This is a genomic window from Streptomyces alboniger (genome assembly GCF_008704395.1).
In the GTDB taxonomy this organism is placed as follows: Bacteria; Actinomycetota; Actinomycetes; order Streptomycetales; family Streptomycetaceae; genus Streptomyces; species Streptomyces alboniger.
The window spans coordinates 1988169-2045360 of record NZ_CP023695.1; the positions used below are offsets into that span (position 1 = coordinate 1988169).

Annotated in this window: 54 protein-coding genes and 1 pseudogene (1 of these 55 cut by a window edge); 21 read left to right on the forward strand and 34 right to left on the reverse strand. The window is 71.6% G+C overall.

Features of this window, described 5'->3' with window-relative positions:
• Positions 1-267 precede the first annotated feature (267 nt).
• Positions 268-1209, forward strand: a complete 942-nt coding sequence (locus tag CP975_RS08740) for a tyrosine-protein phosphatase (RefSeq protein WP_055536305.1) — start codon at positions 268-270, stop codon at positions 1207-1209.
• Here CP975_RS08740 and CP975_RS08745 read toward each other — a convergent pair.
• Both CP975_RS08745 and CP975_RS08750 read right to left on the reverse strand, forming a co-directional pair.
• The gene (locus tag CP975_RS08745) at positions 1206-2303 is read right to left on the reverse strand and encodes a hypothetical protein (protein ID WP_055536306.1); all 1098 of its coding nucleotides are present in this window, start codon (positions 2301-2303) and stop codon (positions 1206-1208) included. The two genes, CP975_RS08740 and CP975_RS08745, sit on opposite strands and share 4 nt — an antisense overlap.
• Before the next feature lie 23 nt (positions 2304-2326).
• Positions 2327-2563, reverse strand: a complete 237-nt coding sequence (locus CP975_RS08750) for a hypothetical protein (RefSeq protein WP_055536307.1) — start codon at positions 2561-2563, stop codon at positions 2327-2329.
• Positions 2564-2653: 90 nt separating this feature from the next.
• Between CP975_RS08750 and CP975_RS08755 the strand changes: the two genes are divergently transcribed.
• Positions 2654-3466 (forward strand): chitosanase, encoded by an 813-nt coding sequence (locus CP975_RS08755; protein ID WP_055536308.1) that lies wholly within the window; start codon positions 2654-2656, stop codon positions 3464-3466.
• Positions 3467-3478: 12 nt separating this feature from the next.
• Here CP975_RS08755 and CP975_RS08760 read toward each other — a convergent pair whose 3' ends face one another.
• The 6 genes from CP975_RS08760 to CP975_RS08785 all read right to left on the reverse strand — a co-directional run bounded on the left by CP975_RS08760 (position 3479) and on the right by CP975_RS08785 (position 14010).
• Positions 3479-4315, reverse strand: coding sequence for a carbohydrate ABC transporter permease (locus CP975_RS08760; protein ID WP_055536309.1), 837 nt, complete (start codon positions 4313-4315; stop codon positions 3479-3481).
• Positions 4312-5304: a carbohydrate ABC transporter permease gene (locus CP975_RS08765; RefSeq protein ID WP_055536314.1), complete on the reverse strand. Its 993-nt coding sequence runs from the start codon at positions 5302-5304 to the stop codon at positions 4312-4314. The genes CP975_RS08760 and CP975_RS08765 overlap by 4 nt, the downstream gene beginning before the upstream one ends.
• Positions 5305-5388: 84 nt before the next feature.
• Positions 5389-6690: a sugar ABC transporter substrate-binding protein gene (locus CP975_RS08770; protein WP_055536310.1), complete on the reverse strand. Its 1302-nt coding sequence runs from the start codon at positions 6688-6690 to the stop codon at positions 5389-5391.
• Positions 6691-6936: 246 nt separating this feature from the next.
• Entirely contained in the window at positions 6937-8397 is a 1461-nt protein-coding gene (locus tag CP975_RS08775) for a glutamate synthase subunit beta (RefSeq protein ID WP_055536311.1), read from the reverse strand.
• A complete protein-coding gene (gltB, locus tag CP975_RS08780) occupies positions 8390-12919 on the reverse strand; it encodes a glutamate synthase large subunit (protein ID WP_055536312.1) in 4530 nt (1509 codons plus the stop codon). Before gltB ends, CP975_RS08775 begins: the two co-directional genes overlap by 8 nt.
• A gap of 359 nt (positions 12920-13278) precedes the next feature.
• On the reverse strand, positions 13279-14010 hold the full coding sequence (locus tag CP975_RS08785) for a VIT1/CCC1 transporter family protein (RefSeq protein WP_055536313.1): 732 nt from the start codon (positions 14008-14010) through the stop codon (positions 13279-13281).
• A 257-nt stretch (positions 14011-14267) separates the two neighbouring features.
• On the opposite strand from CP975_RS08785, the gene CP975_RS08790 reads away from it, so the two are divergent.
• From CP975_RS08790 to CP975_RS08820, 7 genes and pseudogenes are all read left to right on the forward strand, one after another.
• Complete coding sequence (locus CP975_RS08790; RefSeq protein ID WP_150476730.1) at positions 14268-15275, forward strand: ADP-ribosylglycohydrolase family protein; 1008 nt, start codon at positions 14268-14270, stop codon at positions 15273-15275.
• Between the two features lie 251 nt (positions 15276-15526).
• Positions 15527-16654 (forward strand): ADP-ribosylglycohydrolase family protein, encoded by a 1128-nt coding sequence (locus CP975_RS08795; protein ID WP_246201755.1) that lies wholly within the window; start codon positions 15527-15529, stop codon positions 16652-16654.
• A pseudogene (locus CP975_RS08800) lies at positions 16638-17792 on the forward strand (ADP-ribosylglycohydrolase family protein); the annotation flags it as partial. The gene CP975_RS08795 and the pseudogene CP975_RS08800, both read left to right, overlap by 17 nt.
• Before the next feature lie 266 nt (positions 17793-18058).
• On the forward strand, positions 18059-19381 hold the full coding sequence (locus CP975_RS08805) for an ADP-ribosylglycohydrolase family protein (protein ID WP_150476731.1): 1323 nt from the start codon (positions 18059-18061) through the stop codon (positions 19379-19381).
• Positions 19378-20310, forward strand: coding sequence for a ribokinase (gene rbsK, locus CP975_RS08810; RefSeq protein ID WP_055536043.1), 933 nt, complete (start codon positions 19378-19380; stop codon positions 20308-20310). Before CP975_RS08805 ends, rbsK begins: the two co-directional genes overlap by 4 nt.
• Complete coding sequence (locus tag CP975_RS08815) at positions 20307-21512, forward strand: CaiB/BaiF CoA transferase family protein (protein WP_055536044.1); 1206 nt, start codon at positions 20307-20309, stop codon at positions 21510-21512. Before rbsK ends, CP975_RS08815 begins: the two co-directional genes overlap by 4 nt.
• Positions 21509-22351, forward strand: a complete 843-nt coding sequence (locus CP975_RS08820) for an HpcH/HpaI aldolase/citrate lyase family protein (RefSeq protein WP_055536045.1) — start codon at positions 21509-21511, stop codon at positions 22349-22351. Before CP975_RS08815 ends, CP975_RS08820 begins: the two co-directional genes overlap by 4 nt.
• A 64-nt stretch (positions 22352-22415) precedes the next feature.
• Here CP975_RS08820 and lgt read toward each other — a convergent pair whose 3' ends face one another.
• The 11 genes from lgt to hisI form a co-directional block, all read right to left on the reverse strand.
• Positions 22416-23375, reverse strand: a complete 960-nt coding sequence (gene lgt / locus CP975_RS08825) for a prolipoprotein diacylglyceryl transferase (RefSeq protein WP_055536046.1) — start codon at positions 23373-23375, stop codon at positions 22416-22418.
• Between the two features lie 100 nt (positions 23376-23475).
• Positions 23476-24255, reverse strand: coding sequence for a DsbA family protein (locus CP975_RS08830; RefSeq protein WP_150476732.1), 780 nt, complete (start codon positions 24253-24255; stop codon positions 23476-23478).
• A gap of 62 nt (positions 24256-24317) precedes the next feature.
• A complete protein-coding gene (trpA, locus tag CP975_RS08835; protein ID WP_055527456.1) occupies positions 24318-25133 on the reverse strand; it encodes a tryptophan synthase subunit alpha in 816 nt (271 codons plus the stop codon).
• Positions 25130-26416 carry a tryptophan synthase subunit beta gene (gene trpB, locus CP975_RS08840; RefSeq protein ID WP_055527455.1) on the reverse strand — a complete coding sequence of 429 codons (1287 nt, stop codon included), beginning with the start codon at positions 26414-26416 and terminating at the stop codon, positions 25130-25132. The genes trpA and trpB overlap by 4 nt, the downstream gene beginning before the upstream one ends.
• Before the next feature lie 157 nt (positions 26417-26573).
• Positions 26574-26732, reverse strand: coding sequence for a tryptophan biosynthesis modulator TrpM (gene trpM / locus CP975_RS36575; protein ID WP_385936230.1), 159 nt, complete (start codon positions 26730-26732; stop codon positions 26574-26576).
• 9 nt (positions 26733-26741) lie between these two features.
• Positions 26742-27551, reverse strand: a complete 810-nt coding sequence (gene trpC, locus CP975_RS08845) for an indole-3-glycerol phosphate synthase TrpC (protein ID WP_030783987.1) — start codon at positions 27549-27551, stop codon at positions 26742-26744.
• A 141-nt stretch (positions 27552-27692) separates the two neighbouring features.
• Positions 27693-28145, reverse strand: coding sequence for a DUF2752 domain-containing protein (locus CP975_RS08850; protein ID WP_055527453.1), 453 nt, complete (start codon positions 28143-28145; stop codon positions 27693-27695).
• A 131-nt stretch (positions 28146-28276) separates the two neighbouring features.
• Positions 28277-28501 carry an HGxxPAAW family protein gene (locus CP975_RS08855; protein ID WP_055527452.1) on the reverse strand — a complete coding sequence of 75 codons (225 nt, stop codon included), beginning with the start codon at positions 28499-28501 and terminating at the stop codon, positions 28277-28279.
• A gap of 106 nt (positions 28502-28607) precedes the next feature.
• Positions 28608-29210 (reverse strand): TIGR02234 family membrane protein, encoded by a 603-nt coding sequence (locus CP975_RS08860; RefSeq protein WP_055527459.1) that lies wholly within the window; start codon positions 29208-29210, stop codon positions 28608-28610.
• A 100-nt stretch (positions 29211-29310) separates the two neighbouring features.
• Entirely contained in the window at positions 29311-30813 is a 1503-nt protein-coding gene (locus CP975_RS08865; protein ID WP_055527451.1) for an anthranilate synthase component I, read from the reverse strand.
• An 11-nt stretch (positions 30814-30824) separates the two neighbouring features.
• Positions 30825-31223 carry a phosphoribosyl-AMP cyclohydrolase gene (gene hisI / locus CP975_RS08870; RefSeq protein ID WP_055527450.1) on the reverse strand — a complete coding sequence of 133 codons (399 nt, stop codon included), beginning with the start codon at positions 31221-31223 and terminating at the stop codon, positions 30825-30827.
• An 82-nt stretch (positions 31224-31305) separates the two neighbouring features.
• On the opposite strand from hisI, the gene CP975_RS08875 reads away from it, so the two are divergent.
• Entirely contained in the window at positions 31306-31941 is a 636-nt protein-coding gene (locus CP975_RS08875; RefSeq protein ID WP_055527447.1) for a TIGR03085 family metal-binding protein, read from the forward strand.
• A 91-nt stretch (positions 31942-32032) separates the two neighbouring features.
• On the opposite strand, the gene hisF is transcribed toward CP975_RS08875, so the two are convergent.
• The 8 genes from hisF to hisD are packed head-to-tail and all read right to left on the reverse strand — an operon-like array spanning position 32033 to position 37768.
• Positions 32033-32788: an imidazole glycerol phosphate synthase subunit HisF gene (gene hisF / locus CP975_RS08880; RefSeq protein WP_030783967.1), complete on the reverse strand. Its 756-nt coding sequence runs from the start codon at positions 32786-32788 to the stop codon at positions 32033-32035.
• A complete protein-coding gene (locus CP975_RS08885) occupies positions 32785-33180 on the reverse strand; it encodes a Rid family hydrolase (RefSeq protein WP_055527445.1) in 396 nt (131 codons plus the stop codon). The genes hisF and CP975_RS08885 overlap by 4 nt, the downstream gene beginning before the upstream one ends.
• Positions 33177-33914 carry a bifunctional 1-(5-phosphoribosyl)-5-((5-phosphoribosylamino)methylideneamino)imidazole-4-carboxamide isomerase/phosphoribosylanthranilate isomerase PriA gene (gene priA, locus CP975_RS08890; protein WP_055527444.1) on the reverse strand — a complete coding sequence of 246 codons (738 nt, stop codon included), beginning with the start codon at positions 33912-33914 and terminating at the stop codon, positions 33177-33179. The genes CP975_RS08885 and priA overlap by 4 nt, the downstream gene beginning before the upstream one ends.
• A complete protein-coding gene (gene hisH, locus CP975_RS08895) occupies positions 33911-34552 on the reverse strand; it encodes an imidazole glycerol phosphate synthase subunit HisH (protein WP_055527443.1) in 642 nt (213 codons plus the stop codon). Before hisH ends, priA begins: the two co-directional genes overlap by 4 nt.
• A 17-nt stretch (positions 34553-34569) precedes the next feature.
• Positions 34570-34734, reverse strand: a complete 165-nt coding sequence (locus CP975_RS34980) for a hypothetical protein (RefSeq protein WP_055527442.1) — start codon at positions 34732-34734, stop codon at positions 34570-34572.
• A gap of 3 nt (positions 34735-34737) precedes the next feature.
• Positions 34738-35331 carry an imidazoleglycerol-phosphate dehydratase HisB gene (gene hisB / locus CP975_RS08900; RefSeq protein ID WP_055527440.1) on the reverse strand — a complete coding sequence of 198 codons (594 nt, stop codon included), beginning with the start codon at positions 35329-35331 and terminating at the stop codon, positions 34738-34740.
• A complete protein-coding gene (locus CP975_RS08905) occupies positions 35328-36449 on the reverse strand; it encodes a histidinol-phosphate transaminase (protein ID WP_055527438.1) in 1122 nt (373 codons plus the stop codon). Before CP975_RS08905 ends, hisB begins: the two co-directional genes overlap by 4 nt.
• Complete coding sequence (gene hisD, locus CP975_RS08910) at positions 36446-37768, reverse strand: histidinol dehydrogenase (protein ID WP_055527436.1); 1323 nt, start codon at positions 37766-37768, stop codon at positions 36446-36448. Before hisD ends, CP975_RS08905 begins: the two co-directional genes overlap by 4 nt.
• A 223-nt stretch (positions 37769-37991) precedes the next feature.
• Here hisD and CP975_RS08915 point away from each other — a divergent pair, with 223 nt between their 5' ends.
• The 5 genes from CP975_RS08915 to CP975_RS36755 all read left to right on the forward strand — a co-directional run bounded on the left by CP975_RS08915 (position 37992) and on the right by CP975_RS36755 (position 42257).
• On the forward strand, positions 37992-39506 hold the full coding sequence (locus tag CP975_RS08915) for an oxidoreductase (protein WP_246201757.1): 1515 nt from the start codon (positions 37992-37994) through the stop codon (positions 39504-39506).
• Between the two features lie 326 nt (positions 39507-39832).
• Positions 39833-40810 carry a hypothetical protein gene (locus CP975_RS08920; protein WP_150477824.1) on the forward strand — a complete coding sequence of 326 codons (978 nt, stop codon included), beginning with the start codon at positions 39833-39835 and terminating at the stop codon, positions 40808-40810.
• A gap of 2 nt (positions 40811-40812) precedes the next feature.
• Positions 40813-41559 carry an LON peptidase substrate-binding domain-containing protein gene (locus CP975_RS08925; protein WP_150476733.1) on the forward strand — a complete coding sequence of 249 codons (747 nt, stop codon included), beginning with the start codon at positions 40813-40815 and terminating at the stop codon, positions 41557-41559.
• Between the two features lie 30 nt (positions 41560-41589).
• Positions 41590-42087, forward strand: coding sequence for a Cys-tRNA(Pro) deacylase (gene ybaK / locus CP975_RS08930; protein ID WP_150476734.1), 498 nt, complete (start codon positions 41590-41592; stop codon positions 42085-42087).
• Positions 42088-42182: 95 nt separating this feature from the next.
• Positions 42183-42257 carry a hypothetical protein gene (locus CP975_RS36755; RefSeq protein ID WP_466215574.1) on the forward strand — a complete coding sequence of 25 codons (75 nt, stop codon included), beginning with the start codon at positions 42183-42185 and terminating at the stop codon, positions 42255-42257.
• A gap of 37 nt (positions 42258-42294) precedes the next feature.
• Here the strand turns inward: CP975_RS36755 and CP975_RS08935 are convergent, their stop codons facing one another.
• The 4 genes from CP975_RS08935 to CP975_RS08950 form a co-directional block, all read right to left on the reverse strand.
• Positions 42295-42939 carry a DUF2567 domain-containing protein gene (locus CP975_RS08935; protein WP_150476735.1) on the reverse strand — a complete coding sequence of 215 codons (645 nt, stop codon included), beginning with the start codon at positions 42937-42939 and terminating at the stop codon, positions 42295-42297.
• Positions 42940-43026: 87 nt separating this feature from the next.
• The gene (locus CP975_RS08940; RefSeq protein ID WP_150476736.1) at positions 43027-43851 is read right to left on the reverse strand and encodes an ABC transporter permease; all 825 of its coding nucleotides are present in this window, start codon (positions 43849-43851) and stop codon (positions 43027-43029) included.
• A gap of 115 nt (positions 43852-43966) precedes the next feature.
• On the reverse strand, positions 43967-45001 hold the full coding sequence (locus CP975_RS08945) for an ABC transporter ATP-binding protein (RefSeq protein WP_208835550.1): 1035 nt from the start codon (positions 44999-45001) through the stop codon (positions 43967-43969).
• A 63-nt stretch (positions 45002-45064) separates the two neighbouring features.
• Complete coding sequence (locus CP975_RS08950; RefSeq protein WP_150476737.1) at positions 45065-46306, reverse strand: NYN domain-containing protein; 1242 nt, start codon at positions 46304-46306, stop codon at positions 45065-45067.
• Between the two features lie 334 nt (positions 46307-46640).
• On the opposite strand from CP975_RS08950, the gene CP975_RS08955 reads away from it, so the two are divergent.
• Positions 46641-46820 carry a hypothetical protein gene (locus tag CP975_RS08955; protein ID WP_125512277.1) on the forward strand — a complete coding sequence of 60 codons (180 nt, stop codon included), beginning with the start codon at positions 46641-46643 and terminating at the stop codon, positions 46818-46820.
• Between the two features lie 81 nt (positions 46821-46901).
• On the opposite strand, the gene dnaE is transcribed toward CP975_RS08955, so the two are convergent.
• Positions 46902-50444 carry a DNA polymerase III subunit alpha gene (gene dnaE, locus CP975_RS08960; protein ID WP_055528670.1) on the reverse strand — a complete coding sequence of 1181 codons (3543 nt, stop codon included), beginning with the start codon at positions 50442-50444 and terminating at the stop codon, positions 46902-46904.
• A 180-nt stretch (positions 50445-50624) separates the two neighbouring features.
• Here dnaE and CP975_RS08965 point away from each other — a divergent pair, with 180 nt between their 5' ends.
• The 4 genes from CP975_RS08965 (at position 50625) to CP975_RS08980 (ending at position 55346) form a co-directional block, all read left to right on the forward strand.
• Positions 50625-51953, forward strand: a complete 1329-nt coding sequence (locus tag CP975_RS08965) for a DUF2252 domain-containing protein (protein ID WP_055528668.1) — start codon at positions 50625-50627, stop codon at positions 51951-51953.
• A 77-nt stretch (positions 51954-52030) separates the two neighbouring features.
• Positions 52031-52717 carry a hypothetical protein gene (locus CP975_RS08970; protein ID WP_055528667.1) on the forward strand — a complete coding sequence of 229 codons (687 nt, stop codon included), beginning with the start codon at positions 52031-52033 and terminating at the stop codon, positions 52715-52717.
• A 43-nt stretch (positions 52718-52760) separates the two neighbouring features.
• On the forward strand, positions 52761-53579 hold the full coding sequence (locus CP975_RS08975) for a thioredoxin domain-containing protein (RefSeq protein WP_055528665.1): 819 nt from the start codon (positions 52761-52763) through the stop codon (positions 53577-53579).
• A gap of 99 nt (positions 53580-53678) precedes the next feature.
• On the forward strand, positions 53679-55346 hold the full coding sequence (locus CP975_RS08980) for an alkaline phosphatase D family protein (protein ID WP_055528663.1): 1668 nt from the start codon (positions 53679-53681) through the stop codon (positions 55344-55346).
• Between the two features lie 43 nt (positions 55347-55389).
• Here CP975_RS08980 and CP975_RS08985 read toward each other — a convergent pair whose 3' ends face one another.
• A complete protein-coding gene (locus CP975_RS08985; protein WP_055528661.1) occupies positions 55390-55959 on the reverse strand; it encodes a dienelactone hydrolase family protein in 570 nt (189 codons plus the stop codon).
• 44 nt (positions 55960-56003) lie between these two features.
• On the opposite strand from CP975_RS08985, the gene CP975_RS08990 reads away from it, so the two are divergent.
• Positions 56004-57095, forward strand: a complete 1092-nt coding sequence (locus tag CP975_RS08990; protein ID WP_055528659.1) for a mechanosensitive ion channel family protein — start codon at positions 56004-56006, stop codon at positions 57093-57095.
• Between the two features lie 23 nt (positions 57096-57118).
• On the opposite strand, the gene CP975_RS08995 is transcribed toward CP975_RS08990, so the two are convergent.
• Positions 57119-57192: the end of a Na+/H+ antiporter gene (locus tag CP975_RS08995; protein WP_055528657.1), read on the reverse strand. It continues 1513 nt past the right edge of the window; only the last 74 of its 1587 coding nucleotides appear in the window; the start codon falls outside the window, past its right edge; it ends in the stop codon at positions 57119-57121.

The following is a 57192-nucleotide window of genomic DNA, read 5'->3' on the forward strand; positions in this document are numbered from 1 at the left end:
TTCCAGCGCCGCAATGACCCCATCCGGAGAGAACCGGAAAAACAATAATGCGCCCTCGGAGCATTCCCGTCAGGCGCACATAAAGTTCATGGGTACCAAAACTGCAACACATAACTTTAACACGGTCGGCGGGGCGGTTGTTCCCGGGCCCACGAGACGTACGCCACGGCACCGGCGCCGCCCCTTCCCCCGGCCCCCTTGGCGCATGCCCCTTCCCCCTTGCGGGAGACCTCGCTACGTTCCCCACCCCGATCGGAAGGCGGCCCGATGCGCATCTCACGCACCCGAACGGCAGCCGGACTCGCGATCTCCTCCCTGGTCCTCGGCGCCCTGCCCGCCTGGACGGCCCACGCCGGGCCCGTGGCGTCCGGCGCTCCCCGGCACGCCTCGCACCAGCCGTACCGCCCGGCGGCCACCGGCACCGCCCGCCACATCCCGCTCCAGGGCGCCGTGAACGTACGCGACGTGGGCGGCTACCGCACCTATCACGGGGAGCGGGTCCGTCACGGCCAGGTCTTCCGGGGCGACTCCCTCAGCAAGCTCACCGACGCCGACCTCGCCGTGCTCTCCCGGCTCGGCCTGACGCAGGCCGTCGATTTCCGGGTGCCGGCCGAGGTCCAGTACGACGGACCGGACCGGCTGCCCGCGGGGGTCGTCCCCCTCTCGCGCCCGATCACCGACAACGGCCTGTTCACCCGGCTGCTCACGGCGATCGGCTCCCGGGACCCGGTCAAGCAGGAGGAGATGCTGGGCGGCGGCAGGGCGGCGGCGTTCATGCGCGACGTCTACCGCACCTTCGTCGCCGACAGCGCCAATCGCGGGCAGTTCGCGGCGACCCTGCGCCAGATCGCGTCCGGCCGCTCCCCGCTGCTCTACCACTGCACGGCGGGCAAGGACCGCACCGGCTGGGCGACGTATCTGCTGCTGCGGCTGGTCGGCGTGCCGGACAGGACGGCCGTGGGCGACTATCTGGCCTCCAACACCTACCGCTCCGCCCACGACGCGCGGCTCCGCGAGGCGCTGAGGCAGAGCGGGACGATGCGGAACCCGGATCTGATCATCCCGTTGCAGGAGGTGCGCACCGACTACCTCGGCGCGGCCCTCGACGAGGCGACCGACCGGTACGGCGGCCTGTACGGCTACCTGACCGAGGGCCTCGGCCTGGACGCGGCCACCATCCTGAAGCTGCGCCACCGCATGGTCGGCTAGCGCGGCTGCTGGAACGCGGGCAGTTCGAAGATCCGCGTCCTTGCCTCGTCGTCCATCAGCTCGACCAGGGGCATGACCAGTTCCCACAGGTCCCGCTTGTCGACCTCCAGGGCGAGTGCGTCCAGGTCGGCGGCGGGCAGGGCCCCCGCGGCGTCGGCGACGACCTTGCGGGAGTCCTCCGGCAGCGCGCCGACCAGGGGCAGGAACTCCGCCCACAGACCGGTGGCCACCACCGCCCGCACGACCCCGCCGAGGACGTCCGCGCCCCGCAGGGAGGGCAGCGCCGCGACCGTCCTGCGCTCCTCGTCGGCCAGCAGCGCGACCAGCGGCAGCAGGGACTCCCACAGGTCCTGCCCGGCCACCGTGGTGACCAGGGAGTCGAGCCGGTCCTCGGGCTGCGCGGCGGCGAGCGAGGCGATGCGGGCCCGCTGCTCCCCCGTTACCATGCCGGCGACGGCCAGCGCCTCGGGCCACAGGCCCGCGGCGGACGCGGAGCCGATCACGGAGGCGAGGCGGTCCCGGCCCATCAGCTCGACGATCCGGCCGAGCCGTTCGGGTTCCTCGATCGCGAAGCCCGTCCGCAGGACGGTGGCGTCGTCGACCTGCGGCAGGATGCGGCGCAGCGCGGAGTCGGGCAGGTGGCCGACGAAGCGGCCCATGGTGAGGTGGTCGCCGCGTTCGGCGAGGGCGACGGCGACGCGTACGAGGAGGTTCTCGTCGAGCCGGTCGACGATGCCCCGGATCCGCCGGGGGTCGAGGTGTGCGCAGGACTCGGCGGTGAAGGACACCGGCAGTTTCCCGATGATGTCGGCGGCGCGGGCCGGTTCGAGCCGTCCGGCGACGGCGGCGGCCAGGCGTGGGCCGAGCGCCTTCTGCGAGATGGCGGCGGCGACGCCGGCCGGGACGAGCTTGGTGGCGGCCGCGATCCGGTCGAGCATGTCGGGCGCCCGGTCGAAGAGCGCCGCGACGCAACTGGCGCGGAAGCGGCGTACGTCCTCGGCGGGCAGTGTCCGCAGGAAGGCGAGTGCCTCGGGCTCGACGTCCAGGAGGCGGGCGGTCTTGAGGGTCTCGGCCCGGCCGCGCAGCTTGTCCATGCTGAACTCCTCGCTCGCCTCGGCTATCGGAAGAGGATCCGGCGTACGGGGCCGCGGGCCAGGGCGGGCACCAGCTTCAGCGCCTCCTCCGCGGCTTCGTTCAGTCCCGCTGCCCGGCCCTCGCGCTCGCGCTCCAGGGCGTCCGCCAGCGTCGCGAGCTGAGCGGGCGTCAACTGGTCGAAGGACGAGGGTGGTTCGTCCCGCAGCTCTTGGCTCAGGCGCTCCCGTTGCTCCCGCTGTTCCGGCGTCTCGGTGCTCACTCCGCCTCCCGGGCTGGGTCCGGGTCCCGAGAGTGGCCCCGAATTGACTTTTAGTCAATAGTGTCGGACCCCGGCGGTAATCTTGGCCGAATGAAACGCGCCGGTCTGCTGCTCCTCCTCGTCGTCGCCGTCGCCACGGTGGCCGCGTACCTCCTGGGCGACGACGCGGACGACGGCTCCGGGGCCGCCCCGCCGCCGGGCCTCGCCGCCCCCGCCAAGAAGGAGCTGGCGCACCGGCTCGTGTCGAGCGCGGAGAACTCGACGCTCGACTGGCGCGGCCAGTACGGCTACATCGAGGACATCGGCGACGGGCGGGGCTACACCGCCGGGCTCATCGGCTTCTGCACCGGCACGAGCGACCTGCTCGGCCTCGTCGAGCGCTACACGAAGGACCACCCGGGCAATCGGCTCGCCCGCTACCTCCCCGCCCTGCGGAAGGTCGACGGCAGCGACTCCCACGAGGGCCTGGACCCCGGCTTCACCGAGGCCTGGAAGGCGGAGGCCGCCGAGCCCGCGTTCCGCGAGGCCCAGGACCGGGCGCGCGACCGCGGCTACTTCGACCCCGCCGTGCGCCTCGCCAAGCGCGACGGGCTCGGCACGCTCGGCCAGTTCATCTACTACGACGCGATGGTCATGCACGGCCCCGGCTCCGGTCCGCGCACCTTCCACGGCCTGCGCGAGGCGGCTCTGAAGCAGACAGCCACGCCGTCCGGGGGCGGCGAGGAGAAGGCGTATCTCGACGCCTTCCTGGATGTGCGCCGTGCGGTGATGAAGCGGGAGAAGGGCCACCACGACACCACGCGCCTGGACACCGCGCAGCGCCGGTTCCTCAGGGACGGCAATCTGGACCTCAGGACGCCGCTGACGTGGAAGGTGTACGGGGAGACCTACAAGGTGCCCTAGAACTGGCCTCCGTCAGCCCTTGACCGCGCCCGCCGCCAGGCCCGAGCCCAGCTTCCGGTGCACGATCACGAAGAAGATCATCACCGGCACCGTGACCAGCGTGGAGCTGGCCATGACCGGGCCCCAGGACGTCGAGTTCTCCCCGAAGAACTGGTAGATGCCCACGGCCGCCGTGTACTTGTCGCTGCTCTTCATGAAGGTGTAGGCGAAGACGAACTCGTTCCACGCCGTGATGAAGGCGAAGATCGAGGTGGCGACGAGGCCCGGCGCGACCAGCGGCAGCAGCACGGACCAGAACATCCGCGGCCAGGACGCCCCGTCGATGTACGCGGCCTCCTCGACCTCCTTGGGCACGGTCGCGACGAAGCCGCGCAGCGTCCAGATCGCGAAGGGCAGCGAGAGGGCGATGTAGACGATGCTCAGCCCGAGCAGGGAGTTGAGCATGTCGTAGTCCCGCATCTGGATGAAGAGCGGGATGACCAGGGCCTCCAGCGGCACCATCTGCACGATCAGGATCATGATCAGTACGGAGGTGCGGAAGCGGAACTTGAAGCGGGCCACGGCGATGGCCGCGAAGAGCGAGAGCACCCCGGCCGCGACGATGGTGGCGAGCCCGACGAGCGCCGAGTTCAGCAGGTACGTACCGAAGTCGCCCTTGTCGAAGACGAACTCGAAGTGTTCGAGGCTGAGGCCGCTGGGCAGCACGTCCGAGCCGCGGGTGAGCGCCTTCGGGTCGAGCGCGGTGGAGACCATCCAGTAGACGGGGAAGAGCGTGAAGACGAGGAGCGCGACGACCGCGACCGGAAGGCCGACGCGACGCGCGAGGGTGGTGCGGTGGCGGGCCGTCACAGGTCCTCCTCCCCCTGCCTGAACAGCGTCCGGATGTAGACGATGGTGATGACGAGGAGCAGCACGGTCAGCAGGACCGCGGCGGCCGCGCCCGCGCCGTAGTCGTTCTTGGCGAACGCCTCGATGTAGGAGTAGACGCCGAGGTTGTAGACCTCCGGGTTGGAGCCGTCGCCGCCCGGCATCAGATAGATCTGGGTGAAGACCTTGAAGTCCCAGATGGTGGAGAGGATGGTCACCACGAGGAAGACGGGCTTGATCGTCGGCACGGTGATGTTCCAGAACCGCTGCCAGGCGTTCGCGCCGTCCAGCTCCCCCGCCTCGTACAGCTCCTTGGGGATCGTCATGAGTCCCGCGAGCACGGTGATGGCGACGAAGGGGAAGCCGTGGTGGATGACGTTGAGGGTGGCGATGGCGTAGAAGGGGCCGCGCTCGGTGAACCAGTTGGTGGTCTCCGGGTCGATCAGGCCGAGCGAGCCCGCGATCTGGCTCGCCATGCCGTCCTGCGGCTGGAAGAGCCAGATCCATACGTACGTTCCTGTCACCGCGGGCATGGCCCAGGCGGCGAGGATCGCGATCGAGCAGATCAGCCGCCAGGTGGGGCCGAGGCGGTTGAGGAGCAGCGCCACGAGGGTGCCGAGGGCGACGGTCAGGCCGACGCAGGCGGCGGCGAAGAAGACGGTGTTGGGCAGGACGGTCTGCCACAGCAGGTCACCGGTGAGCAGGTCCCTGTAGTGGTCGAAGCCGGTGAACGTGCCGACTCCGCCGCCGAATTTGACCTCGTAGTCCTGGAGGGAGAGCTTGCCGACCTGGATCAGCGGCCAGAGCAGGAGGCCGGCGAGGACCACGAGGGAGGGGGCGAGGAGGAGCCAGGGGCGGGTGAGGGTGATCAGTTTCTTGCGGCGGCGGGCGGCCTCGGCGGCGCCGTCGGGCCGCGGGGGGTCGCGGCGGACCGGGGCCCCCGATCCGCCGCCGACGAGCGTGTCCTTCACGACAGTCGCGTCCTTCACAGTCGCGTCTCGTCCTTCACAGTCGCGTCCTTCACAGTCGCGTTCACGGTGCGGGGACTCGCCTCGTCACTTGTCCTTGGCGAAGATCGCGTCCATGTCCTTGGCGGCCTTGTCCGCGGCGTCCTGGACGGACGCCTTGCCGGTGAGGATCGACTGGACCATGCCGGGGATGACCTTCGAGGCCTGGATCTCGCCGTACGCGGTGGTCTTGGGGACCGTGGCGCCGGCCTCCAGCATCTGCTTGGCGAAGGGCTCGACCAGCGGGTCCTTCTTCGCGGCGATCTTCTGAAGCTCGGAGTTCTGGCCGGGGAAGTAGTTGGTCTGCTCGGCCCACTTGGCGGCGAACTCGCCGGTGGTCAGCATCTTCACGAACTCCCAGGCGAGTTCCTTCTTGTCCGTGTCGAACGTGGACAGGTAGGAGCCGCCGAGGAAGGACTTGCTCATGCCGCCGTTCTCGCCCGGGATCGGCACGGCGCCGAGCTTGCCCTTGAGGGACGGGTTCTTGTCGACGATCGCCTTCGGGGTCCAGTTGCCGCCGATGGACATCCCGATCTCGCTCTTGTTCCAGGCCTCGCCGACCTCCTTCTCCGTCCAGGTGCTGACCTTGGCCGGGGAGACCTTGTCCTTGGTGGCGAGGTCCGTGTAGAACTCGATGCCCTTGACGGCCTCGGGCGAGTTGATGCCGGACTTCCACTTCCCGCCGGACTCGGTGGCCAGTTCGCCGCCCGCGCCCCACACGAAGGGGGCCGCGAACATCTCCGCGCCGCCCGCCACGGGGAAGGCGACCAGGTTCGGCTCCTTCTCCTTGAGCGTCCTCGCGGCCGTCCGCAGCTCCTTCCACGTGGTCGGGGGCTTGATGTCGTGCTTGGCGAAGAGGTCCTTGCGGTAGACGATGGAGCGGACGCCCGCGTACCAGGGCATGCCGTACTGCTTGCCGTCGAGCGTGCCCGCGTCCTTCAGGCCCTCGACCAGGTCGTCGCCGAGACCCGACTTCTTCACCTCGTCGGTGACGTCGACGAGCGCTTCGGTCTTGGCGAACTGCGGCACCCAGGTGGTGCCGACCTCCGCCACGTCGGGCACCTGCTCAGCGCCGCCCTCGATGGCGGTCGTGAACTTCTTCTGGGCGGTGGCCCACTGCTGGTACTCGACCTTGATCTTGGCGCCGGTCTTCTTCTCGAAGGCGTCCCCGGCCTCCTTGAAGAAGGGCCGCGCGTCGGGGTTGGTGCCCTCCATGATCCATACGGTGAGGGTCTTGCCCTTGCCGTCGGTGGCCTTGCCGCCGTCGTCCCCGTCATCGCCGCCGCACGCCGTGGCGGTCAGTCCGAGACTCATGGCGACAGCAACAGCCGCGATGACCCGTCGCTTCATGCCGGCCCCCTCCAGGTTCCGATTGGTGGGAGCGATTGTGGTCACACAGGACAGAGGCGGTCTAGACCCATTGGGATAAGCGGCCGAACCGTAATGACGGTTGCGAGTGCCGCAACATACGCTCGTACCGTTGCACACCATGCAACTCAGGCGTAACGCGACGGCGCCCGCCCTGGTCCGGTCGGGGACAAGGCGGGCGCCGCGTCAGTTCCGTACGCCGTTGTACGGGACGTAAGGGGGACGGAGCTAGGCCATCAAGGCGCGGTCCGTCGGGCGGATCGGGGCCGGAAGATCACTCGCACCGGTGAGGAAGCGGTCAACACCGCGGGCCGCCGAACGGCCCTCCGCGATCGCCCAGACGATGAGCGACTGGCCGCGTCCCGCGTCACCGGCGACGAAGACGCCGGGGACGTTGGTCTGGAAGTCGGCGTCGCGCGCCACGTTGCCGCGCTCGTCCAGTTCCAGGGCGAACTGGTCCACCAGGCCGTTCTCCCGGTCGGTGCCGGTGAAGCCCATCGCGAGGGTGACCAGCTGGGCGGGGAGCTTGCGCTCGGTGCCCGGCTTCTGGGTCAGCTTGCCGTCGATGAACTCGACCTCGACGAGGTGCAGGAACTGGACGTTGCCGTCCTCGTCGCCCTCGAAGTGCGTGGTCGAGACGGAGTAGACCCGCTCGCCGCCCTCCTCGTGCGCGGAGGTGACCTTGTACAGCATGGGGAAGGTCGGCCACGGCTGGTGCGGCGCCCGGTCCTCGCCCGGCTTCGGCATGATCTCCAGCTGGGTGACCGAGGCCGCGCCCTGGCGGTGGGCGGTGCCGACGCAGTCCGCGCCGGTGTCGCCGCCGCCGATGACGACGACGTGCTTGCCCTCGGCGGTGATGGGGGGCGCCACGAAGTCGCCCTCCTGCACCTTGTTGGCGAGCGGCAGGTACTCCATGGCGAAGTGGATGCCGTTCAGGTCGCGGCCCGGGACGGGCAGGTCGCGGGAGATGGTGGCACCGGCGGCGATGACCACGGCGTCGTACCGCTTGCGCAGCTTCATCGCGTCGATGTCCCGGCCGATCTCCACGCCGGTACGGAACTTGGTGCCCTCCGCGCGCATCTGCTCGATACGGCGGTTGATGTGCCGCTTCTCCATCTTGAACTCGGGGATGCCGTAGCGCAGCAGTCCGCCGATGCGGTCGGCGCGCTCGTAGACGGCGACCGTGTGACCGGCGCGGGTCAGCTGCTGGGCGGCGGCGAGGCCCGCCGGGCCCGAGCCGATGACCGCGACCGTCTTGCCGGAGAGGCGCTCCGGGGCCTGGGGCGCGACATCGCCGCGGTCCCACGCCTGGTCGATGATCGAGACCTCGACGTTCTTGATGGTGACGGCGGGCTGGTTGATGCCGAGCACGCACGCCGACTCGCACGGGGCCGGGCACAGGCGGCCCGTGAACTCCGGGAAGTTGTTGGTGGCGTGCAGCCGCTCCTGGGCGGCGGACCAGTCCTCGCGGTACGCGTAGTCGTTCCACTCCGGGATGAGGTTCCCGAGCGGACAGCCGTTGTGGCAGAACGGAATGCCGCAGTCCATGCAGCGCGAGGCCTGCTTGGAGATGATCGGGAGGAGCGAACCGGGGACGTAGACCTCGTTCCAGTCGCGGACGCGCTCGCCGACCGGGCGGGTCTTGGCGACCTCGCGGCCGTGGTTCAGAAAGCCCTTGGGATCAGCCATTGGTCGCCGCCTCCATCATCTTCTCGGTGATCTCGGTCTCGGAGAGACCGGCTCGCTCGGCGGCGTCCTTGGCGGCGAGCACTGCCTTGTACGTGCTGGGGATGATCTTGCTGAAGCGGCCCGCGGCCACGTCCCACTCGGCGAGGAGCTTCTCGGCGACGGTCGAGCCCGTCTCCTCCTGGTGGCGGCGCACCACGTCGTGCAGCCACTGCTTGTCGGAGTCGGACAGCTCCTCGACGGCGCCGAGGTTGCCCGCGTTCACGTTGTCGCGGTCCAGGTCGATGACGTACGCGATGCCGCCGGACATGCCGGCCGCGAAGTTGCGCCCGGTCTCGCCGAGGATCACGGCGTGGCCGCCGGTCATGTACTCGCAACCGTGGTCGCCCACACCCTCGGAGACCACGGTCGCCCCCGAGTTGCGCACGCAGAAGCGCTCGCCGGTGCGGCCGCGCAGGAACAGCTCGCCGCCGGTCGCGCCGTACGCGATGGTGTTGCCCGCGATCGTCGAGTACTCGGCGAGGTGGTCGGCGCCCCGGTCCGGACGGACGACGATGCGGCCGCCGGACAGACCCTTGCCGACGTAGTCGTTGGCGTCGCCCTCCAGGCGCAGGGTGACACCGCGCGGCACGAACGCGCCGAACGACTGGCCCGCCGAGCCGGTGAAGGTGATGTCGATGGTGTCGTCGGGCAGACCCGCGCCGCCGAACTTCTTCGTCACCTCGTGGCCGAGCATGGTGCCGACCGTGCGGTTGATGTTGCGGATGGCGACCTGGGCGCGCACGGGCTGTGCGTCGGTGGCGCTGGAGGCGGCGAGCGCGTCGGCGGAGAGCTTGATCAGTTCGTTGTCGAGCGCCTTCTCCAGGCCGTGGTCCTGCACGGTGACCTGGTGGCGCACGGCGCCGGACGCCAGCGCGGGCACGTGGAAGAGCGGCTCCAGGTCCAGGCCCTGCGCCTTCCAGTGCTTGACGGCCTTCTCGGTGTCGAGGAGTTCGGCGTGGCCGACGGCCTCCTCGATGGAGCGGAAGCCCAGCTCGGCGAGGAGTTCGCGGACCTCCTCGGCGATGAACTCGAAGAAGTTCACGACGTACTCGGCCTTGCCCGAGAAGCGATCGCGCAGCGCCGGGTTCTGCGTGGCGATGCCGACCGGGCAGGTGTCCAGGTGGCAGACGCGCATCATGACGCAGCCGGAGACGACGAGCGGCGCGGTCGCGAAACCGAACTCCTCGGCGCCGAGCAGCGCGGCGATGATCACGTCGCGGCCGGTCTTCAGCTGGCCGTCGGTCTGGACGACGATGCGGTCGCGCAGGCCGTTGAGCAGCAGGGTCTGCTGGGTCTCGGCGAGGCCCAGCTCCCAGGGGCCGCCCGCGTGCTTCAACGACGTCAGGGGGGAGGCGCCGGTGCCGCCGTCGTGCCCGGAGATGAGGACGACGTCCGCGTGTGCCTTGGAGACGCCCGCGGCGACCGTGCCGACGCCGACCTCGGAGACCAGCTTGACGTGGATGCGGGCGGCCGGGTTGGCGTTCTTGAGGTCGTGGATCAGCTGGGCGAGGTCTTCGATGGAGTAGATGTCGTGGTGCGGCGGCGGCGAGATGAGGCCGACGCCGGGCGTCGAGTGACGCGTCTTGGCGACCCACGGGTAGACCTTGTGGCCGGGCAGCTGGCCGCCCTCGCCGGGCTTGGCGCCCTGGGCCATCTTGATCTGGATGTCGTCGGCGTTGACGAGGTATTCGCTGGTCACGCCGAAGCGGCCGGAGGCGACCTGCTTGATGGAGGAGCGGCGCGCGGGGTCGTAGAGGCGGTCGGGGTCCTCGCCGCCCTCGCCGGTGTTGGACTTGCCGCCCAGCTGGTTCATGGCGATGGCGAGGGTCTCGTGCGCCTCGCGGGAGATCGAGCCGTACGACATGGCGCCGGTGGAGAACCGCTTGACGATCTCGGAGGCGGGCTCGACCTCGTCGATGGGGATCGACGGGCGGTTCGACTTGAAGCCGAAGAGGCCGCGCAGCGTCATCAGCCGCTCGGACTGCTCGTTCACGCGGCCCGTGTACTGCTTGAAGATGTCGTAGCGGCGGCTGCGCGTGGAGTGCTGGAGGCGGAAGACCGTCTCGGGGTCGAACAGGTGCGGCTCGCCCTCGCGGCGCCACTGGTACTCGCCCCCTATGTCGAGGGCGCGGTGCGCCGAGGGGACGCCGGAGGCCGGGTAGGCCTTGGCGTGCCGGGCGGCGACCTCCTGGGCGATGACGTCGAGTCCGGCGCCGCCGATCTTCGTCGTCGTACCGCTGAAGTACCGCTCGACGAAGGCCTGGTCGAGTCCGATGGCCTCGAAGACCTGGGCGCCGCGGTAGGAGGCGACGGTCGAGATGCCCATCTTGGACATGACCTTCAGGACGCCCTTGCCGAGGGCGTAGATGAGGTTGCGGATGGCCTGCTCGGCCCCGCCGTCCTCATCGGCGTGCAGGAACGTCCCTGCACGGACGAGGTCCTCGACGGACTCCATCGCCAGGTACGGGTTGACGGCCGCGGCGCCGTAGCCGATGAGGAGGGCCACGTGGTGGACCTCGCGGACGTCGCCCGCCTCGACCAGCAGGCCCACCTGGGTGCGCTGCTTGGTGCGGATGAGGTGGTGGTGGACGGCCGAGGTGAGCAGCAGGGAGGGGATCGGCGCGTGCTCGGCGTCGGAGTGCCGGTCGGAGAGCACGATCAGGCGGGCGCCGGCCTCGATGGCGGCGTCGGCCTCGGCGCAGATCTCGTCGATGCGGGCGGCGAGCGCGTCGCCGCCGCCGCTGACGCGGTAGAGGCCGGAAAGGGTCGCGGCCTTCATGCCGGGCATGTCGCCGTCGGCGTTGATGTGGATGAGCTTGGCCAGCTCGTCGTTGTCGATCACCGGGAAGGGCAGGGTGACGCTTCGACAGGACGCGGCGGTCGGCTCCAGGAGGTTGCCCTGCGGGCCGAGGGAGGAGTGCAGCGAGGTGACCAGTTCTTCGCGGATGGCGTCCAGCGGCGGGTTGGTGACCTGCGCGAACAGCTGCGTGAAGTAGTCGAAGATCAGGCGCGGGCGCTCGGAGAGGGCCGCGATGGGGGTGTCGGTGCCCATGGAGCCGAGGGGCTCACCGCCGGTCTTCGCCATCGGCGCGAGGATGATGCGCAGCTCTTCCTCGGTGTAGCCGAAGGTCTGCTGGCGGCGCGTGACGGAGGCGTGGGTGTGCACGATGTGCTCGCGCTCGGGCAGGTCGGACAGCTCGATCTCGCCGGTTTCCAGCCACTCCTGGTACGGGTTCTCGGCGGCGAGCGCGGCCTTGATCTCGTCGTCCTCGACGATGCGGTGCTCGGCGGTGTCGACGAGGAACATCCGGCCGGGCTGGAGGCGGCCCTTGCGGACGACCTTCGCGGGGTCGATGTCGAGGACGCCGACCTCGGAGCCGAGGACGACGAGGCCGTCGTCGGTCACCCAGTAGCGTCCCGGGCGCAGGCCGTTGCGGTCGAGGACCGCGCCGACCTGGGTGCCGTCGGTGAAGGTGACGCAGGCCGGGCCGTCCCAGGGCTCCATCATCGTGGAGTGGTACTGGTAGAAGGCGCGCCGGGCCGGGTCCATGGAGGCGTGGTTCTCCCAGGCCTCCGGGATCATCATCAGCACGGAGTGGGGCAGCGAGCGTCCGCCGAGGTGCAGGAGTTCGAGGACCTCGTCGAAGGAGGCGGAGTCGGAGGCGTCGGGCGTGCAGATCGGGAAGATCCGGTCGAGCTTCTCCTGGCCCCCGAAGAGGTCCGAGGCGAGCTGCGACTCGCGGGCGCGCATCCAGTTGCGGTTGCCCTTGACGGTGTTGATCTCGCCGTTGTGCGCGACGAAGCGGTAGGGGTGTGCGAGCGGCCAGCTCGGGAACGTGTTCGTCGAGAAGCGGGAGTGGACGAGCGCGACGGCCGTGGCGAAGCGGCGGTCGGACAGGTCGGGGAAGAACGGCTCCAGCTGGCCGGTGGTCAGCATGCCCTTGTAGACGATCGTGCGGGCGGAGAGCGAGGGGAAGTACGTCCCTGCCTCGCGCTCGGCGCGCTTGCGCAGCATGAACGCCTTGCGGTCCAACTCCAGGCCGGTGCTCTCGCCGTCGGCCACGAAGATCTGCCGGAAGACCGGCATCGTCGAGCGGGCGGTGGCGCCGAGCAGCTCGGGGGCGACGGGCACGTCGCGCCAGCCGAGGACGGTCAGGCCCTCTTCGGAGGCGATCGTCTCGATCTGTGAGACGGCGGCATCGGTGGTGCCGGCGGTGTCGACGGGCAGGAAGGCGATGCCGACGGCGTAGGCGCCGGCCGCGGGCAGCTCGAATCCGGCCACCTCGCGCAGGAACGCGTCGGGCACCTGGAGCAGGATGCCGGCGCCGTCACCCGAGTCGGGCTCGGAGCCGGTGGCGCCGCGGTGTTCGAGGTTGCGCAGTACCGTAAGCGCCTGTTCGACCAGGTCATGGCTGGCAACACCGGTCAGGGTGGCCACGAACCCGACACCGCAGGCGTCGTGTTCGTTACGGGGGTCGTACATCCCCTGGGGGGCGGGGCGACCGTCCATGGGCGACCAGGCGTGGGTACGCATCGGCACTCCCGTCGTCGTCGTGGCATATGCAAGAGGCGAGGGACGACGTTGGCCCTGGCGAAATTTCGTGCAGGTTACATGATGGAACGCTTCTCGAAAAGCGGATAGCTCATTCCATTATGTGGACACCGCTCGAAAAGGTGGGAGCGGTTCGGAGGGGACCTTTACGGACAGATCTCTTGGCCGAAGGCCCGGGGCGCCAGAGGCTTCGTTGCCCGCGGCGCTTGTGGCTCATGCCCAGTGGTCACCGACTCGAAACCGCCGAGTAACGGCTACTTATGCAAGATCCCGTATAGACCTGCACTGCCTCATCCTACGGCCGTACCGAACAGGCTGCCCAGGGCGTACGTCACACCGGCCGCCGCCCCACCGAGCGCGAGCTGCCGCAGACCGCTGAACCACCACGAGCGCGCGGTCACCTTCGCGACCACCGCGCCGCAGGCGAAGAGCCCGATGAGCGAGAGCAGCAGGGCGGGCCACAGCACGGTGGCACCGAACAGGTACGGCAGTACGGGGAGCAGGGCGCCCAGCGCGAACGCGCCGAAGGACGACACCGCGGCGACGGCGGGCGACGGCAGGTCGCCCGGGTCGATGCCCAGCTCCTCGCGGGCGTGGATCTCCAGGGCCTGCTCGGGGTCCTTGGACAGCTGCCGGGCGACCTCGCGGGCCAGCTCCGGCTCGACGCCCCGCGACACGTACAGCTCGGCCAGCTCCCGCTCCTCGTCCATGGGGTGCTTGCGCAACTCCCGCCGCTCGATGTCCAGTTCGGCCTGGACCAGCTCGCGCTGCGAGGCGACGGAGGTGTACTCGCCCGCCGCCATGGAGAAGGCGCCCGCGGCGAGTCCCGCGAGACCGGTGATGACGATGGCCTGCTGCGAGACCGAGCCGCCCGCGACACCCGTCATCAGCGCCAGGTTGGACACGAGGCCGTCCATCGCGCCGAAGACGGCGGGACGCAGCCAGCCGCCGTTGACATCACGGTGGGTGTGGTTGTCGCGATGCGCCTCGTGCAGCGCCGCTTCGGTCTCGATGATCGCCATGGTGTGGACCCCCTCAATGCTTGGACGACGTCGAAAGTACGCCCGAAAAAAATCTCCCGCCAGCAAGGAAGGCCGTACTTACCTGCGAAAACGCGCCGCCGCGCAGCCCTCGCGAAGGGCCCCGTGGCGGCTCACCGCTCAGCTCACCCGGCGGGCGAAGGGGTGATCTGAGCCTCGACATGCTCGTGTGAGCACCCCGCGTGGCAGAGATGGACCAAGCACCGCATCCAGCGGTCCGCGCAACAGGGAGGCACGGCATGGCGTCCACCGCATGCGTTCCCTCGGTCCCGGCGCCCGGCGACGCCGCCGACCTCCGCGAACGGGCGCGCGGCGCGCTGCTCGGCCTCGCGGTCGGCGACGCGCTCGGCGCACCCGCGGAGAACATGAAACCGTCCGAGATCCGGGCCCGTTGGGGCCGCATCACCGGATACGTCACCGAACACCCGGCGGGCACGGACGACACCGAGTACGCGATCTTCTCGGGGCTGCTGCTCGCCCGGCACGGCTCGGCGCTGACCGTCGCGCACGTCGAGGCCGCCTGGCACCAGTGGATCGCCGACCTGGACGAGGGCCCGTTCCGCGGCGCGGGCTTCAGCGAGCGCGGCACGCTGGAGAACCTGCGCCGCGGCCTCGCCGCCCCCATCTCGGCCCAGCACCGGCACGCCTGGAGCGACGGCCTCGCGATGCGGGCCGCTCCCTTCGGGGTCTTCGCCGCGGGGCGCCCCGCGGAGGCGGCAAGGCTGATCGCCGTCGACGGCTCGGTCAGCCATGACGGGGAGGGCATCTACGGCGGCCAGGCGGTCGCGGCGGGGGTCGCGGCGGCGATGGCGGGAGCGCGGGTGGACACCGTGGTGACGGCGGCTCTCTCCGTCATCCCGGACGACTCCTGGACGTCACGGTCGCTGCGGCGGGCGGTCGCGGTCGCCCACCGGGGCGAACGCGCGGTCCGCTCGGCGGTGGTCATCGGCGGCTACCCCTGGACCGACCTCGCCCCGGAGGCGGTGGGGCTCGCCTTCGGGGCGTACGCGGCGGCCCGCGGCGACTTCCGCTGCGCGGTGCTCGGCGCGGTGAATATGGGGCGGGACGCCGATACGACGGCGGCGGTGGCGGGGGCGCTCTCGGGTGCCACGTGTGGCGCCCGCGCGATTCCGGGCCCCTGGGCCTCGGCGATCGGGCCCGCGCGGGGCAGCTGCCTCCCCTCCATGCGGGGGCATCACGTCCTGGACGTGGCGGAGCTTCTCCTTCCTGTGGGGGAGCCCTCGTGACCCCCGACAAGCCCGCCGCTTCGCGCCGGATCTCTCCCACCCACCCACCCGTTCACCCCGCACCGGCCAGCGAACCAAAAGACCAGCCGACGCCCGCCCGCACCGCTGTTCCCACCGCACCCGCCGCACCCGCTGTGGGCCGCGCCGCTCCCGCTGTGGGCCGTGCCGCTTCCGCTGTGGGCAAGCGTTCCGCAGGGCGGAACGGGTGGGCACAGCCCCCGGCGCCGGGTGCCGACCAAGCGGGCCCCCGCATCGAAGGCCTGCTCCTAGGGCTGTCCGCAGGCGACGCCGCCGGCTGGCCCGCGGCTCGGCACCGGGCCGCCCGCATGCCCGAGTGGACCCGCCGCCTCACCCGGGAGCTGGACACCTTCGCCGAGCAGAACGCCACCACCACCCTCCCCGTGCCCATCGCCCTGAACCAGCCCCCGGAGCCGCTGCGGCTCGGCCCCTCGGACGACGCCGAATGGGCGGCGTTCACCGCGGAGTCGCTGCTCCGCGCCGCCGACGGGACCCTCGGTCAGGAGCTGTCCCCCGACCGCCGGGTACGGGCGGCGCTCGACCTGGCCTGGTCGACCCTCGCCGCCGAAGTGGCACAGGCGGCGGCCCGCGCCCCCGAGGTGGAGTCCGCCGTACTCCCCCTGCGCGCCCGGATCTCCGTACGCGCGGGCCTCGGCAACCTCGCCGCGGGCCTGCGTCCGCCCGCCACCGGCCACGACAACCCGCACTTCTTCGACGACGCCGCCTGCGTACGCGCCTGCGTCCTCGCCCTAGTCCACCCCGGCGACCCCGAACAGGCCGCCGTCCTCGCGGAGTTCGACGCCCGCTACACCCAGGACGGCGACGGTACGCACGGCGCCCGCGCGATGGCGGCGGCGATCGCGGCGGCCCTCGGCGGCGCGGACGTCGGCACCGCGGTGGACGCCGCGCTCGCCCAGCTCCCCGAGCACACGGAGATCGGCCGCAACGCCCGGCACGCCGTGAAGCTCGCCCACGACGCCGAGTGCGCCTTCGACCTCGTACCGCTCCTTGAACACCAGATCGTCGACCATGTGTACAGCTACGGCATCGCCGCCGCGGAGACCGTTCCGGTGGCCCTCGCCCTGGCGACCGCCGCGCGCGGCCGTATCCGCGAGGCCGTGCCCGCCGCCGCCTGCCTGTCCCGCGTCGCCGACTCGGCGCCCGCCCTCGCCGGTGCGCTGACCGGCGCGTTCGGCACCTCGGCGGCGATCCCCGACGCCTGGCGCGCGGCCTGCCGGACCCTCTCCGGCTGCACGCTCCCCCGCCTGGCGGGCACCGACCTGGTGGAACTCGCCGGGCACCTGGCACACACAGAACTGACCGCTCCAGGTGGACAATTCCGGCATGAAGCCCACAATTAGCGCGGTCGGCCTGGCGGACCGCATCACCGGCAGCCTCGTCGGCGCGGCGGTCGGCGACGCCCTCGGCGGCCCCGTCGAGGGATACGCGCCCGAGCAGATCGCCGAGCGGCACGGCGGCCGCGTCCAGGGCATCGTCGGCCCCTGGAACGGCGACGAGTGGCGCACCGCCCGCCCCATCGCGCCCTACCACAAGGGTGACGGGCACGTCACCGACGACACCTTGCTCACGCACGCGCTCGTACGGGTCTACGGCGCCGTCCGCGACCACCTGGACGCGTACGCCGTCGCCGACCACCTCGTGCCGGACCTCATGACGGCGCCGCGCTGGATCCCGGAGCTGGAGGCCGAGGCGATCCCCCTGCACCGGCTCTTCCTGGCCGAGAAGTGGCTCGTCGCCCGCCTCCACTACGGCCACGTCGACCCGCGCGAGGCGGGCGCCGGCAACATCGTCAACTGCGGCGCCGCGATGTACATGGCGCCGGTCGGCCTGGTCAACGCCGCCAACCCGCAGGCCGCGTACGCCGAGGCCCTCGACATCGCGGGCGCCCACCAGTCCTCGTACGGCCGCGAGGCGGCGGGGGTCTTCGCGGCCGCGGTGGCGGCGGCCTGCACGCCCGGCGCGACGGCGGACTCGGTGGTCGAGACGTGCCTCACCCTGGCGAAGGACGGTACGCGCGCCGCGATCGAGGCGGTGACCGAAGTGGCCGCGCGGCACCGGGACTTCGAGACGGCCCTGGCCCCTCTACGGGAGGCCGTCGCCCCCTTCGACACGGTCGGCCCCGACTACCGCTCCCCGTCCCTGGGCGCCCGCCGCCCCTCACGCCTGCACGCCATCGAGGAGCTGCCCGTGGCCCTCGGCATGCTCCTGGTCGGCGAGGCGGACTACCGCCGCACGGTCCTCGGCTCGGTCAACTACGGCCGGGACTGCGACTCCATCGCGACGATGAGCGGCGCGATCGTGGGCGCGCTGCACGGCGAGGCGGCGGTGCCCGCCGACTGGGCCGAGCGGGTCGCCGAGGCCAGCCGCCTCGACCTGCACGCCCCCGCGAGGACGCTCACGGAGGTCACCGAGGAGATCTTCGCCCGGGATGTACGCCGCCGCAGGGCTCACGAGTCGGCGTTCGCGGAGCTGACGGGCAGCACGCGTGCCGCCACATCCGGTGGGCAGGCGCCGACGGCCAGTCAGGCCTCGACGACTGCGCGGGCGCCGGCGGCTGGGGTCGGGGCCGCGGAGGCGGCTGCGGCTGCGGCTGCGGCTGCGGGGGCCGCATCGGTCGCGGCCGGAGGCCCACGGGCTGGCAGCGCCACCCCGACCACCGCCGCCCCACCGGCCATCGGCACCCCACTGCCCACCACTACCCCACCAGCCCCACCCATCACCACGCCCACCCTCACGGCCACCCCATGATCCGCCTCACCTGGGTCCAGCCGGAGGATCTGATCGGCCACGAACTCCGCCAGGCGGAGCACGAAGGGCGCGACGTCTCCTCGGTGCGGGCCCGCTGGCTCGCGGCCGGCGGGCACCTCGCGCCCCCACGCGCGGGCGCCTCCCCAGCCCCTGCCCCGCCGCACCTCCGCGCCCTGGCCGAACAGCTCCTGGACGAGCTGGCGCCCGCACCCGCGGGGCCCCTCCCCGCGCCGGGGCCGACACTCCCTGCCGCCGCCCCCGGTGACCTGCGCGAGCGCCTCCACGCCGCCTGGCTCGGCAGAGCCGCGGGGTGTCTGCTCGGCAAGCCGGTCGAGAAGCTGCCCCTCGACGGCATCCGCGGCCTCGCCCGGGCGACCGGGAACTGGCCGCTCACCACCTGGTTCACGGAGCGCGGCCTGCCGCCCGCCCTCAAGGCCGCGCACCCCTGGAACAAGCGCTCGGCGACGACCTCCCTGGCCGAGAACATCGACGGCATGCCCGAGGACGACGACCTCAACTACCCCCTTTTGAACCTCCTCCTGCTCCAGCGCCACGGAAAGTCCTTCACCACCGCGGACGTGGCGAGGCTCTGGCTGGACGAGCTGCCCGCGGGCCGCACCTTCACCGCCGAGCGCGTCGCGTACCGCAACCTCCTCCAGGGCATCGAACCCCCGCACACAGCGACCCACCGCAACCCCTTCCGCGAGTGGATCGGCGCCCTGATCCGCGCCGACATCCATGGCTGGACCAACCCCGGCGCCCCCGGAGCGGCGGCCGAGCAGGCCTGCCGGGACGCGGCGCTGACCCATACGGCGGACGGCGTCCACGGCGCGATGTTCGCGGCGGCCGCGATCGCCGAGGCGGCGGCCGCGGACGCGGACATCCACCGCTGCCTGCGCGCCGGCCTAGCCACCGTCCCACCGGACTCCCCACTGGCCCGCGCCCTCCGCGACGGCATCCGACTCGCCGCACGGACACGGGACTTCGACGAGGTCGTGGACCGTCTGCACGCCACCTACACCACCCACCACTGGGTCCACGTCGTCCCCAACGCCGCCCTCCTCGCCGCTGCCCTCACCCACGCCGACGGCGACTTCACCGGCTCCATCACCCGCGCCGTCTCGGGGGGCTGGGACACCGACTCGAACGGCGCGACCGCCGGTTCGATCGCGGGCCTGCTGGCGGGCCGCCCGGACGCGCTCCCCGCCCGCTGGACGGCCCCGCTCAAGAACCGGCTCGCCACGTCCGTGGGCGACTTCGACGGCATCGGCTTCGACACCCTCGCAGAACTCACCGCCCGGGAGGCACACCGCTCATGACCCCGACGCCCCACATCGCCGTACTCGGCAGCGCCAACATGGACCTCGTCGCGTACGTCACCAGGGCCCCGCGGCGCGGTGAGACCGTGACGGGCCGCGAGTTCCGTACGATCCCCGGCGGCAAGGGCGCCAACCAGGCCGTCGCGGCCGCCCGCGCGGGCGCCACGGTCTCGATGATCGGCGCGGTCGGCACCGACGTGTTCGGCGCGCGGCTGCGCTCCACCCTCGAACACTCCGGCGTCGACACGGACCTGCTGCGCACCGTCGAGACCCCGACCGGCACCGCGCACATCGTCGTCGACGACGAGGGCGGCAACTCGATCGTCGTCGTCCCCGGCGCCAACGGCACCGTCAAGGGCCTCACCCCCGGCGACGAGGCCCTGATCGCCTCCGCCAACGCCCTGCTGCTCCAGCTGGAGATCCCGGCCAAGGGGGCACTCGCCGCCGCCCGGGCCGCCCGCCGCCACGGCGTCCGCACGGTCCTCACCCCCGCCCCCGCACAGCACCTGCCCGACGAACTCCTCGCCGCCACCGATTTGTTGCTGCCCAACGAACACGAGGCGGCCACCCTCACCGGCATCACGGACGACCCGCACGCCGCCGCCCGCTCGCTCCTCTCCCAGGTCCCCGAGGTCGTCATCACCCTCGGCTCGCGGGGCAGCCTGTACGCGGCACGCGGCGCCGAACCGGTCATGGTCCCCGCCCCCCGGGTCACCGCGGTCGACACGACCGGGGCGGGCGACACGTTCGCCGGGACCCTCGCGGTGGCGCTCGCCGAGGGCAGGCCCGTGCCGGACGCCCTCACCTGGGCGTCCTCGGCGGCCGCGCTCTCCGTCCAGCGCCCGGGGGCGTCGGCCTCCATGCCGTACCGCAAAGAGATCGACGCCCGTGCGGCCGACCCGGCGACGACGAACGGCGCCCCCGCATGACCCAGCCGCCCGTGACCCAGCCGCCCCTCACCGGCCTGCGCGTCCTCGACCTGGCCACCCTCTTCGCCGGCCCCCTCGCCGCCACGATGCTCGGCGACTTCGGCGCGGAGGTCATCAAGGTCGAGCACCCCGGCCGCCCGGACCCCTCCCGCGGCCACGGCCCGTCGAAGGACGGCGTCGGTCTGTGGTGGAAGCTGCTCGGCCGCAACAAGCGCACGATGACACTGGACCTGTCCACGCCCGGCGGCCGTGACACGCTGCTGCGCCTGGCCGCCACCGCCGATGTCATCGTGGAGAACTTCCGCCCCGGCACCCTGGAGAAGTGGGAGCTGGGCTGGGCGGAGCTGAGCGCGGCCAACCCCCGCCTGGTCCTGACCCGGGTCACGGGCTTCGGCCAGTTCGGCCCCTACGCCCGCCGCCCCGGCTTCGGCACGCTCGCCGAGGCGATGAGCGGCTTCGCCGCGATCACCGGCGACCCCGAAGGGCCCCCGACGCTTCCCCCCTTCGGCCTCGCCGACTCGATCGCGGGTCTGGCGACGGCGTACGCGGTGATGACGGCCCTGACGGCACGTGAGCGCACGGGACGCGGGCAGGTGGTCGACATGGCGATCATCGAGCCGATCCTCACCGTCCTCGGCCCCCAGCCCCTCTGGTACGACCAGCTGGGCCACGTCCAGCCCCGCACCGGCAACCGCTCCACGAACAACGCGCCCCGCAACACCTACCGCACCGCCGACGGCCGCTGGGTCGCCGTCTCCACCTCGGCCCAGTCCATCGCGGAACGTCTGATGCGCCTGGTCGGCCGCCCGGAGCTGATCGCCGAGCCGTGGTTCGCCTCGGGCGCCGACCGGGCCCGGCACGCCGATGTCCTCGACGAGGCGGTCGGCGGCTGGATCGCCCGCCACACCCGCGCGGAGGTGATCGAGGCCTTCGAGAAGGCGCAGGCGGCGGTCGCTCCCGTCCAGGACGTACGGGACGTCATGACGGATCCTCAGTACGCGGCCCTGTCCACGCTCACCACGGTCGACGACCCGGAACTCGGCCCGCTGCGCATACAGAACGTGCTCTTCCGGCTCTCCGAGACCCCCGGCGCGGTTCGCTGGGCCGGGCGACCGCACGGCGCTGACACGGACGCGGTCCTGACCGAACTCGGCCTGACGGAAAGGGAGATCACCACCCTCCGCAAGGAAGGCGCCCTGTGACCACGCCCCTCCCCCTGACCTGGCTCTACGTCCCCGGTGACCGGCCCGATGTGGTGATCAAGGCCCTGCACGCGGGGGCCGACGCGGTGATCGTCGACCTGGAGGACGCGGTCGCCCCCGACCGCAAGGAGTACGCGAGATCGGCGACGGCGGACCTCCTCCGCGACCCCGCGCCGCTCCCCGTCCCCGTACACGTCCGCGTGAACGCCCTGGACGGCCCCCTCGGTGACGCCGACCTCCGCGCGATCGCCCCGCTCCCCGGCGTGGCGGGGCTGCGCCTGCCCAAGGTCGCCTCCCGCGCCGACGTCATCCACGTCGCGGAGCGCGCGGCCCCCGCCGACGGCGGCTCCCCCACCCTGCACGCCCTCGTCGAATCGGCCCTCGGCCTGGAACACGCCTTCGCCATCGCCACCGCGCACCCGGCGCTGCGCGGCCTCTCCCTCGGCGAGGCGGACCTCCGCGCGGATCTCGGCGTGCGCGAGGACGCGGGCCTGGACTGGGCGCGCTCCCGCGTGGTGGTGGCCGCGCGGGCGGCGGGCCTCGCCCCGCCCAGCCAGTCGGTCCACCCGGACATCCGCGACCTCGAAGGCCTGGCGGCGTCCTGCGCCCGGGGCCGCGCCCTCGGCTTCCTCGGCCGCGCGGCGATCCACCCCCGCCAACTCCCGGTGATCGAACGGGCGTATCTCCCCACTCCCGAGGAGATCGAACAGGCGGAGGAGGTCACCAAGGCGGCGGCCACGGACGCGGGTGCCCTCGCCCTCCCGGACGGCCGCTTCGTGGACAGGGCGGTGGTGGAGGGCGCACAGCGGGTCCTGGCGTTGGCGCAACGCCCGCGCTAGCCCAAAGCGATGGGGCGCCGGATCCGTTCGATCCGGCGCCCCATCGACGTACGAGCGAGGAGCCTCAGCTCTTCTTGGCCGACCCGGCTCCCTCTTCGGAGGCCCCGGCCTCGTCCTGCGGGGCCTCGGGGTCCTTCTCCCCCTTGGTGAGCTTCACGGTGCCGTCGGCACCGTCACCCTCGCCGGAGGCGTCCTCGCCCGGGACGAGGGCCGCGGGCTCCACGACCTGTTCGCGCCCGGGGCGGGTCCTCGCCGAGATCACCAGGTAGACCACCGCCAGCACGAAGACCACGATCGCGGTCCACACGTTCAGCCGCAGGCCGAGGACGTGGTGCGCGTCGTCGACCCGCATGTACTCGATCCAGCCGCGCCCGGCGCAGTACGCGGCGACGTACAGGGCGAACGCCCGCCCGTGCCCGAGCTTGAAGCGGCGGTCGGCCCAGATGACGAGGAGCGCGACGCCGACGCACCACAGGGACTCGTACAGGAAGGTCGGGTGGTACGTGCCGGGGATCCGGCCGTCCTCCGCCGAGGTGATCTTCAGGGCCCAGGGGAGATCCGTGGGCTTGCCGTACAGCTCCTGGTTGAACCAGTTGCCCCAGCGGCCGATGGCCTGGGCGAGGGCGATGCCGGGGGCCAGCGCGTCGGCCCAGGCCGGCAGCGGGATGCCCCGACGGCGGCAGCCGATCCACGCGCCGACCGCGCCGAGCGCGATGGCGCCCCAGATGCCGAGGCCGCCCTCCCAGATCTTGAAGGCGTCGACCCAGTCACGGCCCTCGCTGAAGTACAGCTGGTAGTCCGTGATCACGTGGTAGAGACGCCCGCCGACGAGGCCGAACGGAACGGCCCACACGGCGATGTCCGCCACGGTGCCGGACTGGCCCCCGCGAGCGACCCACCGCTTGTTGCCGAGCCAGACGGCCACGAAGACGCCGATGATGATGCAGAACGCGTAGCCGCGCAGCGGAATGGGTCCGAGTTCGACCACACCGCGCGAGGGACTGGGAATGAAGGCAAGGTCCATGGCAGGTCCGACGCTACCGTGCCGGGCGGTGGCGTCGGCAACCAGCCCGGCTACGGGTCCGTAACGGGCGTCGGCGCCCCGGGTATCGGCGCCCCGGGCGTCAGCCCTTGTTGGCGTCCCGCACCATCTGGCGCAGCTTGGCCGGGGTGAGCGGGTTCTTCTGGTCGCCGAAGACGCTCTTGCCGTTCAGCAGGACGGTGGGGGTGCCCTGAAGCTTCGCGTCCTCGAACGCCTTGTGCGACTTGGCGACCCACTTGTCGTGCGTGCCGTCCTCGACGCACTTCTTGAAGGAGTCCGTGACGAGGCCGTCGACCTGGCCGGCCAGGTCGATCAGCTTGTCGTTCTTGCTGAAGGCATCGTCCGTCTCGACGGGCTGGTTCTTGAACAGCACGTCGTGGTACGCGGGGAACTTGCCGGTGTCCTGGGCGCATGCCGCGGCGTTGGCCGCGCGCAGGGAGCCGCTGCCGCCCATGTTCCCGTCGATGAGGGTGGCCAGGTGGTACTCGACCTTGAGCTGGCCCTTGTCGGCGAGGTCGTGGATCGTCGAGCGGAACGCGTCCTCGAAGCCCTTGCAGGCCGGGCAGCGGAAGTCCTCCCAGATGGTGAGGGTCGACCTGGCGTCCGCCTTGCCGAGCGGGAGCGTCAGCTCGTCCTTGCCGGTCGCCCCCTTCGGGACGGCCAGCGGCCCCGATGTGTCCTTGGCGTCGTCGCCGGAATTGGCGGCGAGCAGTCCCACGACCGCGGCGAGGCCGAGGACGCCGACCACCGCGGCGGCGACGATCAGCGCACGGCGCTTCTTGTCGCGGGCCTTCTGCCGCTCTCGCTCTTCCGCCAGCCGCTCACGGGCCGATCGCTTTGCCTCTCGGTTCTTCTCACTCACACCCCGCCAACGAACCGGGGAGGCGCGAGCGCGCCTCCCCGGTCCAGGTCCACCCGTACGAGTTACGCCTTGCCGCGCACCCCGTCCGCGAGTTCGGCCGCGAGCGCGCGCACGGCGGCGAGCCCGGCGGCCGCGTCCGGGGCGTCCAGCATCCGCTGCACGAAGGCGGAGCCGACGATCACGCCGTCGGCGAAGCCCGCGACCTCGGCGGCCTGGCGCGCGTTGGAGACGCCGAGGCCGACGCAGACCGGCAGGCTGGTAGTGGCCTTGGTGCGCCGCACCAGGTCCTGCGCCTGCTCCCCTACGGACTCGCGGGTGCCGGTGACGCCCATCAGCGACGCCGCGTAGACGAAGCCGGAGCCCGCCGCCGTGATCGTGGCGAGCCGCTCGTCCTTGCTGCTCGGCGCGACGACGAAGACCGTGGCAAGGCCGTGCTTCTCGGCGTGCTCCCTCCACAGCGCGGACTCCTGCACGGGCAGGTCGGGCAGGATGCAGCCGGCGCCGCCCGCCTCGGCCAGCTCGGCGGTGAAGCGCTCCACGCCGTAGCGGTCGATCGGGTTCCAGTACGTCATGACGAGGACCGGCCTGCCGGTCGCCTCGTGGGCCTCGCGGACCGTGCGCATCACGTCGCGGATCTTGAGGCCGCCGCGCAGGGCGATGTCGTCGGCGGTCTGGATGACCGGCCCGTCGAGCACCGGGTCGCTGTGCGGCAGACCGACCTCGACCACGTCGGCGCCGCCGTCGAAGGCGGCCTTGACGGCTTCGATGCCGCCGTCGACGGTGGGGAAACCGGCGGGCAGGTAGGCGATGAGCGCGGAGCGGCCCTCGGCCCTGGCGGCCGCGAGCGTGTCGTCCAGCAGCTGGATGTTGCCGCTCACTTGGCGTCCCCCTTGATCTCCGCGCCGGTGGCGGACGCGTCCGCTTCGACCGTGGCGTCCGTGTCGTACAGGCCGAAGTAGCGTGCGGCCGTGTCCATGTCCTTGTCGCCGCGCCCGGAGAGGTTGACGACGAGCAGCCCGTCCTCGCCCAGCTCCTTGCCGATGTCGAGCGCCCCGGCGAGCGCGTGGGCGCTCTCGATGGCCGGGATGATGCCCTCGGTGCGGGAGAGGAGCCGCAGGGCCTGCATGGCGGCGTCGTCGGTGACCGCGCGGTACTCGCCGCGGCCGCTGTCCTTGAGGTAGGCGTGCTCGGGGCCGATGCCGGGGTAGTCGAGTCCGGCGGAGATCGAGTAGGGCTCGGTGATCTGGCCCTCCTCGTCCTGGAGGACGTAACTGCGCGAGCCGTGCAGGATGCCCGGCTCGCCCTCGGTCAGCGTGGCCGCGTGCTCGCCCGTCTCGACGCCGTGTCCCGCGGGTTCGCAGCCGATGAGGCGTACGTCCCTGTCCGGGATGAAGGCGTGGAAGAGGCCGATGGCGTTGGAGCCGCCGCCCACGCAGGCGACGGCGGCGTCGGGGAGGCGTCCGGCACGCTCCAGGATCTGCCGCCTGGCCTCGACGCCGATGACGCGGTGGAAGTCGCGGACCATCGCGGGGAAGGGGTGCGGCCCGGCCACGGTCCCGAAGAGGTAGTGGGTGCGGTCCACGTTGGCGACCCAGTCGCGGAACGCCTCGTTGATGGCGTCCTTCAGGGTGCGGCTGCCGGACTTCACGGCGATTACCTCGGCGCCGAGCATGCGCATGCGGGCCACGTTCAGTGCCTGGCGCTCGGTGTCGATCTCACCCATGTAGATGGTGCATTCGAGCCCGAAGAGCGCGCAGGCGGTGGCCGTGGCGACGCCGTGCTGGCCGGCGCCGGTCTCCGCGATGACGCGGGTCTTGCCCATGCGCTTGGTGAGCAGGGCCTGGCCGAGCACGTTGTTGATCTTGTGCGAGCCGGTGTGGTTCAGGTCCTCGCGCTTGAGGAAGACGCGGGCGCCGCCCGCGTGCTCCGCGAAGCGGGGCACCTCGGTGAGGCTGCTGGGCCTGCCCGTGTAGTGGACGAGCAGGTCGTCCAGTTCGGCGGCGAAGGCGGGGTCGCTCTTGGCCTTGTCGTACTCGACGGCGACCTCGTCGACGGCGGCCACGAGGGCCTCCGGGATGAACTTGCCGCCGAACGCGCCGAAGTAGCCTTCGGCGCTGGGGACTTGACCCTCGGGGTCCGGGATGAAGAACTGGCTGGGCATGGCGGGATCCTCGCTGAAGCGTTGGTTGACGTCTTTCGCAAGTACGCCTTGGCGCCGTAGCTGGTTGGGTTCCCGCGCGACCGCGGCCCGTCGTGGGCTGGTCGCGCAGTTCCTCGCGCCCCTTACGGGGCGCTCCCCTGACGGGGCGCTTTTCAGCTCAGGCGGCGCACAAGGCGCCGCGTCGCCATCGCATGCCGGGGATCTGGCCCGGCTCCGAGCCGATGTGGTAGCGCACCCGCCTGCCCCGCACGCGCCGCGCGGGTGCCCGGCAGCCACGGGGGCGGCAGCCGGGTGCGAGGCGGGCGGAGATGGACATCGGGAGGGGTCAGCTCCGTCCGTGGCGCAGGGCCGGGTGCGCGCCCGCGGCGACCAGGTCGGAGACCGCGGCCTTCGGGTCGCGGCCGGTGACCAGGGACTCGCCCACGAGCACCGCGTCGGCGCCCGCGTTGGCGTAGGCGATCAGGTCGTGCGGGCCGCGCACACCGGACTCGGCGATCTTGACGACGCTGTCCGGCAGCTCGGGGGCGATCCGCTCGAAGACGGTGCGGTCGACCTTGAGGGTCTTGAGGTCACGGGCGTTGACGCCGACCACGCGGGCGCCCGCGTCCACGGCGCGCTCCGCCTCCTCCTCGTCGTGCACCTCGACGATCGGCGTGAGGCCGATCGACTGGGCGCGCTCGATGAGGGACTCCAGGGCGGGCTGGTCCAGGGCGGCCACGATCAGCAGCGCGAGGTCGGCGCCGTACGCCCGGGCCTCCCACAGCTGGTACGAGGTGACGATGAAGTCCTTGCGGAGCACCGGGATGTCGACCTTGGCACGGACGGCCTCCAGGTCGGCGAGCGAGCCGCCGAAGCGGCGCTCCTCGGTGAGCACGGAGATGACGGCGGCGCCGCCCGCCTCGTAGTCGGCGGCGAGTCCGGCGGGATCGGCGATCGCGGCGAGGGCGCCCTTGGAGGGGCTGGAGCGCTTGACCTCGCAGATGACCTTGACGCCGTCGCCGCGCAGGGCGGCCGCGCCGTCCTTGGCCGCGGGAGCCTTGGCCGCGCGTTCCTTGAGCTCGTCGAGGCTGACGCGCGCCTGCCGCTCCGCGAGGTCGGCACGGACTCCGTCGATGATCTCGTCGAGCACACTCACGCGAGCGGTCCCCTTCCCTGACGGTTGAAGCTGACGTTCAAGCTGGTCACTGCGATGGTATCCGCAGGAGGGCGAAGGCCCCGCATCCGGTTGACGCCCGTCCCACGACCTGGACATTCACCACCCGTGCGGCCCGCGCGCTCACGGATGCAGCCATGACCCGAACGGCAGATTGCGTACGAGCGTGAAGACGGCGACCAGGACGCCGACACCCCACAGCTGCGCGCTGCCCAACGCGATGCGCAGCGGCCGCCCGCGCACCGCCCTGACCACCCAGACGGCCCACACCACCGCGAAGAGGCCGTAACCGAGGACGGCGAGCGCGTTGGCGCCGAGGGCCGCGGCGAGGTCGCCGTGGACGAAGGCGTGGGCGCTGCGCAGCCCGCCGCAGCCGGGGCAGTAGACGCCGGTGAGGCGCAGGAGCGGGCAGACGGAGTAGTGGCCCGGTTCGTTGGGGTCGACCGCGCCGACGTAGGCGAAGGCGCCCGCGACGGCGGCGAGCAGGCCGGCCGGCACGAGGAGGCGGCCCAGGACGGCGGGCGCGCCCTTCCGGGCGGTTTCGGCGCTCCCGGTGTCGGCGGTTTCGGCGGTCACCCGTGCATTCTGCCCCGTGAGGGGGTCCGCCGCCCGGTGGGCGCACGCGAGAAGAGGCGGCCCCGGCTGCTGCCGGACCGCCCCTTCCTGTACTTCCTGTGCTTCCTGTACCGCGCGTCGTACGGCGAGGGTCAGCTCTCGGAGCGGATCTCTCGCTGCGGGCGCTTCTCCGCGCCGAGGCCCATGGCGCGCATGGCGCCGCCCACGAGGCCGCCGACCACGACGAGGCCCATGCCGGCCCAGAACCCGGGCACGTTGGCCATCACCATGAAGGCACCCGCGACGCAGAAACCGATGAAGGCGATGATGACACCGGTCCAGGCGGCCGGGGTGTGTCCGTGGCTGCTGCCCGCCATGACTTGCTCCTCGTTGCTGTATGCGTGGTGGTCGGTGGGAGGCCCACCGCGAGTCGTGCGCTCGCTGTCATTGTCCCGTACCGGCGAGTCTGCTCCGAGCGCGGGGTCACGCTTCGCGCGTCGGGTCCTCGCCGCGGTCGAGAGCCTTCCACAGTTCCTCGGGCCGTTCCGGGTCCGGGGCGCGGCGGGCCCTGCGGGGGGTGGGCGAGCCGTCGCGTTCGTAACGCCCCGACATGGCGGGCCACGAGCGGCCGTAGGTAAGGGCGAGGAGTCCCGCGAGCAGGAGCAGTAGGCCCGCGGCCGCCGCGGCGTACGGCCAGCCGGTGTGACTGAGGTCGCCGATGGTGGCGGCGGCGTCGCCGGACGCGGTGGCCGCCTTCTCGTCGAGGGCGGCGCTGTCGCCCGCGCCGAGCAGGGCCGCGGCGACGGTGCCCGCGCCGCTGGCCATGAGCAGCAGGGAGACCAGGACGCGTCCGGTGCGGCGGACGGCGAAGACCGCGACGAGGGCGGCGAGGCCCACTATCGCGAGGGCGGCGGGGACGCCCGTGACGTCGCTGCCCTTGGCGGTCAGGGGCAGCTCGCCGCCGGCCACCGACGCGGTCCCGTGGGCCCAGGCCTGGCGGGACGCGAGCAGTGCGAGGGCCGCGCCGACGGCACCGAGCAGCAGCGCGGCGGCGATGCTGCGCCTGCTGCCGCGCTGTTCGTTGATCTCGGAGGGTCCGGGAGCCTCGGACGTGGTCTCGGAAGGCCCGGGGCTCTCGGCCGGCGTGTCGGTACGGGGCGGTGGTACTGCGGAAGTCACCTGTCCACTATCCCTCACGGCTCGTGGGGGCGTGCAGGCGGTTGGCGGTGTGGATGGCGCGCAGCACGGCGGCGGCCTTGTTGCGGCACTCGGTGTCCTCGGCGACGGGGTCGGAGTCGGCGACGACACCGGCCCCGGCCTGGACGTACGCCGTGCCGTCGCGCAGCAGGGCGGTGCGGATGGCGATGGCGGTGTCGGAGTCCCCCGCGAAGTCGAGGTAGCCGACGCAGCCGCCGTACAGCCCGCGCCGGGACGGCTCAAGCTCGTCGATGATCTGCATCGCGCGCGGCTTGGGTGCGCCGGAGAGGGTGCCCGCGGGGAAGCAGGCGGTGAGCACGTCGAAGGCGGTGCGGCCGCGGGCGACCTGCCCGGTGACCGTGGAGACGATGTGCATGACGTGGGAGTACTTCTCGATGGACATGAAGTCCACGACCTCGACGGAGCCGGGCTCGCAGACCCGGCCGAGGTCGTTGCGGCCGAGATCGACGAGCATGAGGTGCTCGGCGCGCTCCTTGGGGTCGGCGAGGAGTTCCTCGGCGAGGGCGTGGTCCTCCTGCGGGGTGGCGCCGCGGTGCCGGGTGCCGGCGATGGGGTGGACCATGGCGCGCCCGTCCTCGACCTTGACGAGCGCCTCGGGGCTGGAGCCGACGACGTCGAACCCGTCGAGGCGGAAGAGGTACATGTACGGCGACGGGTTGGTGGCCCGCAGGACGCGGTAGACGTCCAACGCGCTTGCCGTGCACGGCGTTTCGAAGCGCTGGGACGGCACGACCTGGAAGGCCTCGCCGGCCCGGATGCGCTCCTTGATGTCGTCGACGGCGTCCTGGTACTGCTCGCCGCCCCACAGCGCGGTGTACTCCGGAAGCTCGGAGGGCGGGAGCGCGGCCGGGGGCTGGGCGACGGGGCGCGAGAGGTCGGCCTCCATGGCGTCGAGCCGGGCGATCGCGTCGGCGTACGCCTCGTCGACGCCGGTGTCGAGGTCGTTGTGGTTGATCGCGTTGGCGATCAGCAGGACCGAGCCGTCCCCGTGGTCGAGGACGGCGAGGTCGCTGGTGAGGAGCATGGTCAGCTCGGGGAGCCTCAGGTCGTCCCGCTCCCCCGGGCCGATCTTCTCCAGGCGGCGCACGATGTCGTAGCCGAGGTAGCCGACCATGCCGCCGGTGAAGGGCGGGAGCTGGCCGGCCAGGTCACGGGGGGTGTGCAGTATGTCGACGGTGGCGCGCAGCGCGGCGAGCGGGTCGCCCGCCGTGGGGACGCCGACGGGCGGGGTGCCGAGCCAGTGGGCCTCGCCGTCGCGGACGGTGAGGGTGGCGGCGCTGCGGACGCCTACGAAGGAGTAGCGGGACCAGGTGCGGCCGTTCTCCGCCGACTCCAGGAGGAAGGTGCCGGGGCGCTCGGCGGCGAGCTTGCGGTAGAGGCCGACGGGGGTGTCGCCGTCCGCGAGGAGCTTGCGGCTGACGGGGATCACTCGGCGGTCGGTCGCGAGCTTGCGGAAGGTCTCCAGGTCCATGGCAGCAGACCCTACTGACCGGGCGCCGGGACGCCGGACAAGGGCAGTACGTCGGAGTCGAAGCAGGTGCGGGTGCCGGTGTGGCAGGCGGCGCCGACCTGGTCGACCTGGACGAGGACGGTGTCGGCGTCGCAGTCCAGGGCCACTTCCTTGACGTGCTGGACGTGTCCGGAGGTGTCGCCCTTGACCCAGTACTCCTGGCGGCTGCGGGACCAGTAGGTGCAGCGGCCCGTGGTGAGGGTGCGGTGCAGCGCCTCGTCGTCCATCCAGCCGAGCATCAGCACCTCACCGGTGTCGTACTGCTGGGCGATGGCGGGAAGGAGGCCGTCGGCGCTGCGCTTGAGGCGCGCGGCGATCTCCGGGTCGAGGCCGCTGCCGGTGCCGCTGCTGGGCGGGGGAACGCTGGTCATGGGCCCATTGTGCCGCGCGGACGCGGACGGTCCGGCGCACGTCCACTGTCCGGACGGGGGCGAGGGTCGTAGGCTTACCGGTATGTCGACCCATGCGAAGCGTGAACGACTTCTCCTCGCCGACCTGTTGGAGGCGGAGGGGCCCGAGGCCCCCACCCTCTGCGAGGGCTGGAAGACCCGCGATCTCGCGGCCCACGTGGTGGTGCGCGAGCGCCGCGCGGACGCGGCGGGCGGGCTCCTGATCAAGCAGCTGGCGGGCCGTCTGGAGCGGGTGCAGGCCGAGTTCGCCGCGAAGCCGTACGAGGAACTGATCCAGCTGATCAGGACGGGACCGCCGCGTTTCTCGCCCTTCAGCCTCAAGCAGATCGACGAGGCGTCGAACGCCGTGGAGTTCTACATCCACACCGAGGACGTGCGCCGCGCGCGCCCCGGCTGGACCCCGCGCGACCTCGACCCGGTCTTCTCGGACGCCCTGTGGTCCCGGCTGGAACGGACGGCCCGGCTGGTGGGCCGCAAGGCTCCGGTCGGCCTGGTGCTGCGGCGCCCGGACGGCCAGACGGCGGTGGCGCACCGGGGCACGCCGGTGGTGACGGTGACGGGCGAGCCGTCCGAGCTGCTGCTGTTCGCCTACGGCAGGCAGGACGTCGCCGACGTGGCCCTGGACGGCGACAAGGGCGCGATCGCCACCCTCCACGAGACGAAGCAGCTGGGGCTCTAGCGGCGGCCCCAAAGGGACGCCGGACGCCGCCACGGCCCGAAGTCCGTGGCGGCGTCCCGAAGTCCGGGGCGGCGAATATCCGAAGATCCGCCTAGCGCACCGGATGTCCCGCTTCCCGCAGCGTCTCCTTCACCTCGCCGATCCGCAGATCGCCGAAGTGGAAGACCGAGGCCGCGAGGACCGCGTCCGCGCCCGCCTCGATCGCCGGGGGGAAGTGCTCCAGCCGGCCCGCTCCGCCCGAGGCGATGACGGGGACGGTGACGTGCTTGCGTACGGCCTCGATCATCTCCAGGTCGTAGCCGTCCTTGGTGCCGTCGGCGTCCATCGAGTTGAGCAGGATCTCGCCCGCGCCCAGCTCGGCGGCCCGGTGCGCCCATTCGACGGCGTCGATCCCGGCGGACTTCCGGCCGCCGTGGGTCGTCACCTCGAAGGAGCCGGCGGCCGTACGCCGGGCGTCGACCGAGAGCACCAGCACCTGGCGTCCGAAGCGCTCGGCGATCTCGCGGATCAGGTCGGGGCGGGCGATCGCGGCCGTGTTCACGCCGACCTTGTCCGCGCCCGCGCGAAGGAGCTTGTCGACGTCCTCGGCGGTGCGCACGCCGCCGCCGACCGTGAGCGGGATGAAGACCTGCTCGGCGGTGCGGCGGACGACGTCGTACGTCGTCTCGCGGTTGCCGGACGAGGCGGTGATGTCCAGGAAGGTCAGCTCGTCGGCGCCCTCGGCGTCGTACACCTTGGCCATCTCGACGGGGTCGCCCGCGTCGCGCAGGTTCTGGAAGTTGACGCCCTTGACGACGCGGCCGTTGTCCACGTCGAGGCAGGGAATGACCCTTACTGCCAGCGTCATGCGGGGGCTCCTCGGAAGGCTTCCAGTTCCACTTCGACCAGGATGCGCGAGTCGACGAAGCCGGACACGACCACCATGGTCATCACCGGGCGCACGGAGTCGAAGGCCTCCTTGTGCGCGCGGCCCACCGCGTCGACGTCCCGCGCGTGGGTGATGAGGAGGCGTACGGCGGTCACGGACTCGGGGCCGAGCCCGAACCGGCCGATCGCCTCCAGCGCGTTGGCGATGGCGACCCGCGTCTGCTCGTAGGGGTCGCCCTCCCCGTACAGGATGTCCCCCTTGAAGGAGGTGGTGCCGCCGACCACGACCCGGTCGCCTGCCTCGACCGCGCGGGCGAAGCCGAAGGCCTCCTCCCAGGGGCTCCCGCTCTGCACGCGCCGCACGCCGCTCATGAGGACGCCACCGCGGCGAGCGCCTCTTCGAGCGTGAACGCCTTCGCGTACAGCGCCTTGCCGACGATCGCGCCCTCGACGCCCAGCGGGACCAGCTCGGAGATCGCGCGCAGGTCGTCCAGCGACGAGACACCGCCGGAGGCGACCACCGGGCGGTCCGTGGCCGCGCACACGTCGCGCAGCAGCTCCAGGTTGGGGCCCTGGAGCGTGCCGTCCTTGGCGATGTCCGTGACGACATAGCGCGCGCAGCCCTCGGAGTCGAGGCGCTCAAGCGTCTCGTAGAGGTCGCCGCCGTCGCGGGTCCAGCCGCGGCCGCGCAGCGTCGTACCGCGTACGTCGAGACCGACCGCGATCTTGTCGCCGTGCTCGGCGATGACCTTGGCGACCCACTCGGGCGTCTCCAGGGCGGCGGTGCCGAGGTTGACGCGGGTGCAGCCGGTGGCGAGGGCGGCGGCCAGCGAGGCGTCGTCGCGGATGCCGCCGGACAGCTCGACCTTGATGCCGTCGGCCGCGAGGCTTCCTGCGACCTCGGCGATCAGCTCACGGTTGTCACCGGTGCCGAACGCCGCGTCCAGGTCGACCAGGTGCAGCCACTCGGCGCCCGACCGCTGCCAGGCGAGGGCGGCCTCCAGCGGGGAGCCGTAGGAGGTCTCCGAGCCGGACTCGCCGTGGACGAGGCGTACGGCCTGGCCGTCGCGGACGTCGACGGCGGGAAGGAGTTCGAGGATGCTCACAGGGTTCCGATCCAGTTGGTGAGGAGCTGGGCGCCGGCGTCGCCGGACTTCTCGGGGTGGAACTGCGTGGCGCACAGGGCGCCGTTCTCGACGGCCGCCACGAAGGGCTCGCCGTGCGTGGACCAGGTGACGTGCGGGGCGCGCATCGCCGGGTTCGCGACTTCGAGGGACCAGTGGTGCACGGCGTAGGAGTGCACGAAGTAGAAGCGGGCGTCGTCGTCCAGGTCCTTGAAGAGCGTGGAGCCGGCCGACGCCTGGACGGTGTTCCAGCCCATGTGCGGGACGATCTCGGCCTTCAGCGGCTCGACCGCGCCGGGCCACTCGTCCAGGCCCTCGGTCTCCACGCCGTGCTCGATGCCGCGCGCGAAGAGGATCTGCATGCCCACGCAGATGCCCATCACCGGGCGGCCCCCGGAGAGGCGGCGCCCGATGATCCAGTCGCCGCGCGCTTCCTTGAGGCCCTTCATGCAGGCGGCGAACGCGCCGACGCCGGGCACGAGGAGGCCGTCGGCGTTCATCGCCTTGTCGTAGTCGCGCGTTATCTCCACGTCGGCTCCCGCGCGCGCGAGGGCGCGCTCGGCGGAGCGGACGTTGCCGAAGCCGTAGTCGAAGACGACGACCTTCTTGGGAGTGCTCATCTGTCGTACGCCTCCCGTCAGTTCCAGTAGTCGAGCCGCAGGATGCCCGCCGCCAGACACATCACGGCGGCGATCGACAGCAGCGTGATCAGGCTCTTGGGCATCCCCTGCTTGACGAAGGAGATGATGCCGCCGATCAGGAAGAGACCGACGACGATGAGGATGGTGTTGAGGCCCGTCATCGGTTACAGCGCGCCCTTCGTGGAGGGAAGGATGCCCGCCGCGCGCGGGTCGCGCTCGGAGGCGTACCGCAGGGCGCGGGCCAGGGCCTTGAACTGGCACTCCACGATGTGGTGGGCGTTGCGGCCGTAGGGCACGTGGACGTGCAGGGCGATCTGCGCCTGGGCGACGAAGGACTCCAGGATGTGCCGGGTCATCGTCGTGTCGTACTCGCCGATCATCGGCGCCATCTTCTCGGGCTCGGTGTGCACGAGGTACGGGCGGCCGCTCAGGTCGACCGTCACCTGGGCCAGCGACTCGTCCAGCGGGACCGTGCAGTTGCCGAAGCGGTAGATGCCCACCTTGTCGCCGAGGGCCTGCTTGAAGGCGGCGCCGAGCGCGAGCGCGGTGTCCTCGATGGTGTGGTGGGAGTCGATGTGCAGGTCGCCCTCGGTCTTGACCGTGAGGTCGAACAGGCCGTGGCGGCCGAGCTGGTCGAGCATGTGGTCGTAGAAGCCGACCCCGGTCGACACGTCGACCTTGCCGCTGCCGTCGAGATCGATCTCAACGACGACGGAAGTCTCCTTGGTGGTCCGTTCGACCCGTCCTACGCGGCTCATGCGTCCTGCTCCTTCTTGAGTTCGCGTACCGCATCGAGGAACGCGTCGTTTTCGTCGGGGGTTCCGGCGGTGACCCGCAGCCATCCCGGTACGCCGTTGTCCCGGACCAGGACGCCCCGGTCGAGGATCTTTTGCCACACCTCATGAGCAGCCCCTTCGCCTTCGAATCGCCCGAACTGCACGAAGTTGGCGTCGGAGTCCGTCACCTCGTAGCCCGTCGCGCGCAGCTCGGCGACGAGCCGGTCGCGCTCCGCCTTGAGCTGCTCGACGTATCCCAGGAGCGTGTCCGTGTGCTCCAGGGCCGCGAGCGCGGTGGCCTGGGTGACGGCCGAGAGGTGGTACGGCAGGCGCACCAGCTGTACGGCGTCGACGACGGCCGGGTGGGCGGCGAGGTAGCCGAGGCGCAGACCGGCCGCGCCGAACGCCTTCGACATGGTCCGCGAGACGACGAGGTGGGGCCGCCCCTCGATCAGGGGGAGCAGGGAGTCGCCGTGGCTGAACTCGACGTACGCCTCGTCCACCACGACGATGGACGGCTTCGCGGCCTGTGCGGCGTCGTACAGCGCGAGGACCGTCTCGGCCGGAACGGTGTTGCCCGTGGGGTTGTTGGGCGTCGTGATGAAGACGACGTCCGGCCGGTGCTCGGCGATGGCCTTCGTGGCCGCCTCGGCGTCGATCGTGAAGTCGTCGTGGCGCGGTCCCGGGATCCAGTCCGTGCCGGTGCCGCGCGCGATCAGGCCGTGCATCGAGTACGACGGCTCGAAGCCGATGGCCGTCCTGCCGGGCCCGCCGAAGGTCTGGAGGAGCTGCTGGATGACCTCGTTGGAGCCGTTGGCCGCCCAGACGTTGGCGAGCGTGACCTCGTGACCGCCGGTGCGGGTGAGGTAGCGCGCCAGCTCGGTGCGCAGCTCGACCGCGTCCCGGTCGGGGTAGCGGTTGAGGTCGCGGGCGGCCTCGCGGACCCGCTCCGCGATGCGCTCGACGAGCGGCTCGGGGAGCGGGTAGGGGTTCTCGTTGGTGTTCAGGCGGACGGGTACGTCGAGCTGGGGCGCGCCGTAGGGGGACTTGCCGCGCAGCTCGTCGCGGACGGGGAGGTCGTCGATGCGTACGTCGCTCACTGGCCCGGCACCTTCCATCCGAACCTCGCCTTGATCGCCGCGCCGTGGGCGGGCAGGTCCTCCGCCTCGGCGAGCGTCACCACGTGGTGCGCGACGTCCGCGAGGGCCTCGCGCGTGTAGTCGACGATGTGGATGCCGCGCAGGAAGGACTGGACGGACAGCCCCGAGGAGTGGCAGGCGCAGCCGCCGGTCGGCAGGACGTGGTTGGAACCCGCGCAGTAGTCGCCGAGGGAGACGGGCGCCCAGGGACCGACGAAGATCGCGCCCGCGTTCTTGACGCGGTCCGCGACGGCGGCGGCGTCGGCGGTCTGGATCTCCAGGTGCTCGGCGCCGTACGCGTCGACGACCCGCAGGCCCTCCGCCAGGCCGTCGACCAGGACGATCGCGGACTGGCGACCGCTCAGCGCCGGGACGATCCGGTCCTCGACGTGCTTGGTCGCGGCGACCTGCGGCGCAAGCTCCTTCTCGACCGCGTCCGCGAGCGCCACGGAGTCCGTGACGAGGACCGCGGCCGCGAGCGGGTCGTGCTCGGCCTGGCTGATCAGGTCGGACGCGACGTGCGCCGGGTCGGCGGTGTCGTCGGCGAGGACCGCGATCTCGGTCGGGCCCGCCTCGGTGTCGATGCCGATGCGTCCGGTGAAGTACCGCTTGGCGGCGGCGACCCAGATGTTGCCCGGCCCCGTGACCATGTTCGCGGGGGCGCAGGTCTCGGTGCCGTAGGCGAACATCGCGACGGCCTGGGCCCCGCCGACCGCGTACACCTCGTCGATGCCGAGCAGCGCGCAGGCGGCGAGGATCGTCGGGTGCGGGAGGCCGCCGAAGTCGGCCTGCGGCGGGGACGCGAGCGCCATCGACGCGACGCCCGCCTCCTGCGCCGGGACCGCGTTCATGATCACGGAGGAGGGGTAGACGGACCGGCCGCCGGGGGCGTAGAGCCCGACGCGCTCGACCGGGACCCACTTCTCGGTGACCTTGCCGCCGGGGACGACCTGCACGGTGTGCGGGGCGCGGCGCTGCTCGCGGTGGACGGTGCGGGCGCGGCGGATCGACTCCTCCAGCGCCTCGCGCACGACGGGGTCGAGACCGGCCAGGGCCTCCTTGAGGGCGGAGGCGGGAACCCGGACCTGGTCGAGCCGCACTCCGTCGAATTTCTCCGCGTACTCGATCAGCGCCGCGTCGCCGCGATGATGCACGTCTTCGCAGATGGGACGCACCTTCTCCAGGGCGGCCGCGACGTCGAAGTCGGCACGGGGCAGCAGGGCGCGCAGGGCGGGGCCCTCGGGGAGGGCGTCGCCGCGCAGATCGATTCGAGAGATCACATGGCCAATTCTCTCAGACCTTCTTTCGACCCCGGTCGCCCGTATCACTGGCTGATATGGATCCCGGAAGACGCCGTTCACCACTAGCGTTCAGCCGGTCACAGAGCGGGCATGAAACAGGTGTACGAGGCAAGAGTGCACGGCGGACGGGGAGGACAGGCAAGTGGTCGACGACGCGGGCGCCGGAGACCCGCCGGACGGGCTGACCGCCGCGGAGATCGGCATGTGGCAGGCCTTCCGCAACGGCAGCGTCTACGACCTCAGATCGGGCGACGCGGCGGTGGACGATCCGCACGGCGGGCACCCCTGGGGTCCCGAGCGCAGTGTGCGGGCGCGCATCGTGTGCTGGCTGCTGCTCGACGGGCCGCCGGCGCTCGCGGGCCGGGTCTCCTCGCTGAAGCTGGCGGGCGTGCAGATCACGGACGTGCTCGATCTCGCGGGCGGGACGGTCGTGCCGTACACGGAGATGAAGCACTGCCGCTTCGAGAAGGAGGTCGTGCTCCCCGAGTCCCGCTTCGCCACGCTGCGGCTCGTCGACTGCTCGATCCCGCGCATCGAGGCGGCCCGGCTGCACACGGAGGGCGATCTGCACCTGCCGCGCTGCCGGGTCCACAACGGCATCCGCCTCACCGACGCCCAGATCGGCACGGACCTGCTCCTGAACCAGGCGGTGGTCTACCGCGACCGGCGCGGCCGCTCGATCACCGGTGACGGCCTCGCCGTCGGGCAGGACCTCCAGGCCGAGATGATGGAGTCGCACGGCGAACTGAGCCTGCGCGGCGCGAAGATCGGCGTCTCGCTGAGCCTGCGCGGCAGCAGGCTCATCAACCAGTACGGGCGGCACGCGTTCAACGCCCCGCAGCTGACGGTCGAGCGCACGCTGTATCTGACCCCGGCCGCCGTCGGCAATCCGCCGCAGACCAGTGGCATGACGCCGGCGCGCGGCACGCGCGTGCAGCGCTTCGAGTGCGAGGGCGGCATCCGTCTGGACGACGGCCGGTTCGGCGACGCCATCGACTTCGCGCAGGCCCGCTTCGTGCTCCAGAACGACCAGGAGATCTCGCTGCGCCGCGTCCAGACGCCCGAGCTGCGCTTCCTCGGCGAGGCGCCGCAGCGCGGCAAGGTCGTCCTGTCCGGCGCCAAGGTCGTCAACCTCATCGACAAGGCGGCCAGCTGGCCCGGGCCCGGCGGCCTCCAGATGGGCGGCTTCACCTACGAGAACCTCGTCCCGCTGGGCAGTTTCCCGCTCTCCCAACGGCTGAGCTGGGTGGCGGCCGCGACCGCCGAGTACAACCCCGAGCCGTACGAGAAACTGGCCGCCGTCCTGCGCAACGGCGGCGAGGACGCCGACGCCCGCGAGGTCCTCCTCGCCAAGCAGCGCCGGCGCCGCGAGACGCTGCCGCTGGCGGCGAAGCTGTGGGGGTACGCGCAGGACTGGACGGTCGCGTACGGCTACCGCCCCGGCCGCGCGGCGGTCTGGATGGCCGTGCTGTGGGCGATCAGCGCGGTGGCGTTCTCGCACGCGGACCACCCGGCGATCAAACCGGGCGAACACCCGCACTGGAACCCGGCGCTCTTCTCCCTCGACCTGCTGCTGCCCGTGATCAACCTCGGCCAGGACAGCTACTGGCAGCTGCGCGGCGGCTGGCAGTGGTTCTCGACGGCGCTGATCCTGCTCGGCTGGGTCCTGGCGACGACGGTAGCGGCGGGCGCGACACGGCTGCTGCGGCGCAACTGAGGGGGGCGGCTGGGGGCGGGCCTGTGACCCCGGCGGGGGCCAGGCGGGGCGGACCACCCGGGCCGGGGCCCCCCGAAGGGCGCGGACGGCGCCCCTGGCGGGGCCCGCGCCCTGTGCAGGCTCCGGTCTCGGGCCGGTTCTGGGTGGTGGAAGGCCGCCGCTGAACCGTTATCCGGCCACAGGCAACCTTCCCCGCCCTTTGACCGTCATCCCTGCGCAACCAACAATTGAGCAACCACGACGGTGACCGGTCCCCGCGCGCGAGCGGCGCCGGTTGAGGCGCAAAGGAGGGCACGGTGCTGCGTGCCTTCATCCGTACCGCCCGCATGGTCCGGCACACCCCGCGGCTCGCCGCCGGGCTGCCGCCGGACGAGGAAGTACTCCTCGACGTGCCCGACGAGCGGCTCGCCCCCGCACTCGTCGCCGCGGGCCGGGGCGACCACGGCCCGGCGGCCAAGCTGCTCGCCACCACCCGCGAGGCCGCCGAGTGGGAGAACCGCGACCGCTACACCACCCGGCTCGCCGCCTTCGCCCGCTCCCGCCCCGAGTGGTTCGACGACTGGCTCTGCGCGTCCCCGCACGACCCGGACGCCCTGCTCGTCAAGGCCGAGCTGGCCGTCGTCCGCGGCTGGGAGTCCCCGGCCCGCGCCGAGCTGCTGCGCGAGATGGGCCCGCTGCTCACCGCCGCCGCCGAGGCCGACCCGCGCGACCCGGTGCCGTGGCGGATAGCCCTCGACCACGCGCGCGGCACACACGCCTCGCACACCGCCTTCGAACAGCTGTGGGAGGAGGCGGTGCGCCGCTCCTCGTACCACTACGGCTGCCACGCCTCGGCCCTCCAGTACCTCTCCGCCGCCTGGTACGGCTCGCACCGCGAGTGCTTCGACTTCGCCGAGCGCGCCGCCTCCGACGCGCTGCCCGGCTCGTTGATACAGGTCCTTCCGGCGCGGGCCGCCTTCGCCTACCTCACCAGCCCCTCGCATTCCCTGGGCATCCCGCGCGAGCGCCTGGACGCGGCGGCCGACCTCGCGATCGGTCTCTCCCGGGAGTACGAGGCCGCCGACCCCTGGCCCGCCGAGGTCCGCAACCTCCTCACGTACGTGCTGGTCCGCCTGGAGCGCTGGGACGACGCCCTCGAACAGCTGCGCCTGATCGGCCCGTACGCCACGTCCTTCCCCTGGGACCGGATGGCCGACGATCCACTCGGCCAGTTCCTGGAACTGCGCGACGGCGTACGCATCGAAGTGGCGTCGATGACCCCGCTGCGGCCGCCGCGCGGACCCGTCCGCTCCGACGAGCATTAGGCTTGCCGGTCGTGACCACCCGGCTTCCGCTCTTTCCGCTCAACTCGGTGCTGTTCCCCGGCCTCGTCCTGCCGCTGAACGTCTTCGAGGAGCGATATCGCGCCATGATGCGCGACCTGCTCAAGACCCCCGAGGAGGAGCAGCGCCAGTTCGCCGTCGTCGCCATCCGCGACGGCCTGGAGGTGGCGCCCAGCGCTCCCGGCCTCCCCGACCAGACGGCGGCGCCCGAGCACGGGCCCGCCGCGGGCTTCGGCGACGATCCGCTCAAGGCTTTCCACACCGTGGGCTGCGTGGCGGACGCGGCGACGATCAGGGAGCGCGCCGACGGCGGCTTCGAGGTGCTCGCCACCGGCACGACGCGGGTGCGGATCCACTCGGTCGACGCCTCGGGCGCGTTCCTCACCGCGGAGGTCGAGGAGGTGCCGGAGGAGCCGGGCGAGGGGGCGGGCACGCTCGCGGAGGGCGTCCTGCGCGCCTTCCGCGCCTACCAGAAGCGGCTGGCCGGAGCGCGGGAGCGTTCACTGACGACGGGGGCCGAGCTGCCGGACGAGCCGTCCGTGGTGTCGTACCTGGTCGCCGCGGCGGCCGTCCTCGACACCCCGACCAAGCAGCGGCTCCTGGAGGCGCCGGACACCGCGGCACGGCTGCGGGACGAGCTGAAACTGCTGCGCGCGGAGACCGCGATCATCCGTAATCTGCCCTCGCTGCCCGCGACGGAACTGACGCGCGGGACGACCAGCCTCAACTGACGTACGCCCTGAGCACGTAAGGCGAACACCTTGGCGAAGAAGCAGAAGAAACAGGCGGCCGGCACCCCGGCGACGGTGGCGCTCACCGCGGTCGGCACCGCCTTCACGGTCCACGCCTACGAGCACGACCCCGCCCATCCCTCGTACGGCGAGGAGGCCGCCGAGGCGATGGGTGTCTCCCCCGACCGGGTCTTCAAGACGCTCGTCGCCGAGGTCGACGGCGAACTGACCGTCGCCGTCGTCCCCGTCGCGGGCACCCTGGACCTGAAGGCGCTGGCCGCCGCGGTGTCCGGCAAGCGCGCGGTGATGGCCGATCCGGCGGCCGCGGAGCGCACGACGGGCTATGTGCGCGGCGGCATCTCCCCGCTCGGCCAGCGCAAGAGGCTGCGCACGGTCCTGGACGACTCGGCGTCGGCGCACGCCACGATCTGCGTCTCGGCGGGCCGCAGGGGGCTGGAGGTCGAGCTGGCGCCGGGCGACCTGGCGGAACTCACGGGAGCGGTGCTGGCGCCGATCGGCAGGGCCTGAAGCTCCCCTCGCCACGGCGTCCTTCTCGCGGCCTCTCACGACCGACGTGAAAGTGCCCTCGACACCCGGGCGGGGCGGGACTAGTAACCCAAGGCATGTCGAAGAAGACGCGCATGCGGAAGTGGCGGGCGAAGAAGCGCAAGGCCAACCACGGGAAACGCCCCGCCTAGCCCCGCACAGTCCCGGCTTGGCCCCGCTTGGCCCCGCTCAGGGGACCCGCTCCTCGTAGGGCACCGCGTACGGCTCCGGGTCCCGCGGCCCGAACAGCCCGGTGAGGCCGAGGTGGACGGCCAGCGCGGCCACCGGCCAGGCGAGGAGCGTGCCCTTGGCCTTGAGTTCCACGGGGGCGTTGAAGACCACGCCCTTGCCGACGGCCTTGGCGTGCGCGACGACGTCCGTGTCGGGGCCGAACAGGGCCCCGGCCTTCCAGGCCAGCAGGGCACCCAGCAGGCTGCCCAGCGCGAGGGCCACCACCATCGGGACGCCCCCGCTCCTGCGCACCAGGAAGGCGGCCACGCCGCTGACGAGTCCGAAGCCGAGCGCGAACAGAGTGAACGTTCCGTCGACACCGATCGCCTGCTCGCCCTCGGTGTCCTTGAGGTACACCGCCTCGCCGTCCGAGATGAGCGGGATGCGCGGCGCGAACCCGAGCCACAGCGCACCGAGCACCAAGCCGCTGAGAGCCACCACGACCAAGATCGCTGCGGCTTGCAGCAGTTCCTTCTTCATGCCGGGCCCATCCTCCTCGTGGCCGTGAGGAGGCATCGCCCCCCACGGCTGCGCGGGTGCCTGCCAGGGGTCGCTCGCGGGTCGGTCGTGCGGCGGTTGGGAGGGAGTCAGCGGTGCGGTCACCCACACATCGTGCCAGGCCTACCCCTCTCCCGGCCGCCGCCCCTCACCGAAGCGCCGCGCGCCACCCCTTTTCGATGGTGCGCCGCGTCAGCGGACGGCGGCCCGGCGGTACGCCCAGGTGGCCACGGCGAGCGAGGCGACACCGACCCCCGCGCAGACCGCCAGATCGAGGGCGACGACGGCCCAGTCGGGGTTCGGCCCGAACGTACGGGCGAAGGCCTCCACGCCGTACGTGGAAGGCAGCAGGTCTCGCGCGTACTGAAGCAGTGTCGGCATCCGCTCGGCCGGGAGCACGCCGAGGAGCAGCGCCGCGGACATGCCCATCTGGCCGAGCAGCGTGGCCAGTTCGGGCCGGGGCGCGAGCAGACCGAGCGCGGCGCCGAGCCCCGCGAGGGCGGCCCCCGCGAGCGGGATCACCGCGGCGAGCACCCACAGGTGCGTGAGCGGCAGGCCGAAGAGCCCGCAGCCGACGATCGCCGTGACGAGGGTGCCGGGGACCGTGAAGGAGGCGTACGCGGCCGCGGCGCCCAGCACCACGGCGGCGGGCGGCACGGGCAGCGTGGCGTAGTGGTCGAGCCCGCCGTCGGCGCGGAGCTGCCCGAAGTACTGCGCGAGCAGGTTGAGCGCGACGAACGCGACGACGAGCACGGAGGACCCGGCCACGACGGCACGGGCCTCGCCGCCGCCGTCCACGACGCCGCGCATCAGGATCATGATGCCGACGGACTGGAAGGTCGCCACGAAGAGCAGCGGTATCCGCGCGACCCGCGCGCGGGAGAGCTGGGCGCGGTAGACGGCGGAGAGCGCCGGGAACAGCCGGGCCCGTGGGCCGAGCGCCGCGGGGCCCTCGACGCCCTGCTCCGCGTGCGCGCTGTCGGCCCGCACGGCAGCTTCCAAAGGAACCGCGCTCACCGAACGCCCCTCCTGGTCAGATCCCGGTCCTTACACACACCACTCACATCGGAGGCGATACGGCCCCGTCCGACCCGGCCCCTCGAACCCGGCCCCCGCAAGCCCTCAACATGAGTCACGCCTTCACCAACCCTCGCCCGCTCCCGCCCAACGCGAGATAGACGTCCTCAAGACTGGGCGTGGCCACAGTGAAGTCGTCCAGCGCGGCGAAGGCGCTCCCGCCGGTGACCGCCGCGACAGCGGCCCGGGCCTCCTCGGGCGCGAGCCGCAGGGACCACCGCCGTCCCGACTCGACGGCGAAGGAGCGGAGCGCGGCCACCTCGGGGACGCCGAGCGGCGCGCGCTCCCGCCACACCAGCTCCACCCGTACCTCGTCGGCGACCTGCTCCTTGAGCCCGGCCGGACTGTCACAGGCGATGACCTTGCCCCGGTCGAGTACGGCGACCCGGTCCAGCACGGTCTCCGCCTCGATGACGTTGTGCGTGACGAGCAGCACGGTCGTCCCGCGCTCGGCCCGACGCCGGTCGATCGCCGCCCACACGGCACGGCGCGCGACGGGGTCCATGCCGGTGGTCGGTTCGTCCAGGACGAGCAGCGGCCGCTCCCCCACCAACGCGGTGGCGAAGCAGGCGAGCCGCCGCTGCCCGCCGGAAAGCTTCTTCAGCGGCCGCGAGGCCAGCGGGGTGAGCCCCAGCTCTTCGAGGACCGCGTCCCGCTCGGCCCGCGCCCGGTGCACGTCGAGTCCCCGCAGTCGCCCGGTGGTCTCGACGGCCAGTGACACGGTCAGCTCGTCGAGCGCCGTGGACTCCTGCCCGAGGTAGGCGAGGATCCGCGCCGCCCGCTCGGGGTGGCGCACGATGTCGTGGCCGAGGATGTCGACCGTGCCGCTGTCGGGCCGCATCAGCCCGGTCAGCTGGCGTACGAGGGTGGACTTGCCTGCGCCGTTGGGCCCGAGCAGACCGAAGATCTCCCCGCGCCGGACCGTCAGGGAGATGCCGTCGGTGGCGCGGACCTCGGGCGTCGCGGGCCTGCCTCGCCTGCCTCGGGCGGCGGGGTAGGTCTTGACCAGGTCGCCCACCGCGCAGACGGCGTCGATGCCGTGTTCCTGACGGAGTCCCTGTCGGACTGCCGGTGCGGGGCGCGTACTCACGAAGGACGAGACTACGGGGTCGGCGGGCGCGGATGACGCCCGGGGCGCCCCGTACGCCCCGTATCAGTCACCTGCCCGGTCCCCCGCAGGCGCGTGTTCGGCGGCTGTCCGCGCGTCGACCTCCCGCCAGAAGCCGGCCCGGATCGCGTACCGGTCGTGCTCGTCGATCTGGTCGTCCTTGTGCGCGAGCAGGCCGAACCGTGCGGCGTAGCGCAGCAGCTCGCCGTCGATGCGGTGCGGGATGCGCGGGTACATCGTCGAGAGCTTCTGGAGGTTGTGCTGTTCGGGCAGGCGCGCCATCCACCGTCGGGCGAACACCTGTCCCACCTCAAAAGGGTCGCCGCCGACCGTGGTGATGTCCTCCTCCCGGTCCGCCCAGCGCTGCTCGGCCGTCGTCAGCTGGGCGAGGGTGGGCAGGGCCGCGGCTTCGGGGCCCTCGGGCGCGCCTCCGGGCCTCTCGACCCAGCCCTTGTCGGAGGACCAGCGCAGCGTCGCGCTCGTGGGGGGCTGCGGGGGCTGGGTGCCGGGGCCGCGCAGGGCGGCCAGGTCCTTGGGGGTGGGCACGCCCTTGCCCGGGGGGACGCGGTGCTCGCCGGACTCCCGGCCGTTGGACGCGGCGTCGGCGTGCCGGGCGGGGGCTGCCTCCTCCTCGGCGCGCTGCGCGGCGGCGGCGAGAGCGGACTCCGGGAGCGGTGCGGAGAGGATCGCGGCGATCTCGGGGCGCGGCGCGGGCGACGGCGCGCAGATGCCGGTGAGCTCCTTGGGGCGTACGGCCTTGGTGATCCACGCCCGGTCGAGGACGCGCCGCTCGTCGGCCTCGGCGACCAGGTCCTCCGACTGGTTGTAGTCCCCGTCTGCGGCCTGTACGGCCCACAGGTGGACGGCGACGCCGTGCTCCTTGGCGGCCATCATGCCGGGCAGCAGATCCCCGTCGCCGGTGACGAGCACGATGTCGGAGCAGGCGCGGTTGCGGGCCAGCTCGGTCAGCTCGGCGTGCATGGCGGCGTCCACGCCCTTCTGCGCCCACCGCCCGTCGCTGCGGGTCAGGGCTCCGAGCCTGACCGTCACGCGCGGCATGACGCGCAGCCGCCGGTGCTCGGGCTGCGGTACGCGGTCGGGGGCGCCGTCGAACCAGTAGATCCGCAGCAGCGGACGCTGGGTGTCGGACTCCGCGCGCTCGCGCAGGCCCTGGATCAGGGCGGCGTGGTCGACGGTGATCCGGGACCTGGAGGGTTCCCCCGCGAGCAGACTCGCGGCGGCACCCAGCAGATACCCGGCGTCCACCAGGACGATGCAGCGGTCCACGCGATCCACCCTCTTTCCCTGGAGGTCTCCGGCGTTCCGGGAAGTTCCTGAAAGTGTCCGGAGGTTCCTGGACGTTCCCTAGAAGGCCCGCGAACACACCCTGTGACGAGAACGAATCAGGGGTGCGGGTGCGGGGCCGCGTCGGGTTTGCTTCGAGTCTGCCCGACCTGGCGGAGGTTAACGGGCGGAACTCGATCTTCGGCGTGGCGCATCGGCGCATCACTCCGGGACAGCCCTTATCACGCACGGTAATTATCCGAAATGCGCGGTCTGTCGGCATATGTGAGTCTGGTCGCGTCATGGCCCCCGGATCCCCCTCAGGAGGAAGATCACCATGGCCAAGAACAAGAATCGCAAGCAGGGCAGCCAGGAGAACCGCGCCTCGGCGGCCGAGCAGGCATCGGAGCAGGCCAAGTCGGCCGCCGCCGAGGCCCAGTCGCCGATGGAGTCGCAGGCTCAGGGCAGCCCCGCTGATGTTGCCCGTAAGCACCAGCGCCGCTTCGGCCACAACTGACGCACATTGAGGCACACATGAGGGGCGCACCCGATCCGGGTGCGCCCCTCATGCTCTGCCCGCCTCGGGCCGGGGGCGGTCTCAGCCCGCCAGGCAGGACGGGCCGAGCAGCACCTTCAGATCGCCGAAGAGCGCCGGGTCCGGCTTGACGCGGTGCCGGTCGAGCCGCAGCACCGTGGTCTTCTGCGCCCCCTGGAGCTTGATCCGCACCTCGCTGTTGCCGCGGTGGTGGCTGAGGACCTCGCCGAGGCGGTGGACCATCGGCGGGCTCACCTTGACGGTCGGGATGGTGATCACCACGGGCGCGTTGGTGCCCGCGTTCGACAGGTCGGGGACCTGGAGCTCCATCGCGACGAGCCGCGGCACGTCCTCGCGCTTGTCGAGGCGTCCCTTGACGAAGACCACCGCGTCCTCGACGAGTTGGGTCGAGACCAGCTGGTACGTCGCTGGGAAGAACATGCACTCGATGGAACCGGCGAGGTCCTCGACGGTGGCGATGGCCCAGGCGTTGCCCTGCTTGGTCATCTTGCGCTGGAGGCCGGAGATGATGCCGCCGATGGTGACGACCGAGCCGTCGGAGAAGTCACCGCCGGTGAGCTGTCCGATCCCCGCGTCGGCCTTGTCGGAGAGCACGTGCTCCAGGCCGAAGAGCGGGTGGTCGGAGACGTAGAGCCCGAGCATCTCCCGCTCCTGGGCGAGCAGGTAGGTCTTCTCCCACTCGTCCTCGGAGAACTCCACGTCGAGCCCGAAGCCCGGCTCGTCGCCGCCGGACTCCTCGCCCATGCCGCCGAAGAGGTCGAATTGACCCTCGGCTTCCTTCCTCTTCACCGCGACCACGTTGTCGATCATCGGCTCGTACTGCGCGGTCAGGCCCTTGCGGGTGTGCCCCATGGTGTCGAACGCGCCCGCCTTGATGAGCGATTCGGTGGTGCGCTTGTTGCAGGCGGTCGCCTCGACCTTGTCGAGGTAGTCGGGGAAGGAGGTGAACTTCCCCTTCGCCTTGCGCGAGCGGATGATCGACTCCACCACGTTCGTACCGACGTTGCGGACCGCCTCCAGGCCGAAGAGGATCACGTCGTCGCCCTGGGCGGCGAAGTTGTGCACGGACTCGTTCACGTTCGGCGGGAGGACCTTGATGCCCATGCGGCGGCACTCGTTGAGGTAGACGGCCGACTTGTCCTTGTCGTCCTTCACCGAGGTGAGCAGCGCGGCCATGTACTCGGCCGGGTAGTTCGCCTTGAGGTAGGCGGTCCAGTAGGTGACCAGGCCGTACGCGGAGGAGTGCGCCTTGTTGAAGGCGTAGCCGGCGAAGGGGACCAGGACGTCCCACAGCGCCTGGATGGCCTCGTCGGAGTAGCCGTTCTTCCGGGCGCCCGCCTGGAAGAGGACGAAGTTCTTCTCCAGCTCCTCGGGCTTCTTCTTGCCCATCACGCGGCGCAGGATGTCGGCCTCGCCGAGGCTGTAGCCCGCGACGATCTGGGCGGCCTTCTGCACCTGCTCCTGGTACACGATGAGGCCGTAGGTCAGGCCCAGCGTCTCCTTCAGGGGCTCTTCGAGCTCCGGGTGGATCGGCGTGATCTCCTGGCGGCCGTTCTTGCGCTCGGCGTAGTTCGTGTGCGAGTTCATGCCCATCGGGCCCGGCCGGTACAGGGCCGAGACGGCGGAGATGTCCTCGAAGTTGTCGGGCTGCATCTGGCGCAGCAGCGAGCGCATCGGGCCGCCGTCGAACTGGAAGACGCCGAGCGTGTCACCGCGGCAGAGCAGTTCGAAGGTCTTCGGGTCGTCCAGCGGGAGGGAGAGCATCTCCAGGTCGACGCCCTTGTTGGCCCGCACCATCTTGACCGCGTCGTCCATGATGGTGAGGTTGCGCAGGCCCAGGAAGTCCATCTTGAGCAGGCCGAGCGACTCGCACTGGGGGTAGTCCCACTGCGTGATGGTCACGCCGTCGGTGTGCCGCACCCAGATCGGGGCGTGGTCGACGATCGGCTCGCTGGACATGATCACGCCGGCCGCGTGCACGCCCATCTGCCGGACCAGGCCCTCCACACCCTTGGCGGTGTCGATGACCTTCTTCACGTCCGGCTCGTTCTCGTACATCCCCCGGATCTCGCCCGCCTCGCTGTAGCGCGGGTGGGTGGGGTTGGTGATGCCGTCGAGGTCGATGCCCTTGCCGAGGACGTCGGCGGGCATCGCCTTGGTGAGGCGGTCGCCCATCGCGTACGGATATCCGAGCACGCGCGCGGAGTCCTTGATGGCGTTCTTCGCCTTGATCTTGCCGTACGTGCCGATCATGGCGACCTTGTCGGCGCCGTACTTCTCCGTCACGTACCTGATCACCTCGACGCGCCTGCGCTCGTCGAAGTCGATGTCGACGTCGGGCATGGAGACGCGCTCGGGGTTGAGGAACCGCTCGAAGATCAGGCCGTGCGTGATCGGGTCGAGGTCGGTGATGCCCATGGCGTACGCCACGATCGAACCGGCCGCGGAGCCTCGGCCCGGGCCCACCGCGATGCCGTTGTTCTTCGCCCACATGATGAAGTCGGCGACCACGAGGAAGTACCCCGGGAAGCCCATCTGGATGATGATGTCCATCTCGTACTCGGCCTGCTTCTGCCGGTCCTCGGGGACACCTCCCGGATAGCGGCGCTCCATGCCGCGCCGGACTTCCTCCTGGAACCAGGTGACCTCGGTGAAGCCCTCGGGGATGTCGAACTTCGGCATCAGGTCGCGCTTCTCGAACATCCCCGTGGTGTCGATCTGCTCGGCGACCAGGAGGGTGTTGCGGCAGCCCTCCTGCCACGCGTCCGAGGAGTCGATGGCGTACATCTCGTCCGTGGACTTCAGGTAGTAGCCGGTGCCGTCGAACCGGAAGCGGTCCGGGTCCGAGAGGTTCTTGCCGGTCTGGATGCACAGCAGGGCGTCGTGGGCGGTCGACTCGTGCGCGTACGTGTAGTGCGAGTCGTTCGTGACCAGCGGCGGGATCCCCAGCTCCTTGCCGATCTTCAACAGGTCGTCACGGACCCGGCGCTCGATCTCGATGCCGTGGTCCATCAGCTCCAGGAAGTACCGGTCCTTGCCGAAGATGTCCTGGTACTCACCGGCGGCCTTCCGCGCCTCCTCGTACTGCCCGAGGCGCAACCGCGTCTGGAGCTCCCCCGACGGGCACCCCGTGGAGGCGATGAGGCCCTCCGACCACTGGGAGATCGTCTCCTTGTCCATGCGCGGCCACTTCTGCAGCCAGCCTTCCGCGTACGCGTCGGAGGAGAGGCGGAAGAGGTTGTGCAGGCCCGTCTTGTTCGCCGCCCAGATCGTCTTGTGGGTGTAACCACCCGAACCCGACACGTCGTCGCGCTTCTGGTGCGGCTGGCCCCACTGGATCTTCCGCTTGTTGCGCCGCGACTCCGGGGCGACGTACGCCTCGATGCCGATGATCGGCGTCACGCCCGCCTTCTGCGCCGAGTGGAAGAAGTCGTACGCGCCGTGCAGGTTGCCGTGGTCGGACATCGCGATATGCGTCATGCCCATCTCATTGCACGCGTTGAACATGTCCTTGAGCCGCGCGGCACCGTCCAGAAGCGAGTACTGCGTGTGGACGTGCAGGTGCGTGAAGGGCGGCTTGGTCACGGCGGGAGGCCTCCGGAGAACGGTGGGCGACAGGCTGCGGGCAGTCTGGGGGGACAGCGACGAAGTCTAATCCGGGGCACTGACAGCGGGCGGGCACTCGGGGGTACGGTCGTGCGTTGGACCGGTCGAGAGCCCTGTCCCGAATGTCACGTACCACCCCGCATCAGGAGGCACCCAGCGATGTCCGTCCCGCAGCCCACGGCCGATCAGCGCGGTGAGCAGATCCTCGCCGTCTTCGGCACCGCTTTCGGCGAGCTGCTTGCCGCGGACCCCGCCGCGTTCCGGGTGAAGTTCCGGAAGATGGCCTCCTCCGCCTTCGCGTTCTACCGCGGCACGGCCTGCCTGTTCTACGCCGACCTGGAGCGCGAGCAGCACGGCGGACCGTATCTGGACGACCGTACGGGCCGGGTGTGGATCCACGGCGACCTGCACGCGGAGAACTTCGGCACGTACATGGACGCCCAGGGCCGCCTGATCTTCAACGTGAACGACTTCGACGAGGCGTACGTCGGCCCCTTCACCTGGGACCTGAAGCGCTTCGCCGCCTCCGTGGCCCTGATCGGCTACTCCAAGGCGCTCAGCGACGGCCAGATCTCCGACCTGGTGCGGACCTACGCCGCGGCGTACCGCGAGCGCATCCACGACCTGGCGACGGGCGCCAAGAGCGACGAGGTGCCGCCCTTCACGCTGGACACCGCCCAGGGCGCCCTTCTGGACGCGCTGCGCGACGCGCGCTCCCTGACCCGCTTCGGACTGCTCGACTCGATGACCGAGATCCGCGACTTCGAGCGCCGCTTCGCGCCCGGGGGCGGCTCCATCGAGCTGGACGCCGCCACGCGCTACAAGGTCCTCGCGGCCTTCGACGGCTATCTGGAGACGCTGCCGGAGTCCTCGCTCACCCGCCCCGACTCCTACCGCGTGAAGGACGTCGTGGGCCGGCGCGGCATCGGCATCGGCTCCGCGGGCCTGCCCTCGTACAACATCCTCCTCGAGGGCAACAGCGACGCGCTGGAGAACGACGTCGTGATCTACCTCAAGCAGGCGCAGACCCCGGCGGTCTCCCGGCACATCACGGACCCGGCGGTGCGGGGCTACTTCCAGCACGAGGGGCACCGCACGGTCATCTCGCAGCGCGCGCTCCAGGCGCACGCCGACCCGTGGCTGGGCTGGACCGAGCTGGACGGCGCGGGCCAGCTGGTCGCCGAGGTCTCGCCGTACGCGGTGGACCTGGACTGGTCGGACATCGACGACCTGGAGGAGATCGCCTCGGTCGTCGCCGACCTCGGCCGTGCCACCGCCACGATGCACGCGGCGGCGGACGACGAGAGCGGCCACTCGGACCTGGTGCCGTTCTCCACGGAGCGCGCCATCGACGCCGCGATCGCCGCCGACGAGGCCGGCTTCGGGGACCTGCTCGTCGACTTCGCGCACAGCTACGGCGCACGCGCGCGGGAAGACCACCAGATCTTCGTCGACCTGTTCCGTAACGGTCGGATTCCAGGTCTGTAAGCGTCCGCGGCCCAATGTGGAACTCATAGGCACCCTTTAGGGACCTCCTACGGGAACACGTGGCACACTCCTCCGCGATGGACATATCCGGGACCCAGCTCAGAGCCGTACGCGCGGCGCTCTTCACGGCGCTCGTCGTGACGCTCTCCGCCGCGTCGCACGTGCTGCTGTCCCGGGTCCCCCTGCCGCTGGCGACCGTCACGGCTGTCGCCGCCGCCGTCTTCGTCATCGCGTACGCGCTGGCGGGCCACGAGCGGGGCTTCGGGCGGATCGCCGCCCTGCTGATTCCCCTCGAACTGGCCGCCGACACGGTGTTCACCGCGGGCCAGCACGTCTGTTACGGCGAGGCGGGCGGCCCGGTGGCGGGTCCGCTGCGCTCCGTCGGCTTCGACGTGCTGTGCGGCGGTACGCCCGTCGGGACGCCGCTGGCCCGGATGACCGCGGACGGCCACGGCGGCGCCGCCGCGCTGCTCGCCGACGCCGACCCCGGCGCCGCCTGGCTGCTGCTCGGGGCGCACGTCGGCGTGGGCCTCCTGGCCGCCGGCTGGCTGCGGCGCGGGGAGCGGGCGCTGGCCCAGCTGCTGCGCGCGGTCGCCGGGGCCACGTTCCGGCCGCTCCTGATCGCGGTCGCCTCGGTGACCGCCCCGCGCACACCCGTACGCCGCCTGCCGCGCCCCGAGCGCCGGGCGCGGGTCACGCGCGCGCGCCTGCTGGTGCACTTCGTGGGGCGGCGTGGACCGCCGTGCTCGGCCGCCTTCGCCTGAGCACGAGATCCCCACGCAGTTCACCCACACGGAGAAAAAGATCATGAGCAAGCGCAACAGCCAGGCCGCCAAGTCCGCCGCCCGCGAGCGGATCCGCGCTCAGCAGGAGGCCGAGCGCAAGCGCGAGAAGCGCAAGCGCGCGGTGATCGTCGGTGTCTCGATCGTCGGCGTCCTCGCGATCGCCGGCGGCGTCGGCTACGCCGTGATGGAGGCCAACAAGCCCGGCTACTGGGACGCCGCGAAGGACGACAAGCTGGTCAAGCCCGCGAACACCTCGGGCGCGAACGGCACGACGGTCGTTCTCGGCAAGGACTCGGCGAAGAAGACCCTCAAGCTCTACGAGGACCCGCGCTGCCCGGTCTGCGCCGGCTTCGAGCAGGCTGTCGGCCCGACCATCGAGAAGGACCTGAAGGACGGCAAGTACAAGCTCCAGTTCGTCGGCGCCACCTTCCTCGACAACGGCATCCCCGGCGAGGGCTCCAGGAACGCCCTGAGCGCGATGGGCGCGGCGCTGAACGTCAGCGACGACGCGTTCCTCGCGTTCAAGAAGGCGCTGTACTCGGCGAAGAACCACCCCGCCGAGCAGGACGACAAGTTCAAGAACGACTCCTACCTCCTGAAGATCGCCGACGAGGTCCCCGAGCTGAAGAAGAGCGCGTCCTTCAAGAAGGACGTCAAGGACGGGACCTTCGACCGCTGGGCCCTGGAGATGTCGGAGAAGTTCGACGACAACAAGGACGGCGTCAGGGGCACGCCCTCCCTCGTCATGGACGGCAAGCAGCTGACCGCTCCCGGCTCGAAGAACGCGCCGAGCACGGCGAAGGACTTCAAGACCGTGGTCGACAAGGCCCTCAAGGGCTGACCCGGGGCCGGAGTCGGTTACCCGGCCCACGGGGAAAGAGCGGGCGAACTCACGGAGTTCGCCCGCTCTTTGGCTTACCGATCAGTATGGTGATCGTCCGTGACCAGTCGAACTGATCTTCAGCAGGCGCTCAACTCCGTGGCCCCGAGCCGCCGTACGGTCGTCAAGGCCGCAGCCGCCACCGCCGCGCTCGGCGCCCCGCTCGCCGCCGCCCCCGCACACGCCGCCGACGCCCCCGCCTTCCACCACGGCGTCGCCTCGGGGGACCCGCTGCCCGACGGTGTCCTGCTCTGGACCCGGGTGACGCCCGCGCCGGACGCCGTGCCCGGATCCGGCAAGGGGCCCGACACCGAGGTGAGGTGGGAGATAGCCGAGGACAAGGGCTTCTCCAGAGTCGTCAGCCGTGGCTCCACCACCGCGCGGGCCGCCTCCGACCACACGGTCAAAGCCGACGTAAGGGGCTTGCGCCAGGCGACCACCTATTACTTCCGCTTCTCCGTGGGCGATGCCTCCCCGGTGCACTCCCCCGTGGGCCGCACCCGCACCACCCCCGCGCACGACGCCTCCGCTCACGGCGTCCGCTTCGGTGTGGTGTCCTGCGCGAACTGGGAGGCCGGCTACTTCTCGGCGTACCGCCACCTCGCGGCCCGCACCGAACTGGACGCGGTCCTGCACCTCGGGGACTACCTCTACGAGTACCCGAGCGGCGAGTACCCGCGGGCCGAGAACGTCGTACGTCAGCACGAGCCCCGGCACGAGATCGTCACGCTCGCCGACTACCGCACCCGGCACGGCGTCCACAAGACCGACCGGGACGCGCAGGCGATGCACGCCACGCACCCGGTCATCGCGATCTGGGACGACCACGAGTTCGCCGACAACGCCTGGCAGGGCGGCGCGGGGAACCACTCCCCCGAGACCGAGGGGGCCTGGGCGGAACGCGTGGCGGCGGCCAAGCAGGCCTACTTCGAGTGGATGCCGGTACGCCCGTCCACCGAGGGCACCGTCTACCGCCGCGTCCGCTTCGGCAAGCTGGCCGACCTGCACCTGCTCGACCTGCGCTCCTTCCGCTCCCAGCAGGCGGGCACCGGCAGCGGCGCGGTGGACGACCCGGACCGTACGCTCACCGGCCGCGCGCAGCTCGACTGGCTGAAGTCGGGCCTCGCGTCCTCGGACGCCGCCTGGAAACTGGTCGGCACGTCGGTGATGATCTCGCCGGTCGCCTTCGGCGCCCTGCCTGCCCATCTCCTCAAGCCGCTCGCGAAGCTGCTCGGCCTGCCCCAGGAGGGCATCGCCATCAACGTGGACCAGTGGGACGGCTACACGGACGACCGCAGGGAACTCATCTCCCACCTGCGCGACAACGACATCCGCAACACCGTCTTCCTGACGGGCGACATCCACATGGCCTGGGCGAACGACGTACCGGTCAGGGCGGCCACGTATCCGCTGAGCCCCTCGGCCGCCACCGAGTTCGTCGTCACCTCGGTCAGCTCCGACAACATCGACGACCTGCTCGGCGTCGCCCCGCACACGGTGTCCCTGGCGGCCGCGACCACCCTCAAGGCGGCCAACCGCCATGTGAAGTGGCTGGACATGGACTCGCACGGCTACGGCGTCCTCGACGTCACCGCCGAGCGCTCGCAGATGGACTACTACGCGCTCTCCGACCGGACCGACCCCGACGCGACCTCGTCCTGGGTCCGTTCGTACCGCACGCTCAGCGGCACGCAGGAGGTCGAGCGGGTACGCGAGCCGGTGCGCTGACCCGTCCCCGGGCGGGGCCGCCAAGCAGCCCCGCCCGGCCCCCTCAGAGCGTCTCCAGGAAACCGATCGCCGTGCGCCACGTCTTCTCCGCGGCATCGGCGTCGTAGTCGTCGAGGCCCGGGTCGGTGAAGAGGTGTCCCGCTCCCGCGTAGCGGTAGATCTCCACATCGGCCCCGGCCCGGCCCATCCGGAGGTACCAGGCGCTCAGCCAGTCGTCCGTCTCGAACGGGTCGGGCTCCGCCACGTGCAGCTGCACCGGCAGCTCGTCCACGGACGCGTTCTCCGCGATGTCGGACGTGCCGTGCAGGAGCAGCAGACCGCGCGCCTTCGCGTCACCGAGCGCGAGGGTCTGGGCGGTCGCGGCGCCGAGGGAGAAGCCCGCGTAGACGAGACCGCGCTCGGAGTAGGGGGCGGCGGCGAGAATCGCCCGCTTCAGGAGTTCGTCCTTGCCGATCTCGTCCTGGAAGGCCCTTCCGGCCTCGACGTCGTCGAACGTGCGGCCGCCGAACAGATCCGGGGTCCACACCTCGTGCCCCTCGGCGCGCAGCCGGTCCGCCGCCGCGTGCACCGCGGGCCGCAGCCCGTACGTCGAGTGGAAAAGCATGATGTTCATGGGGCCATCGTGCCATCCACTTCGGTACCCCTACCCTCGGAGGCATGGAGAACGTACTGCGTCCGTTGATCGTGATCGGCGGCTCGGTCGTGCTCACAGTGGTGGTCGGCTGGCTGGTCGACTTCGCTCTGCGCAGGGCCGACGAACGGCGTCACGACACCCCGCTGTGGGGGCTGCTACGCCGCTGCCGCGTGCCCCTGCACATCGTCCTGTGCACCGCTCTGCTGAGAGGCTTCTACGGCCAGGCCCAGCTCGCCAAGGACCACTCGGCGGCCATCGGGCGGATCCTTTCGCTCGTCCTCATCGGCTCCGCGGCCTGGCTGGTGGTGCGGATCGCCACGGCGATAGTCGAGTCCTCGTACGCCCGCTACGCCACGGTCCACCGCGATCCGGCCCGCGTCCGCAGGGTCCGTACGCAGGTGACCCTCATCCAGCGGGTGCTCTCCGCGATCGTGGGTGTCGTGGCGGCCGCGGCGATGCTGCTGACCTTCCCCGCCATGCAGGCGGCCGGCACCTCGCTGCTGGCCTCGGCCGGCATCCTCGGCATCGTCGCCGGTGTCGCGGCCCAGTCCACCCTCGGCAACCTCTTCGCGGGCCTCCAGATCGCCTTCGGCGACATGGTGCGGATCGGTGACACCGTCGTGGTGGACGGCGAGTGGGGCACCGTCGAGGAGATCACCCTGACCTTCCTCGCGGTACGCACCTGGGACGAGCGCCGGATCACGATGCCCGTGTCGTACTTCACGTCGAAACCCTTCGAGAACTGGTCCCGCGGCGGCGCGCAGATGACCGGCACGGTCTTCTTCCATCTGGACCACTCGGCGCCGGTCCACCAGATGCGCGACAAGCTCCGCGACATCCTGCGCGACTGCGCGGCGTGGGACGGCAGGGACTGGGGCCTCGCGGTCACGGACACGACGCCGAGCACGATGCAGGTCCGCGCCCTGGTCACCGCGAAGGACGCGGACGACATCTGGACCGTCCGGGTCACGGTGCGCGAGCAGATGGTGCAGTGGCTGACCGAGAAGCATCCGTACGCACTGCCGAAGGTCACCACGGCCTCGGCGGAACCCGCGCCGAACGGCCACCGCCCGCTGCACCTCGCCCCGAAGGCGCCGCGGACCGGCCGCGGCTGAGCTGCCCGGCACCGGGCCCGGGGTCAGCGCAGGCTGCGTACGTCGAGGTGATGCAGCACCCGGTCGACGACCTCCGGGTCGGCGCCGGGCTCGCTGC

Excerpts from the sequence above, each read along its gene's own strand:
- CP975_RS08740 (WP_055536305.1), top strand. The coding sequence starts at position 268 with ATGCGCATCTCACGCACCCGAACGGCAGCCGGACTCGCGATCTCCTCC.
- CP975_RS08745 (WP_055536306.1), bottom strand. The coding sequence starts at position 2,303 with ATGGACAAGCTGCGCGGCCGGGCCGAGACCCTCAAGACCGCCCGCCTC.
- CP975_RS08755 (WP_055536308.1), top strand. The coding sequence starts at position 2,654 with ATGAAACGCGCCGGTCTGCTGCTCCTCCTCGTCGTCGCCGTCGCCACG.
- CP975_RS08770 (WP_055536310.1), bottom strand. The coding sequence starts at position 6,690 with ATGAAGCGACGGGTCATCGCGGCTGTTGCTGTCGCCATGAGTCTCGGA.
- CP975_RS08775 (WP_055536311.1), bottom strand. The coding sequence starts at position 8,397 with ATGGCTGATCCCAAGGGCTTTCTGAACCACGGCCGCGAGGTCGCCAAG.
- gltB (WP_055536312.1), bottom strand. The coding sequence starts at position 12,919 with ATGTACGACCCCCGTAACGAACACGACGCCTGCGGTGTCGGGTTCGTG.
- CP975_RS08785 (WP_055536313.1), bottom strand. The coding sequence starts at position 14,010 with ATGGCGATCATCGAGACCGAAGCGGCGCTGCACGAGGCGCATCGCGAC.
- CP975_RS08790 (WP_150476730.1), top strand. The coding sequence starts at position 14,268 with ATGGCGTCCACCGCATGCGTTCCCTCGGTCCCGGCGCCCGGCGACGCC.
- CP975_RS08805 (WP_150476731.1), top strand. The coding sequence starts at position 18,059 with ATGATCCGCCTCACCTGGGTCCAGCCGGAGGATCTGATCGGCCACGAA.
- rbsK (WP_055536043.1), top strand. The coding sequence starts at position 19,378 with ATGACCCCGACGCCCCACATCGCCGTACTCGGCAGCGCCAACATGGAC.
- CP975_RS08815 (WP_055536044.1), top strand. The coding sequence starts at position 20,307 with ATGACCCAGCCGCCCGTGACCCAGCCGCCCCTCACCGGCCTGCGCGTC.
- lgt (WP_055536046.1), bottom strand. The coding sequence starts at position 23,375 with ATGGACCTTGCCTTCATTCCCAGTCCCTCGCGCGGTGTGGTCGAACTC.
- trpB (WP_055527455.1), bottom strand. The coding sequence starts at position 26,416 with ATGCCCAGCCAGTTCTTCATCCCGGACCCCGAGGGTCAAGTCCCCAGC.
- trpM (WP_385936230.1), bottom strand. The coding sequence starts at position 26,732 with ATGTCCATCTCCGCCCGCCTCGCACCCGGCTGCCGCCCCCGTGGCTGC.
- CP975_RS08855 (WP_055527452.1), bottom strand. The coding sequence starts at position 28,501 with ATGGCGGGCAGCAGCCACGGACACACCCCGGCCGCCTGGACCGGTGTC.
- CP975_RS08865 (WP_055527451.1), bottom strand. The coding sequence starts at position 30,813 with ATGGACCTGGAGACCTTCCGCAAGCTCGCGACCGACCGCCGAGTGATC.
- hisI (WP_055527450.1), bottom strand. The coding sequence starts at position 31,223 with ATGACCAGCGTTCCCCCGCCCAGCAGCGGCACCGGCAGCGGCCTCGAC.
- CP975_RS08875 (WP_055527447.1), top strand. The coding sequence starts at position 31,306 with ATGTCGACCCATGCGAAGCGTGAACGACTTCTCCTCGCCGACCTGTTG.
- hisF (WP_030783967.1), bottom strand. The coding sequence starts at position 32,788 with ATGACGCTGGCAGTAAGGGTCATTCCCTGCCTCGACGTGGACAACGGC.
- CP975_RS08885 (WP_055527445.1), bottom strand. The coding sequence starts at position 33,180 with ATGAGCGGCGTGCGGCGCGTGCAGAGCGGGAGCCCCTGGGAGGAGGCC.
- hisH (WP_055527443.1), bottom strand. The coding sequence starts at position 34,552 with ATGAGCACTCCCAAGAAGGTCGTCGTCTTCGACTACGGCTTCGGCAAC.
- CP975_RS34980 (WP_055527442.1), bottom strand. The coding sequence starts at position 34,734 with ATGACGGGCCTCAACACCATCCTCATCGTCGTCGGTCTCTTCCTGATC.
- hisB (WP_055527440.1), bottom strand. The coding sequence starts at position 35,331 with ATGAGCCGCGTAGGACGGGTCGAACGGACCACCAAGGAGACTTCCGTC.
- CP975_RS08915 (WP_246201757.1), top strand. The coding sequence starts at position 37,992 with ATGTGGCAGGCCTTCCGCAACGGCAGCGTCTACGACCTCAGATCGGGC.
- CP975_RS08920 (WP_150477824.1), top strand. The coding sequence starts at position 39,833 with ATGGTCCGGCACACCCCGCGGCTCGCCGCCGGGCTGCCGCCGGACGAG.
- CP975_RS08955 (WP_125512277.1), top strand. The coding sequence starts at position 46,641 with ATGGCCAAGAACAAGAATCGCAAGCAGGGCAGCCAGGAGAACCGCGCC.
- CP975_RS08965 (WP_055528668.1), top strand. The coding sequence starts at position 50,625 with ATGTCCGTCCCGCAGCCCACGGCCGATCAGCGCGGTGAGCAGATCCTC.
- CP975_RS08970 (WP_055528667.1), top strand. The coding sequence starts at position 52,031 with ATGGACATATCCGGGACCCAGCTCAGAGCCGTACGCGCGGCGCTCTTC.
- CP975_RS08975 (WP_055528665.1), top strand. The coding sequence starts at position 52,761 with ATGAGCAAGCGCAACAGCCAGGCCGCCAAGTCCGCCGCCCGCGAGCGG.
- CP975_RS08985 (WP_055528661.1), bottom strand. The coding sequence starts at position 55,959 with ATGAACATCATGCTTTTCCACTCGACGTACGGGCTGCGGCCCGCGGTG.
- CP975_RS08990 (WP_055528659.1), top strand. The coding sequence starts at position 56,004 with ATGGAGAACGTACTGCGTCCGTTGATCGTGATCGGCGGCTCGGTCGTG.